Annotated in this window: 52 protein-coding genes and 4 pseudogenes (1 of these 56 running past the window's edge); 33 read left to right on the plus strand and 23 right to left on the minus strand. The window is 61.9% G+C overall.

Annotated elements, in window-relative coordinates:
- A pseudogene (locus tag HJB91_RS18640) lies at nt 1–298 on the minus strand (universal stress protein); the annotation flags it as partial.
- A 186-nt stretch (nt 299–484) separates the two neighbouring features.
- Between HJB91_RS18640 and HJB91_RS18645 the strand changes: the two are divergent.
- On the plus strand, nt 485–784 hold the full coding sequence (locus HJB91_RS18645; RefSeq protein ID WP_210633409.1) for a hypothetical protein: 300 nt from the start codon (nt 485–487) through the stop codon (nt 782–784).
- Between the two features lie 9 nt (nt 785–793).
- Here the strand turns inward: HJB91_RS18645 and HJB91_RS18650 are convergent, their stop codons facing one another.
- Complete coding sequence (locus HJB91_RS18650; protein ID WP_210633410.1) at nt 794–1,165, minus strand: hypothetical protein; 372 nt, start codon at nt 1,163–1,165, stop codon at nt 794–796.
- A 237-nt stretch (nt 1,166–1,402) separates the two neighbouring features.
- Between HJB91_RS18650 and HJB91_RS18655 the strand changes: the two genes are divergently transcribed.
- The gene (locus HJB91_RS18655) at nt 1,403–2,659 is read left to right on the plus strand and encodes a DUF4010 domain-containing protein (protein WP_221147270.1); all 1,257 of its coding nucleotides are present in this window, start codon (nt 1,403–1,405) and stop codon (nt 2,657–2,659) included.
- 104 nt (nt 2,660–2,763) lie between these two features.
- Here the strand turns inward: HJB91_RS18655 and HJB91_RS18660 are convergent, their stop codons facing one another.
- The 3 genes from HJB91_RS18660 to HJB91_RS18670 all read right to left on the minus strand — a co-directional run bounded on the left by HJB91_RS18660 (nt 2,764) and on the right by HJB91_RS18670 (nt 6,198).
- Nucleotides 2,764–3,024, minus strand: a complete 261-nt coding sequence (locus HJB91_RS18660) for a hypothetical protein (RefSeq protein ID WP_221147269.1) — start codon at nt 3,022–3,024, stop codon at nt 2,764–2,766.
- 142 nt (nt 3,025–3,166) lie between these two features.
- Entirely contained in the window at nt 3,167–3,751 is a 585-nt protein-coding gene (locus HJB91_RS18665) for a cysteine hydrolase family protein (RefSeq protein WP_210633413.1), read from the minus strand.
- Between the two features lie 77 nt (nt 3,752–3,828).
- A complete protein-coding gene (locus HJB91_RS18670; RefSeq protein ID WP_221155690.1) occupies nt 3,829–6,198 on the minus strand; it encodes a bifunctional diguanylate cyclase/phosphodiesterase in 2,370 nt (789 codons plus the stop codon).
- Between the two features lie 118 nt (nt 6,199–6,316).
- Between HJB91_RS18670 and HJB91_RS18675 the strand changes: the two genes are divergently transcribed.
- A complete protein-coding gene (locus HJB91_RS18675) occupies nt 6,317–7,123 on the plus strand; it encodes a transporter substrate-binding domain-containing protein (protein WP_210633415.1) in 807 nt (268 codons plus the stop codon).
- A gap of 101 nt (nt 7,124–7,224) precedes the next feature.
- Here HJB91_RS18675 and fdhA read toward each other — a convergent pair whose 3' ends face one another.
- On the minus strand, nt 7,225–8,415 hold the full coding sequence (gene fdhA / locus HJB91_RS18680) for a formaldehyde dehydrogenase, glutathione-independent (protein WP_020922845.1): 1,191 nt from the start codon (nt 8,413–8,415) through the stop codon (nt 7,225–7,227).
- Between the two features lie 717 nt (nt 8,416–9,132).
- On the opposite strand from fdhA, the gene HJB91_RS18685 reads away from it, so the two are divergent.
- Nucleotides 9,133–9,570 carry a hypothetical protein gene (locus HJB91_RS18685; RefSeq protein WP_210633416.1) on the plus strand — a complete coding sequence of 146 codons (438 nt, stop codon included), beginning with the start codon at nt 9,133–9,135 and terminating at the stop codon, nt 9,568–9,570.
- A gap of 149 nt (nt 9,571–9,719) precedes the next feature.
- Here HJB91_RS18685 and HJB91_RS18690 read toward each other — a convergent pair whose 3' ends face one another.
- A complete protein-coding gene (locus HJB91_RS18690) occupies nt 9,720–10,616 on the minus strand; it encodes a DMT family transporter (RefSeq protein WP_210633417.1) in 897 nt (298 codons plus the stop codon).
- 112 nt (nt 10,617–10,728) lie between these two features.
- Here HJB91_RS18690 and HJB91_RS18695 point away from each other — a divergent pair, with 112 nt between their 5' ends.
- Nucleotides 10,729–11,604 carry a LysR substrate-binding domain-containing protein gene (locus tag HJB91_RS18695; RefSeq protein WP_221147272.1) on the plus strand — a complete coding sequence of 292 codons (876 nt, stop codon included), beginning with the start codon at nt 10,729–10,731 and terminating at the stop codon, nt 11,602–11,604.
- Here HJB91_RS18695 and HJB91_RS18700 read toward each other — a convergent pair.
- On the minus strand, nt 11,579–12,571 hold the full coding sequence (locus HJB91_RS18700; protein ID WP_210633418.1) for a GlxA family transcriptional regulator: 993 nt from the start codon (nt 12,569–12,571) through the stop codon (nt 11,579–11,581). The two genes, HJB91_RS18695 and HJB91_RS18700, sit on opposite strands and share 26 nt — an antisense overlap.
- A gap of 104 nt (nt 12,572–12,675) precedes the next feature.
- On the opposite strand from HJB91_RS18700, the gene HJB91_RS18705 reads away from it, so the two are divergent.
- The 10 genes from HJB91_RS18705 (at nt 12,676) to HJB91_RS18750 (ending at nt 26,375) form a co-directional block, all read left to right on the plus strand.
- Nucleotides 12,676–13,578, plus strand: a complete 903-nt coding sequence (locus tag HJB91_RS18705; RefSeq protein ID WP_221155691.1) for a 3-keto-5-aminohexanoate cleavage protein — start codon at nt 12,676–12,678, stop codon at nt 13,576–13,578.
- A gap of 7 nt (nt 13,579–13,585) precedes the next feature.
- Complete coding sequence (locus HJB91_RS18710) at nt 13,586–15,076, plus strand: carnitine 3-dehydrogenase (RefSeq protein ID WP_210633420.1); 1,491 nt, start codon at nt 13,586–13,588, stop codon at nt 15,074–15,076.
- A gap of 10 nt (nt 15,077–15,086) precedes the next feature.
- Entirely contained in the window at nt 15,087–16,247 is a 1,161-nt protein-coding gene (locus HJB91_RS18715; RefSeq protein ID WP_210633421.1) for an acyl-CoA dehydrogenase family protein, read from the plus strand.
- 4 nt (nt 16,248–16,251) lie between these two features.
- Nucleotides 16,252–18,306 carry an acetate--CoA ligase family protein gene (locus HJB91_RS18720; RefSeq protein WP_221155692.1) on the plus strand — a complete coding sequence of 685 codons (2,055 nt, stop codon included), beginning with the start codon at nt 16,252–16,254 and terminating at the stop codon, nt 18,304–18,306.
- Between the two features lie 6 nt (nt 18,307–18,312).
- Nucleotides 18,313–19,095: a carnitinyl-CoA dehydratase gene (locus HJB91_RS18725; RefSeq protein ID WP_221155693.1), complete on the plus strand. Its 783-nt coding sequence runs from the start codon at nt 18,313–18,315 to the stop codon at nt 19,093–19,095.
- A 116-nt stretch (nt 19,096–19,211) separates the two neighbouring features.
- The gene (locus tag HJB91_RS18730) at nt 19,212–20,801 is read left to right on the plus strand and encodes an ABC transporter substrate-binding protein (protein ID WP_221155694.1); all 1,590 of its coding nucleotides are present in this window, start codon (nt 19,212–19,214) and stop codon (nt 20,799–20,801) included.
- A 94-nt stretch (nt 20,802–20,895) separates the two neighbouring features.
- Nucleotides 20,896–21,903 (plus strand): ABC transporter permease, encoded by a 1,008-nt coding sequence (locus HJB91_RS18735; RefSeq protein ID WP_221155695.1) that lies wholly within the window; start codon nt 20,896–20,898, stop codon nt 21,901–21,903.
- Nucleotides 21,900–22,727: an ABC transporter permease gene (locus tag HJB91_RS18740; RefSeq protein ID WP_210633426.1), complete on the plus strand. Its 828-nt coding sequence runs from the start codon at nt 21,900–21,902 to the stop codon at nt 22,725–22,727. Before HJB91_RS18735 ends, HJB91_RS18740 begins: the two co-directional genes overlap by 4 nt.
- Nucleotides 22,720–24,351, plus strand: a complete 1,632-nt coding sequence (locus tag HJB91_RS18745) for an ABC transporter ATP-binding protein (RefSeq protein ID WP_210633427.1) — start codon at nt 22,720–22,722, stop codon at nt 24,349–24,351. Before HJB91_RS18740 ends, HJB91_RS18745 begins: the two co-directional genes overlap by 8 nt.
- 20 nt (nt 24,352–24,371) lie before the next feature.
- A complete protein-coding gene (locus HJB91_RS18750; protein ID WP_221155696.1) occupies nt 24,372–26,375 on the plus strand; it encodes a CocE/NonD family hydrolase in 2,004 nt (667 codons plus the stop codon).
- A 274-nt stretch (nt 26,376–26,649) separates the two neighbouring features.
- Here HJB91_RS18750 and HJB91_RS18755 read toward each other — a convergent pair whose 3' ends face one another.
- The gene (locus HJB91_RS18755; RefSeq protein ID WP_210633429.1) at nt 26,650–27,561 is read right to left on the minus strand and encodes an alpha/beta hydrolase; all 912 of its coding nucleotides are present in this window, start codon (nt 27,559–27,561) and stop codon (nt 26,650–26,652) included.
- 261 nt (nt 27,562–27,822) lie between these two features.
- On the opposite strand from HJB91_RS18755, the gene HJB91_RS18760 reads away from it, so the two are divergent.
- Nucleotides 27,823–28,347, plus strand: a complete 525-nt coding sequence (locus HJB91_RS18760) for an RNA polymerase sigma factor (protein WP_210633430.1) — start codon at nt 27,823–27,825, stop codon at nt 28,345–28,347.
- Nucleotides 28,344–30,479: a VWA domain-containing protein gene (locus tag HJB91_RS18765; protein ID WP_221155697.1), complete on the plus strand. Its 2,136-nt coding sequence runs from the start codon at nt 28,344–28,346 to the stop codon at nt 30,477–30,479. The genes HJB91_RS18760 and HJB91_RS18765 overlap by 4 nt, the downstream gene beginning before the upstream one ends.
- 57 nt (nt 30,480–30,536) lie before the next feature.
- Here the strand turns inward: HJB91_RS18765 and HJB91_RS18770 are convergent, their stop codons facing one another.
- Nucleotides 30,537–31,463: an SMP-30/gluconolactonase/LRE family protein gene (locus HJB91_RS18770; protein WP_221155698.1), complete on the minus strand. Its 927-nt coding sequence runs from the start codon at nt 31,461–31,463 to the stop codon at nt 30,537–30,539.
- Nucleotides 31,464–31,642: 179 nt separating this feature from the next.
- Between HJB91_RS18770 and HJB91_RS18775 the strand changes: the two genes are divergently transcribed.
- Complete coding sequence (locus tag HJB91_RS18775; protein WP_210633433.1) at nt 31,643–32,713, plus strand: LacI family DNA-binding transcriptional regulator; 1,071 nt, start codon at nt 31,643–31,645, stop codon at nt 32,711–32,713.
- 12 nt (nt 32,714–32,725) lie between these two features.
- Here HJB91_RS18775 and HJB91_RS18780 read toward each other — a convergent pair whose 3' ends face one another.
- Nucleotides 32,726–33,757, minus strand: a complete 1,032-nt coding sequence (locus HJB91_RS18780; RefSeq protein ID WP_221147262.1) for an L-idonate 5-dehydrogenase — start codon at nt 33,755–33,757, stop codon at nt 32,726–32,728.
- A gap of 10 nt (nt 33,758–33,767) precedes the next feature.
- Nucleotides 33,768–34,709 carry a 2-hydroxyacid dehydrogenase gene (locus tag HJB91_RS18785; RefSeq protein WP_221155699.1) on the minus strand — a complete coding sequence of 314 codons (942 nt, stop codon included), beginning with the start codon at nt 34,707–34,709 and terminating at the stop codon, nt 33,768–33,770.
- Between the two features lie 135 nt (nt 34,710–34,844).
- Between HJB91_RS18785 and HJB91_RS18790 the strand changes: the two genes are divergently transcribed.
- The 7 genes from HJB91_RS18790 (at nt 34,845) to HJB91_RS18820 (ending at nt 41,299) form a co-directional block, all read left to right on the plus strand.
- The gene (locus HJB91_RS18790) at nt 34,845–35,609 is read left to right on the plus strand and encodes an SDR family oxidoreductase (RefSeq protein WP_210633436.1); all 765 of its coding nucleotides are present in this window, start codon (nt 34,845–34,847) and stop codon (nt 35,607–35,609) included.
- Nucleotides 35,610–35,622: 13 nt separating this feature from the next.
- Nucleotides 35,623–36,180, plus strand: coding sequence for a gluconokinase (locus tag HJB91_RS18795; protein ID WP_210633437.1), 558 nt, complete (start codon nt 35,623–35,625; stop codon nt 36,178–36,180).
- A complete protein-coding gene (locus tag HJB91_RS18800; RefSeq protein ID WP_210633438.1) occupies nt 36,170–37,063 on the plus strand; it encodes an NAD(P)-dependent oxidoreductase in 894 nt (297 codons plus the stop codon). The genes HJB91_RS18795 and HJB91_RS18800 overlap by 11 nt, the downstream gene beginning before the upstream one ends.
- Nucleotides 37,064–37,167: 104 nt before the next feature.
- A complete protein-coding gene (locus tag HJB91_RS18805) occupies nt 37,168–38,664 on the plus strand; it encodes a sugar ABC transporter ATP-binding protein (RefSeq protein WP_210633439.1) in 1,497 nt (498 codons plus the stop codon).
- Between the two features lie 18 nt (nt 38,665–38,682).
- Entirely contained in the window at nt 38,683–39,723 is a 1,041-nt protein-coding gene (locus HJB91_RS18810; RefSeq protein ID WP_210633440.1) for an ABC transporter permease, read from the plus strand.
- 50 nt (nt 39,724–39,773) lie between these two features.
- The gene (locus HJB91_RS18815; protein WP_221155700.1) at nt 39,774–40,871 is read left to right on the plus strand and encodes a substrate-binding domain-containing protein; all 1,098 of its coding nucleotides are present in this window, start codon (nt 39,774–39,776) and stop codon (nt 40,869–40,871) included.
- 89 nt (nt 40,872–40,960) lie between these two features.
- Complete coding sequence (locus tag HJB91_RS18820; RefSeq protein WP_210633442.1) at nt 40,961–41,299, plus strand: hypothetical protein; 339 nt, start codon at nt 40,961–40,963, stop codon at nt 41,297–41,299.
- A 186-nt stretch (nt 41,300–41,485) separates the two neighbouring features.
- On the opposite strand, the gene mctP is transcribed toward HJB91_RS18820, so the two are convergent.
- The 6 genes from mctP to HJB91_RS18845 all read right to left on the minus strand — a co-directional run bounded on the left by mctP (nt 41,486) and on the right by HJB91_RS18845 (nt 45,992).
- A complete protein-coding gene (gene mctP, locus HJB91_RS18825) occupies nt 41,486–42,961 on the minus strand; it encodes a monocarboxylate uptake permease MctP (protein WP_210633443.1) in 1,476 nt (491 codons plus the stop codon).
- The gene (locus HJB91_RS18830) at nt 42,951–43,148 is read right to left on the minus strand and encodes a DUF3311 domain-containing protein (RefSeq protein WP_007539443.1); all 198 of its coding nucleotides are present in this window, start codon (nt 43,146–43,148) and stop codon (nt 42,951–42,953) included. Before HJB91_RS18830 ends, mctP begins: the two co-directional genes overlap by 11 nt.
- A 12-nt stretch (nt 43,149–43,160) precedes the next feature.
- Nucleotides 43,161–43,292, minus strand: coding sequence for a hypothetical protein (locus HJB91_RS30835; protein ID WP_259668926.1), 132 nt, complete (start codon nt 43,290–43,292; stop codon nt 43,161–43,163).
- 101 nt (nt 43,293–43,393) lie between these two features.
- Complete coding sequence (locus HJB91_RS18835) at nt 43,394–44,065, minus strand: response regulator transcription factor (RefSeq protein ID WP_210633444.1); 672 nt, start codon at nt 44,063–44,065, stop codon at nt 43,394–43,396.
- A complete protein-coding gene (locus HJB91_RS18840; protein WP_210633445.1) occupies nt 44,062–45,447 on the minus strand; it encodes a cache domain-containing protein in 1,386 nt (461 codons plus the stop codon). The genes HJB91_RS18835 and HJB91_RS18840 overlap by 4 nt, the downstream gene beginning before the upstream one ends.
- 80 nt (nt 45,448–45,527) lie before the next feature.
- Entirely contained in the window at nt 45,528–45,992 is a 465-nt protein-coding gene (locus HJB91_RS18845; protein WP_064807195.1) for an Lrp/AsnC family transcriptional regulator, read from the minus strand.
- A 162-nt stretch (nt 45,993–46,154) separates the two neighbouring features.
- On the opposite strand from HJB91_RS18845, the gene HJB91_RS18850 reads away from it, so the two are divergent.
- From HJB91_RS18850 to HJB91_RS18875, 8 genes and pseudogenes are all read left to right on the plus strand, one after another.
- Nucleotides 46,155–46,934: an ABC transporter ATP-binding protein gene (locus HJB91_RS18850; RefSeq protein WP_210633446.1), complete on the plus strand. Its 780-nt coding sequence runs from the start codon at nt 46,155–46,157 to the stop codon at nt 46,932–46,934.
- A gap of 47 nt (nt 46,935–46,981) precedes the next feature.
- Nucleotides 46,982–47,755 (plus strand): transporter substrate-binding domain-containing protein, encoded by a 774-nt coding sequence (locus HJB91_RS18855; RefSeq protein WP_221155701.1) that lies wholly within the window; start codon nt 46,982–46,984, stop codon nt 47,753–47,755.
- 12 nt (nt 47,756–47,767) lie between these two features.
- Nucleotides 47,768–48,493, plus strand: coding sequence for an ABC transporter permease (locus HJB91_RS18860; protein ID WP_210633448.1), 726 nt, complete (start codon nt 47,768–47,770; stop codon nt 48,491–48,493).
- A gap of 12 nt (nt 48,494–48,505) precedes the next feature.
- Entirely contained in the window at nt 48,506–49,195 is a 690-nt protein-coding gene (locus HJB91_RS18865) for an ABC transporter permease (RefSeq protein WP_221147258.1), read from the plus strand.
- Between the two features lie 73 nt (nt 49,196–49,268).
- Nucleotides 49,269–50,177: a homocysteine S-methyltransferase family protein gene (locus HJB91_RS18870; RefSeq protein ID WP_221155702.1), complete on the plus strand. Its 909-nt coding sequence runs from the start codon at nt 49,269–49,271 to the stop codon at nt 50,175–50,177.
- 147 nt (nt 50,178–50,324) lie between these two features.
- Nucleotides 50,325–50,504, plus strand: a pseudogene (locus HJB91_RS30840) (VapC toxin family PIN domain ribonuclease); the annotation flags it as partial.
- A gap of 11 nt (nt 50,505–50,515) precedes the next feature.
- Nucleotides 50,516–50,617, plus strand: a pseudogene (locus HJB91_RS30845) (succinoglycan biosynthesis protein exoi); the annotation flags it as partial.
- A 146-nt stretch (nt 50,618–50,763) separates the two neighbouring features.
- Nucleotides 50,764–51,076: pseudogene (locus tag HJB91_RS18875) on the plus strand (succinoglycan biosynthesis protein exoi).
- A 510-nt stretch (nt 51,077–51,586) separates the two neighbouring features.
- On the opposite strand, the gene HJB91_RS18880 reads toward HJB91_RS18875, so the two are convergent.
- The 5 genes from HJB91_RS18880 to HJB91_RS18900 form a co-directional block, all read right to left on the minus strand.
- Nucleotides 51,587–52,357, minus strand: a complete 771-nt coding sequence (locus HJB91_RS18880) for an ABC transporter ATP-binding protein (RefSeq protein ID WP_210633452.1) — start codon at nt 52,355–52,357, stop codon at nt 51,587–51,589.
- A gap of 9 nt (nt 52,358–52,366) precedes the next feature.
- Nucleotides 52,367–53,350 carry an ABC transporter substrate-binding protein gene (locus tag HJB91_RS18885; protein ID WP_221155703.1) on the minus strand — a complete coding sequence of 328 codons (984 nt, stop codon included), beginning with the start codon at nt 53,348–53,350 and terminating at the stop codon, nt 52,367–52,369.
- A gap of 39 nt (nt 53,351–53,389) precedes the next feature.
- Nucleotides 53,390–54,241, minus strand: a complete 852-nt coding sequence (locus HJB91_RS18890) for an ABC transporter permease (protein ID WP_210633454.1) — start codon at nt 54,239–54,241, stop codon at nt 53,390–53,392.
- A 10-nt stretch (nt 54,242–54,251) separates the two neighbouring features.
- A complete protein-coding gene (locus HJB91_RS18895) occupies nt 54,252–55,604 on the minus strand; it encodes an LLM class flavin-dependent oxidoreductase (RefSeq protein WP_221123326.1) in 1,353 nt (450 codons plus the stop codon).
- A 326-nt stretch (nt 55,605–55,930) separates the two neighbouring features.
- A protein-coding gene (locus HJB91_RS18900) for an IclR family transcriptional regulator (protein WP_221123325.1) crosses the window boundary here: on the minus strand, nt 55,931–56,213 show its 3' portion. 503 nt of this gene lie beyond the right edge of the window; 283 of the gene's 786 nt are visible here — the last part of the coding sequence; the start codon falls outside the window, past its right edge — the gene reads right to left on this strand; it ends in the stop codon at nt 55,931–55,933.

Raw genomic sequence — 56,213 nt, forward strand, 5'->3', positions numbered from 1 at the left:
CTTCGTCGGCCCATGCGAATTCCGTGTAGACGTCCTGGACTTCGTAGGAGATCTCGCTTCGGTCGAGAATATCCTTGATCTCCGCAGCCTTGTCGGAGAGCGCGTCGATCTCGCGCTGGCGTTCCTCAAGCCAGACAGAAGAGATGGTGTTATAATTACCGATCGTTGGTGCAGTTCCCAAGGAGATCACCAGCGCATTCAAATGCGCGCCATGGGCGCTGCAGAAGTCGATTGCGGTTTTGAGATCTTCCTCGAACTGATGAACGCTGAGGATGCTGAGTACCGTCCTGATGGTCATGTCGATATACCTCTCTGGTTGGATAGGAAAAGGATAGTCACCATCGCCCCGGGTTCCTTGACCTTCGTCAAAGCGATATCGATTTCCGCCCTGTAGGCTGCTTCTCGATTGACAGGCGTGGCCGTGGACGTCCCGATCGCGGAATTCGGAGAGGTGCAGGGCCTGTCATCGGTTAGGAGGCCGTAAATGCTGTCGACGGAACGAGACTTCAAACGGGGCGGCGAGCGGTTGCCCATTCCTTCACAAGGTGAAGTCGAAGGCAAGCTTCTCATGTTCGAAGCGATTGCCGTCACCTGTTTGCAGGAGCTTGTCGCCAAAACGGAATCGCGCCTGGTCCCGAGGCTTCGCCGGAGACTTATCCGTAATCTGAAGGAGCGGTGCGCCCCATTGAAGCTTTGCGCGGATGACGAAAAGGCAGCAGAGGAGTTCGCGCTCCAACTGTTGAACGCAGCCCTGGAAAAAGCAGAAGACGAGATAGCGGGCTGAGCGGACGCCTCAAGCGCAGGTTCGAGCGCCCAAGTCCTTGACCGTCTCATCCGCCAGTTTGCGCACGACCTTTGCGGAGACCACCCCCATTTTCGAGGAGATCCCGGCCAGTCGCGCGGTCTCTCGAGGCGCCTCGGCCAAGGCATTCTGTGCAAAGTCGGCCACGACCTCGAACGTATCGTTCAGTTCGGCACTTTCGGCGAGGTCGTCCAGGAAGGTCTCGTAAAGTTGAAGCCGACGCCGGAATGAAGTCAGTAGTTCGATCTGACAACGCAGCATCATCCGCGACGCCTCGATGTTCAGTCTGTAGGCGGCGAGGAAAAGATTTCTAGCAGAAGCAGGCAGCGCCTGCTCCGGTATCAAAAGCGCGTTATCGACCATGGCGGAATCCTCTCGTCTCGTTCAAGATTATCGTCGCGGCGAAAGATCTCGTTGATCTACATCAAGCGGACTCTGCTCACTGCAACGGCACAATCAGATGGGGTGATTGAGCAATCGCAATGACCGGGCCGCATGGGTGTGGATGGCTTCCAGGAACAGGGAGAGGGAAATGCATGCTCATGGCATATCGGGCAGAAGATCTCCGGGAGGCGGCGCCGACAAAAACTGGACCTTCGGATGATGACTTCATTGGTGACGGCTGATGCATTCCAGCGCCTCAGTCTTGCACTTGCGATCGGCATACTCGTCGGCATCGAACGTGGATGGCAAGAACGCGAGGCCCCGCCGGGCAAGAGAGTGGCGGGTATCCGGACCTATGGCCTCTCGAGTTTCCTCGGCGGCTTTTGCGGCTTCCTGCAACCTATTGCGGGGCCGATCCTGCCGACGGCCATCTTCGTATTCTTTTGCATCACGATCCTTGTCTTCAGCCGCATGCAGGCGCTGCGGGAGGGTGACTACAGCGCAACCGGCGCCATTGCCGCGATCACGGTGTTCGCGCTCGGTTTCGGAGCCGTCGTTGCAGATATGACGACGATCGCGGCGAGCGCGGTCGCAATGACGGCACTTCTGGCGGCGCGGGAGCCACTGCACGGATTTCTGCGGAAATTGACCTGGCTCGAGTTGAGAGCCGCCCTGATCTTGTTGACGATGACCGTCGTCATTCTTCCAATTCTTCCCAATGAGGCGGTCGATCCCTGGCAAATGATCAACCCCTTCGAGCTGTGGATGCTGACCATATTCGTGGGGGCGGTTTCATTTGTGGGCTATGTCATGATCCGGCTCACCGACGCCAGAGCCGGACTGCTCCTGACGGGCGCCTGTGGGGGTATCGTTTCCTCGACGGCCTTGACCCTTTCCTTTGCCCGACAGTCCAAGCAGATTCCCGCGCTCTCGCCGCTGCTTTCAGCCGGAGCGATGATGGCGGGGGCGGTATCCCTGAGCCGGGTGCTTTTGATTTGCGGTGTCATCGCACCGGCGGTGATGGCGGAGCTTGCGGCATTGCTCGGCCCGGGTGCGGCGGCGCTTGCCATCGGCGGTGGCTTGGCCGGCTTGTCGCCGCGCGCCGGTGACAGTCCCGACTTTTCACCTAAAAATCCGCTGGAGGTGAACGTCGTCCTGCGCTTTGCTCTTCTTCTTGCCACCGTCACCATCGTGACGCGGGCGGCTTTGGAATTCTTCGGAACCCAGTCGCTGGGGGTGGTCGCCTTCATCACAGGGCTGGGCGATCTCGATGCGATAACGCTTTCGATCGCGAAGCTCCCGAACCTGCCGGCGGATGCGGCTGCACAAGCCATAGCGGTTGCTGCCTTCGCCAATCTTCTTGCGAAAACAGCGCTTGCAGCAAGCGCGGGAAGCCTTGGCTATGCGGTTCGGCTCGCCATGGTGAGCGGTATCGCGGTGCTCGCCGGTGCCGCCGGCTCGTTCCTGACGTAGGCGGATGATCTCGCCGTTGGCGATGATGCTTGGCGTTCGATCGCGTTGGATCTGACGCGCCGCTTCCTATGCGAGCCTCACCACGTCAGGGAGGCGAGCGGCACTCATGCGACAAGGTCGGCTGCATGAATTCTGATGCGCCCATCGCGCTCGAAATCGCCGCGATCGAATTTCGCGCAGGCAATCCGGCTGAAAAGGCCGATGTTTTCCTGAAGCCGGCTTTCGTCGCAACGCGGCGGCTGGGCAACCTCCAGAAGGGCCTCCCTGTCGATAACGACCATCTGGTTCGTGCCGCCCGCATCCATAACCAGCAGGGCTTCCTCGCCGGACGACTTCATCATTCCACTGATCAGCTTCAAAGACATTGCTTATCTCCGGACCGGTTGATCTCGCAAACCTGCCACAACACGCGCTGCCGGGCTCCTCGGACAGGCTGCCCGGAAAACGTATGCCGGCGCGGAAAGACCAGCCTTGATACACATCAATAAAGATCGCGGAAAAGGCTTCTCAGCCAAGGCCGCTCAAGAATTCATCGGTTTCCATGAGCTCCAGCTGCACGGAAAAGCGGTCGTGCAGAAGTTCCAGCGATGCGTCATAGGTGTCGTCGGCGCTGCTGCAGACGGCGTCCTTCAGCATGATGACACGATAGCCGAGATCGATGGCGCCGAGCGTAGCGGCAAGCACGCAGACGTCCGTTTCCCCACCGGTAATCACAAGGGTGTCGACGCGTTCCGATTGCAGGATGTTATGAAGGCGGCCGTCGATCCAGGGGGAATAGGTGCGTTTGTCGAAATATCTTGCCGGCGGAACATGCGAGGCGAGCGAGGAAGCCAGTTCGACGAGGCCACGCGGAAGATGTTCGCCTGTCATCATCCACCATTTCCGGTAATAATCGCGCCATTTTCCCGGCATCGCGTCCGCATGCTGGGGTGGCACGAAACGGGTGAAGATCGTTCGGGCTGGATAGCGGCCGGCGAGTTCCTCGATCTGAGGGGAGATCCGGGCCATCCATGGAACGTGCCATGGCGTGTCTTCGGCAAACATCCGCTGCATGTCGACGCAAAGGTGCCGCCACTCGCCGATCTCGCCCATCGCATCCTCCGTTCGTCTTTGGGCGCGAACCGCTGCCCGGAGCGAAAGTTCCCGACGGCCGGAAGATCAGGAGATGGTCAGGCAATGGCTCCTGGAACGATCGTCCGTAAGGCGGCGCTGCTTCCGGGTTTGCCGAAGCAGTCGAGTTCGCGAAGCGGAACCGGTTTGGAGAAGAAGTAGCCCTGGAGGTCGGTGCAGCCGAGGGCGGCCAGAAAGTCCCTTTGATATTCGGTTTCGACCCCTTCGGCCGTCGTCGAAATGCCGAGGTTGCGGCTGAGCGTGACGATGGCGCCGATGATGGCCGCGCCGTTGGCTTTTGCGCCCAGCTGGGAAACGAAGGAACGATCGATCTTGATGCGGTCTATGTCGAAGCGGACAAGATGGCTGAGGCACGAAAAGCCGGTCCCAAAATCATCCAGCGAAATCTGAACTCCGCGGCCGCGCAGTGATTTCAGGACCGAATAGACATCCGAGCTATCCTCGATCAGCGAGGACTCGGTGAGTTCGAGCTCCAGGCGAGACGGCGGCAAGCCGGTCTCTTCAAGCACGGCGAAGACCTCCTCGGCGAAGTTGGGCCTTCTCAGTTGGGAGGGAGACACATTCACCGCCACAAAGGTGTCTCCAGGCCACTTGCAGGCAGCCCTGCAGGCTTCGCGCAGCACCCAGACACCGAGGGCATCGATGAGGCCCCCTTCCTCGGCCGCAGGGATGAAGCTGGCAGGCGTCAACAGTCCGCGCTGATTATGACGCCAGCGCACGAGAGCCTCCGCGCCAGACGCGGAGTATCCGCCCTCGGCGCGATGCACTGTCTGGTAGTAGACCTCGAGCGACCCGAAGTCCGGTCTGTTGCCGATTGGACCGGGTTGTGGAGCACCAGCCGACAAGGCCGCGCTCTTCGCCAGAACATCCCGCAATTCGTTCTTGAGGACGTCGCGCGCATTCCTGCCGCCGTCCATGGATGGCGAGTAGACGCGCCACTGACCTCTTCCGCCCACCTTAGCCTCATAGAGCGCGACATCGGCATAACGCATGAGATCGTCGGCATTGCGCCCGGCATCCGGCACGACGGTGACGCCGATCGAGCCGCCGACCCGGGCGACCGCTTCGCCCCTCAAAAGCGGGAAGGGTTTGCCGAGTTCGGCAACGATCGCTTCGCAAATGGACGGCAAGAGTTGATCATCTCTGATGTTCCGGAGAAGCAGGGCAAACTCGTCCCCGCCGAGCCGGGCAAGCGTGTCGTCCGGACGAAGCAACGCATGGATCCGCTCCGCAGCCATTCTGATGAGTTCGTCGCCGGCAGCATGCCCGAAGGTGTCGTTCACCGCCTTGAAGCGGTCGAGGTCGAGAAGCGCCACGGCCGACCGCTCGGCAGAATTGCGTGTATCGGCCAGGCACGCCTCGAACCGCATCGCGAACAAGGCGCGGTTGGGAAGGCCGGTCAGCACGTCGTGCAAGGCGAGCTGCCTGGCGTGCAACTCGCTTCTCTTCAATTCGCCGAGACTGCTTCGCAGGCGCACGAGCAGAACCGAAAACAGGACCGCTATCACCAGGGCGGCGATCGAAAGCGCCGGCATCAAGCGGCCGATCACTCTCGAACCAGGAAGATCAGGCCGCCATACGATAAAGCCAATCGGTTCGCCGTTTGCCGTTGCGTCGATCTGGAACGCAACCTCGTTTTCATCCGCGTCGGCCGTTCGCGCGAAGCGCGCGCCGTTGAGGCCTTGCTGCCGGCTCAACTCGTCGAGCGCCGCGCCGTCGAGAAACCGCACGACGATCAGGAATTGCCGCATCGGCTGTGGTTGCCCCTCGGCCGCTTCGTTGACGGCAACGACGCCCACGATCGTCGGCCGGCCTTCGAGCCGCATCAGATTGGCCAGTGCATGGTTCGAGCGGGCGGTGTTGGCCGCTCGACTTTCCAATGATGATGAGGTCCGTTCGCTGGAAGCGGTGCCGTGGTTCGCCGTCAGGCGCGCGTCTTTAAGGAGAGGCAGAAAGAGCGGTCTCATCCAGCGATAGCGCTTTTCGGTTTCGCCGTCGGTCAGCATGATCAGCTGCGCCTTGTCATCGACGACGAAGGCCTGGTCATAGCCGAATGCCGACATCGCAGTGTGGCTGATCGCACTCCCGGCCGCCGCCGTGAGAACGGTATCGAGGCTGGAGGAAACTCCGGCTGCCCGTGAGGCCGGATAAACGCCGGAGAGGTAGCCATTGCCGAACTGGCCGATGACATGCGCGACTTGATCGACCTGTTCCCTGAGGCGCGCATTGACAAGCTGGCGTTGTCGATCAAGGGCTGCCGCATCGCTCTCGGTTCCCGCCCAGAGTGCGGAAAGCACGACCAGTCCGATCGCTCCGAGTCCGCTGACAGCGATCAGGAATAGAATTCTCCCTGAAGCGATCCAGGATTGCTGAAACGAATTGGAGCTGGAAGGGACAACGATGTGCAAGCCTAAACCCCTGAACCCACCACGGGCGCATTCGTGGACGGTAACAAACAAGCGTTCACGTAGAATTAAAGGCTGGGGCGCACTATGGCGGAGACTACGTCACAAGGAGTTTCCGACGATGTTGCGTCTATCCTTTCGGACTATACTGCGCGCAGCGCTCATGGCGGGCGGTTTGGTCGTCCTTCTTGCCGCCACCTCGCCGCTGCAGCTGGCGGCGCAAGATCGTACGCCTCTGAGAGTTGCGGTCGAAGGTGCATTTCCGCCCTTCAATTACCTTGATGCAAATAACCAGCTGCAAGGCTTCGACATCGATATTGCCAATGCCCTTTGCGACGCCGGCAAGTTCGAATGCCGGTTCGTCATCGAAAAATGGGACGACATGATCCCCGATCTCGTCGCCGGCAAATACGACGCGATCATCTCGTCCATGTCGATGAGCCTGGAGCGCCGCCAGAAAGTCGCTTTTACCGAGCAATATTACACCAGCCCGTCGGTGTTCATCGCCCGCAAGGACTCGCCGATCAACGACGTCAGCCCTGCCGCCCTCAGCGGCAAAAGGCTCGGGGTGACATCGTCCACGGCGCAGGAATCCTATGCCAACCACCTCTATCCGGAGTTGAAGAAGACGGTTTTCCGGTCTTCGCCGGAATTATACAAAGGTCTGTCGGACGGGCGCGTCGACATCATCCTTGAGGATAAGCTTGCCATTTATGACTGGATCGCCAACACGAAGGCGGGAACCTGCTGCGAATTCAAGGGACCGGATCTGGTCGACGTCACCTATTTCGGCGAAGGTGCGGGGATCGCCTTGCGCCTGGATGACAAGGAGCGTCTTGCGCGCCTGAACGAGGCCTTGAAGGCCATCAAGGCCGACGGGACCTACGACATGATCAACGCCAAGTATTTCCCGTTCAGCATCCAGTAGTTCTGCCGTAAACCTCTGGCAATCGATCGGTTCAGACCGTTACGGCGCCGCGCCTGCGAAGATAGGCGCGGCGCCGTAAATCTTGTCTTCAGGCCTTGGCGTCAGGCGGCTTTCGCGACCTCTCCATGCGGATCGAGGACATACTTCGTTGCCGCGCCATGGTCGAAACTTTCATATCCAGCGGCGGCATCGTCGAGCGGGATGACCTTGGCGTTGACGATGTCGGCGATCGGCAACCGGTCGTGGAGGATCGCCTGCATGAGCTGGCGATTATATTTGAGCACCGGAGTCTGTCCGGTGTGGAAGGACTGCGCCTTGGCCCAGCCGAGACCGAAGCGAAGCGAGAGATTGCCGTGCTTGGCGGCATTGTCGACGGCGCCCGGATCCTCGGTGACGTAGAGGCCGGGGATGCCGATCGAGCCTGCGGCGCGGGTGATCTCCATCATCTGGTTGAGCACGATCGCCGGCTGTTCCCCGCCGGAATGGCCACGTGCCTCGAAGCCGACCGCGTCGATCGCGCTGTCAACCTCGTTGCTGCCGACGACCTCGGCAATCATGTCGCCGAGACGATCGCTCTTGGAAAGATCGATGGGTTCGAAACCAACCTTCGCGGCATGCGCCAGGCGATCCTTGTTGAAATCGCCGATCATGACGACGGCGGCACCGAGGATGCGAGCCGAAGCCGCAGCCGCTAACCCGACAGGACCGGCACCGGCGACATAGACGGTCGAGCCGACGCCGACGCCCGCGCGCACTGCGCCATGAAAGCCGGTGGGCAGAATGTCGGAAAGCATGGTGAGATCGCGGATCTTTGCCATCGCCTTGTCGCGATCTGGAATTTTCAGCAGGTTGAAATCGGCATAGGGAATGGTGACGTAGCGGGCCTGTCCGCCGATCCAGCCCCCCATGTCGACATAACCGTAAGCGCCGCCGGCGCGCGCCGGGTTCACCGTCAGGCAGACGCCGGTATCCTGGGATTTGCAGCAGCGGCAACGGCCGCAGGCGACGTTGAAGGGCACCGAAACGATATCGCCGATTTCGAGCATCTCGACGTCAACGCCTTTCTCGATGATTTCGCCGGTGATTTCATGGCCGAGGATCAGGCCCGGCATTGCCGTCGTGCGGCCGCGGACCATGTGCTGATCGGAGCCGCAGATATTGGTGGAGATAACCTTCAGGATCACGCCGTGCTCGATGCGGCGGCCATCGGGCGCTTCCAGCTTCGGATCGTCGATATCGCGGACTTCGACCTTTCCCGGCCGGAGATAGACGACGCCTCTATTCTTGCTCATGGATTCCTCCCATGTGTTGAATGCCTCGAACTGCAACCAATGCAGTCGACGACAACTATTCCTCCGGCCTGCCTCCTCTGCAGTCCGGTATTCAGATCGCCGCATCGGGCGATATTTCGAATTTCGCAGATAGGCGGGGACAGGCGGGATCGAGGAGAGAGTGAGCACGATAGGTCTGGCCTGTCGTTCCGATCGTCATATCCCGCCGCAATCCAGAGATCTGCTGCGCAAAGAGCTGGTTCGGGCTCCAGAACCTCCTTTCGATCCGTCTCGATCTGCGGATGTCAATCCAGCGACCGCTTTCAGGACTTCAGTTCTACCACCGCTACGGGGCAGCGCGCCGGCGGCTGGCCAGCCTCGCATGTTCATGTCGCCAGCTTAAGAGGCAGCGCCGTGAACATGACCAGAAAACCATGCCTGATCGAAAACGGCGCCCAAAAAAACGACATGAGTGACACTCAAGGCGACAGTCCGCCAAGTCGCAACGGCTTCCAGCGGAAACGATAGATTGACCTCGCGAATACGGCAGTTTTCCGGATCGCTCCGGATGATAGGATCGCAACCGTCGGGCTTCCCCTGCTAAACTCGTGGCACCTGTAATCACATCTTTTGGCCCGCGGCAGATGTCGTTTTCAATCGTGATTGGACTTCGGCTGTGACCTGAGCGAGGCTGTTTTTGGGAGCGGACCATCTATTTTTCCGGGATAGGAGGCCGAAATGGAACAGCATGCACTCGAGCAGTTGAAAACGATCGCGAAGGTCAGCACGACCTATAATCGCCTTGAAATGACGAGGCGCGAACGGCTTGAACGGTGGGCCGACAGTCTGGAACGCAGCCCCAGGCCGTTTCTCAAGACGCTTCACGAAACCGAGTATCAGCCGATTGCAGATCGGCTTGCGTTGCGGGATGACGACACTCCGATCTCTGTTGCGTTCGCTGATCCCATTCTGCGGGCGGCAGGAATGGAGAATGACAGCTATGGAGAAGCCAGGCGGTTCTTCGAACTCAGCGATGAGCAATTGCACGACCTGGTCTGCTTTTGTCATTTCGGGGAACGCGTCAGCGCTGCAACACTAGCTCGCCGCGTACGAAAGATGGCGGCTCACAAACCAGGCGGGTTTTTCGCTCAGCTTCGTGCGTTCTTTGGTAATTGAGGCCAAGGCCACCTGGAGCTGCAAAGGGCTAGCCGTGCCGCCGGGTGGAACGGCCGCCACGGCAATCGCTTGGTCGCTCATCGGCGCATGAGCGAACACTGCCTAACCCGTCGCGTCAGTGGACTGGAGGATAGGCGGCAGCTAGCCGCCTACGGCCGGCGGTCCCGGTTGAAGTCGACCGCCGTGTGCCAGAACACGGCGCCGATGATGATTGCGCCACCGAAATAGGTGGCGATCGGCGGCTGCTCGGAAAACAACAGCCATACCCAGAAGGGCGTCAGCACGATTTCCATCGTGCCGATCAGCGCCGCCTCCGCCGGCGGCATCCGCTTTGCCCCGGCAAGGAAGAGCACCAGTGCCAGCGAGAAGTTGGTCGCGCCGAAGGCGGCAAGGACGATCCAGTTGTGCAGATCGAGCGAGCCGACCGAGCCGAAGGGCGCGAAGATGACGAGAGTGAGGAAAGCGCTGACGACGGTTGGCGGCAGGCTCGGCACATCGGGGCTGATGCGCGGAATGATGATGACGAGCGCGAAGGAGGCCGTCATGCCGAGCGCCAGCAGGTCCCCCCAGCCCGTGCCGCCGCCGATCGACGAAGCGACGATGATGCCGACGCCGAAGAGGGAAACGGCGCCGGCAATCATCGTCCGCCTGGCCACTCTCTCCTTGAGGATGAGCCAGCCGAACAGCGCCGCGATGAAGGGCGTCGTCGCATAGATCATCGTCACATTGGCGACGGTGGTCATGTAAAGCGCCCCGATGAAGCATCCCTGACTGAAGGTCTGGCATGCGATCATTGCAAGTCCCGACGGATGGAAGACAGAGCGCCATTGCCGCCGCGAGATGCCCCCTTCGAGGAAAAGGCAGGGGATCAGCAGGAACAGGCCTCCGAACAACGACCGCCAGGCGATCGCCGTCCACACGTCGGTGGTCAGGAGCCGCGAGTAAACACCGCTCGCGCTCCAGGCAAGGGTCGCGGCAATGATGAGAAGCACACCCTTCTCGTGCTCGCTGCCTGCGAGGTCTCTGGCCGGATTTTCAATGGTCACGCGGATGGTCTCAATGAAGGAAGTCGAACGGCGCCCATTTCTGCGCCAGCAATTGACATTAGACAAACGAATAGTAGTGATGGCTATCATCGAGTTTTTCTATGGCTTGCCAATGCACGAGGCTATCGAAAGCGACCTTCTCAGAACCTTTTTGGTCGTGGCCGAGACGTCGAACTTCTCCGCGGCCGCGCAGCGAATCGGGCGCACGCAATCGGCCGTCAGCACCCAGATCAAGAGGCTCGAGGCGGCGATCGGCGAGCCCCTCTTCGAGCGCGGCGCCCGCGGCGTGCAACTCACGCGCCCGGGTATACAGCTCGTGCCCTATGCCCGCAGGGTCATCGATCTGCTGAACGAGGCCGCCGCGACGATCCGCAGCAAGCCGCTGGACGGGCCAGTGCGCATCGGAATTCCCGAGGAATACAGCCAGACGGTTCTGCCCGCGGCGCTTGCGGCTTTCGCTGTGCGTCACCCGGCCGTCGAGGTCACTGTCTCCTGTGATTATACGTCGCGCAACCTTGCCGCTCTGGAGCGGGACGAACTCGATCTGGCCGTCGTTTTCGACTGGAGCGACCAGACGAAAGGTGAGGTCATCTGCATCGATCCCACAGTCTGGGTCACCTCGATGGTCCACCGGCTGCACGATCTCGACCCCCTCCCCATTGCGACCTATCGCAACTCCACCTGGTCACGTGATTTTGCGCTCCGGTCGCTGGAGCAGATCGGCCGCAACTACCGCATCGCTTTCATCGCCGATACGGGATCGGGACTGAAGAATGCGCTGACCGCGGGCCTTGCCGTGACAACACTTTCCCGCAGCAGCATCCCGCCCGGCTGCCGGGAGCTGACCGCCGAAGATGGTTTCCCGCCAGTTGATTCCTCAAAGGTCGTGCTCCGCCGCAGCACCTACCGTTCCACCGAAGCCATCCGCGAGCTCGCCGAGATGATCCGGGACGCGTTCCAGCCTACGTCGCCGCTGCCGATGGCGTGATGCGGCGGCGCAGGCGGCGCCGGGTCTCGGACGGGCTTTCGGAGAAACTCGCCCGGTAGCTTCTGGCAAAGGCCGAGGCCGAATTGAAGCCGGTTGCCGCCGCGATGTCGGCGAAGGAGGCAGTCGTCTCGATCACCTTGCGGCGCGCCGCGTTCAGGCGCAGCGCGAGATAATGCACATGCGGCGGCACGCCGATGCTCTGCTGGAAGAGATCCTGCAGATGCCGGGCGCTGATGCCCACCCTTCGGGCGATCCGCGCCAGGATCAGAGGCTGCTCGATATGTTCTTCCATAAGCCGCACCGCCTGCGCCACGCGGGGATCGTGCATGCGCAATCCTGGCGAGGCGGCGGAAAGCGGCTCTTCGGCATGAAAGGAGGGCTGCTCGTAGCGGAACAGCCGGCTGACTTCGAGCGCCAGCGAATAACCTTGGCGCTGCCGGATGATCTCCAGCATCAGGTCGACGGTCGGAAGCGAGCCTGATGTCGTCAGCCGCTTGCCGTCGATGACGAAACGATCCTTGACGGCCCGCACCTCCGGATAGGCGAGCGCAAAATCCTCGTAATCCTCCCAATGGACGGTCGCCGGCAATCCGTCGAGCAGGCTTGCTTCGGCCAGCAGCCATGTGCCGGATTCGATGCCGGCGATGACCGTGCGGTGGCGGGCGGCCTGCGAGAGCTGCATCTTCAGCGCCGGCGTTGCGCTTTGGTGCCAGTTGTAACTGGCCAGCACGAAAAGCGGCGTCTCCTCGCTCGTTGCCCTGAAGGTGCCTTGGGCCGGAATGGCGATATGGCTGGTGGTCGGGACCGGCGCCCCGTCCGGCGTCAGCAGCCGCCAGCGATAGAGTTCGCTGCCGGAGATGCGATTGGCGCCGCGCAGCGGCTCGATGACCGACGCGATCAGGATCAGGTTGGTATCCGGCAGGACGAGAAGGTCGATATCGAGCCGTTCCGTTGATCGCTGCAGCAAGGCCACCTCCATGAGTTCTGATAATGTATCAAGATCTTCTGAAAGTGCAAAGCATCCTCCTCGATGCTGTCGCGTAATGGAGACAAGACTGGGAGAACAAAAACATGCCTCTAGCGATGAACCGCGATGTCTTCGTCACCTGCGCCGTCACCGGTGCCGGCGATACGATTTCCAGATCCAGCCACGTTCCCATCACTCCCAAGCAGATCGCGGATTCCGCGATCGACGCCGCCAAGGCTGGGGCGGCCGTTGTTCACTGCCATGTCCGCGATCCGGAAACGGGGGCGGCCAGCCGCCGCAACGATCTCTACAAAGAGGTCACCGACCGCATCCGTTCGGCCGATGTCGACGTCGTCCTCAATCTCACTGCCGGCATGGGCGGGGACCTGATCTTCGGCGATGTCGAAAGCCCCCTTCCCCTCAATGCGAGGGGTACTGACATGGCGGGCGCCAGCGAGCGCGTCAGCCATGTCGCCGAGTGCCTGCCGGAGATCTGCACGCTCGACTGCGGCACGATGAACTTCAACCTCGGCGACTATGTCATGACCAACACGCCGACCATGCTGCGGGCGATGGCAAGCAAGATGACGGCTCTTGGCGTGCGGCCCGAAATCGAAGCCTTCGACACCGGCCACCTCTGGTTCGCCAAGCAGCTCGCCGAGGAGGGGCTGATCGAAGACCCGGTGCTGATCCAGCTCTGCATGGGCATTCCATGGGGCGCGCCTGACGATCTCAACACCTTCATGGCGATGGCCAATAATGTGCCCGAAAGCTGGACCTTCTCGGCCTTTTCGATCGGCCGCAACGCCATGGCCTATCCGGCTGCGGCGGTTCTTGCCGGCGGCAATGTGCGTGTTGGCCTGGAGGACAATCTCTTCATCGGCAAGGGCCAGCTCGCCACCAATGCGCAGCTCGTCGAAAAGGCGGTGCAGGTGGTGGAAGGCATGGGCGCGCGGATCATCGGTCCGGAAGATGTCCGCAAGAAGCTGAAATTGACGAAACGCTGAGGATATCATGACCAAGATCAGCAAGGCGGCCTGTATCGGCGGCGGCGTCATCGGCGGCGGATGGATTGCCCGTTTCCTGCTCGCCGGCATCGACGTCGATGTGTTCGATCCGCACCCGGAGGCGGGCCGCGTCGTCGGCGAAGTGATTGCCAACGCCGAAAAGGCCTATGCCATGCTGACCGGCGCGCCGCTGCCGCCGCGCGGCAGGCTGACCTTTTGCGGGACGCTCGAGGAAGCCGTTGCCGATGCCGACTGGATTCAGGAAAGCGTGCCGGAAAGGCTCGACCTCAAACGCGGCGTGTTGACGCAAATCGACGCCGCGGCGCGTCCCGACGCATTGATCGGCTCTTCTACCTCTGGACTGTTGCCGACCGATCTGCAGCGCGACATGAAACATCCCGAACGTCTCTTCGTCGCCCATCCCTACAACCCGGTCTATCTGTTGCCGCTCGTCGAAATCGTCGGCGGCGAGAAGACTTCCGGGGCGACCATCCAGGCGGCGATGGACAGACTGCCGCCGATCGGCATGAAGGGCGTCCACATCGCCAAGGAGATCGAGGCCTTTGTCGGCGACCGGCTGCTGGAAGCTCTCTGGCGCGAGGCCTTGTGGCTCATCCATGACGATATCTGCACCGTCGAGACGCTCGACGACGTTATCCGCTATTCCTTCGGCCTGCGTTGGGCGCAGATGGGCCTGTTCCAGACTTACCGCATCGCCGGCGGCGAGGCCGGCATGCGGCATTTCCTGGCGCAGTTCGGCCCTTGCCTTGCCTGGCCCTGGACCAAGCTCACCGATGTCGTCGATCTCGACGATGCGCTGATCGAAAAGATCGGCCGGCAATCCGACGAGCAGGCCGCCGGCCTTTCGATTCGCGAGCTCGAACGCATCCGCGACGAAAACCTCGTCGGCATCCTCCAGGCTCTCAAGGGGGGCCACGGCGGCCGGGGATGGGGCGCCGGCAAGCTGCTGAAGGATTTCGAGCAGTCGCTCTGGGCGCGGGGCGGCAGCGCGGCCGCGTCCTTCGATCCTTCGAAGCCGCTGCGGCTTGTCGAAACGAAGGTAAGCCCTGCCTGGGTCGACTATAACGGCCACATGACCGAGCACCGCTATCTGCAGGTTTTCGGTGACACCTCGGACGCCCTGTTGCGTCTCGTCGGCGTCGACCTTGGCTATGTCGAGGCAGGCCACAGCTACTATACGGTGGAAAGCCATATCCGCCATCTCGGCGAGGCAAAACTCGGGCAGGCGATCCATTCGACCTGCCAGGTGCTGGCCGCCGATGACAAGCGGCTGCATGTCTTCCACACTCTCTACGACACGGCGTCGGGCGAGGCTCTCGCGACCGCCGAGCACATGCTGCTGCATGTCGACAGCAAGGCAGGCAGGGCCGTGCCGGCGCCGGCCGCTGTGCTCGACAAGATCAAGGCGATCGCCGCGGCACATTCGGAATTGACGCTGCCCGAAGGCGCCGGTCGTCACGTCGGCCAGAGGCGATAGGAGGAGCGGCATGGATTTCGGTCTCAGCGAAGAACAGGAAATGATCGCCGACACGGTTCGCGCCTTTGTCGAAACCGAAATCTACCCGCATGAAAACGAGGTGGAGCGCAGCGGCATCGTCCCGCCGGAACTCGGGCGCGAGATCCAGCGCAAATGCATCGAACTCGGCTTCTACGCCTGCAATTTCCCCGAAGAGGTCGGTGGCGCCGGCCTCGATCACGTCACCTTCACGCTGGTCGAGCGGGAGCTCGGGCGTGGCTCCCTCGGGCTGACGGTTTTCTTCGGCCGACCGTCCGGCATCCTGATGGCCTGCGAGGGCGAACAGCGCGAGCGTTACCTGCTGCCGGCGGTGCGCGGCGAGAAGATCGATGCGCTTGCCATCACCGAGCCGGATGCCGGTTCCGACATGCGCGGCATGAAATGCGCCGCCCGCCGCGATGGCGGCGATTTCGTATTGAACGGCACGAAGCATTTCATCTCGCATGCCGACGTCGCCGATTTCGTCATCGTCTTTGCCGCGACCGGCGAGGAGGAAACGCCGAAAGGCATCAAGAAGAAGATCACCGCCTTTCTGGTGGATCGCGGTACGCCGGGCTTTCAAATCCTCAAAGGCTACGATTCCGTTTCGCATCGCGGCTATCACAACTCGACGCTCAGCTTCGAAGATTGCCGCATTCCTGAAGCCCAGGTGCTGGGCGAGGTGCATCGCGGCTTCGATATCGCCAATCAGTGGCTTTACGGCACCCGGCTGACGGTCGCCGCCACCTGCGTCGGTCGGGCGCGCCGCGTCTTCGAAATGGCCTTGCCCTATGCCGCCGAGCGCAAGCAGTTCGGCAAGCCGATCGGCGCCAATCAGGGCGTGTCGTTCAAGCTTGCCGATATGATCACCGAGATCGACGCGGCCGACTGGCTGACGCTTGCGGCCGCCTGGCGGCTCGACGCCGGCCTTGCCGCCGACCGGCAGATCGCTTCGGCCAAGCTCTATGCCTCCGAAATGCTTGCCCACGTGACGGATGAGGCGATCCAGATCTATGGCGGCATGGGCCTGATGGACGACCTGCCGCTTGCCCGTTTCTGGCGCGACGCACGCGTCGAGCGCATCTGGGACGGCACCTCCGAGATCCAGCGGCACATCATCAGCCGCGACCTGCTCCGGCCTTTGGGAGCATGAGCCGATGACATCTCGCCCGCTTGACCGCCTGCTCAGACCGCAAACGATCGCCGTCTTCGGCGGCCGCGAGGCGCGCAGGGTGATCGAGCAATGCGACCGCATGGGCTTTTCAGGCGCGATCTGGCCCGTCCATCCCAAACTCGACGAGGTGCTTGGACGGCGGTGTTACCGCTCCGTATCCGATCTGCCTTCTGCCCCGGACGCCACTTTCGTCGGCGTCAACAGGACGCTCACCGTCGAGATCGTGCGCAGCCTTTCGCGGGCGGGCGCCGGTGGAGCGGTCTGTTATGCATCGGGCTTCAGCGAGGCGACGGCGGAACTTGCCGACGGCGCCGAACTGCAGCAAGCCCTTTTGGAGGCGGCGGGCGACATGCCGATTCTCGGGCCGAACTGCTACGGGCTGATCAACAGTCTCGACGGCGCCCTGTTATGGCCCGACCAGCACGGCATGAAGCGCATCGAATGCGGCGTCGCGATCCTCACACAGTCATCCAATATCGCCCTCAACCTCACCATGCAGGCCCGCGGCCTGCCGATCGCCTATATGGTGACGGCAGGCAACCAGGCGCAGACATCGCTTGCCGATATCGCCTGCGCACTGATGGAGGATCGGCGCGTCACGGCGGTCGGCCTTCATGTGGAAGGTTTCGGCGACCTCTCGGCCCTCGAGCGCCTTGCCGCCATCGCCCGCCGGTCGAAGAAGCCGGTCGTCTTGCTGAAGGTGGGCAGGTCCGAGCAGGCTAAAAAGGCGGCCGTGTCGCACACCGCCTCGCTTGCCGGCAGCGATGGCGTGGCGGATGCCGTGCTCGCCCGCCTCGGCATCGGCCGTGTCCAGAGCCTGCCGGCGCTCATCGAAACCCTGAAGCTGCTGCATGTCGCAGGCCCTCTGCCAAGCCATTCGATCTCATCCATGAGCTGCTCCGGTGGCGAGGCTTCGCTGATGGCGGATGCCGCCGTCGGCCGCAGGATAGAATTCCCACCCCTGCAGCCGCAGCAATTGCCGCGTCTGCGACAGGTTCTCGGCGAGATGGTGGCGCTTTCCAATCCGCTCGACTACCATACCTTCGTCTGGGGCGATTTCGAACGCCAGACCGAAGCCTTCAGCGCCATGTTCGACGGCGGCTATGCCCTCAATCTCGTCGTCCTTGATTTTCCGCGCGGGGACCGCTGCGATGCGGCCGAATGGGCGACGACGGCGGACGCGGTTATCGCCGCGGCCTCTGCCACCGGTGCGCTGGCCGGCCTTCTGGCGACCCTTCCCGAGAACATGCCCGAGTCGATCGCCGATCGGCTGATGGCGAATGGTATCGTCGCCTTCTCCGGCATCGACGAAGCTATCATAGCAGCGGAAGTCGCCGCCGGTATTGGCAAGGTCTGGGATCGCCCGCCTCCCCTGCCGCTGCTCGACGTGCCGCCCATGGACGGCGAAATCGAGACGCTGACGGAAGCCGATGCGAAGACGGAACTTGCTGCCTGCGGCCTTCCTGTTCCCCGGGGGCTGCAGGCTTTTTCTCCCCGTGAAGCCGCCGAGCAGGCCGAGCGGCTCGGTTTTCCCGTCGTGCTGAAGGGTCTCGGCATTGCGCACAAGACCGAGGCCGGCGCCGTCGTACTCAACCTCAAAGATTCAGAGGCGGTGTCGAATGCGGCGGCGGCGATGCCGCCGAATGGCGGTTATCTCGTCGAGAAGATGATTGATCCGCCGGTCGCCGAGCTCATTGTCGGCGCCAGCCGCGACCCGGTCTTCGGATTGTCGCTGACATTGGGAGCGGGCGGAATCTTCGTCGAACTGCTCGAAGATTCCGTCATCCTGCCGCTTCCGGCGACGAAAGCCGATATTTGTGCGGCGATTTCATGCCTTAAAATCGCAAAGTTGATCCATGGCTATCGCGGACGCCGGCGCGGCGATATTGAAGCCACTATAGACGCCGTCGCAGCTACGGCAGAATATGTCGTAAAGAATGCGGTGCGCCTGGAGGAACTGGACCTTAATCCCCTGATGGTTCTTCCCGAGGGGCGCGGTGTTGTTGCAGTCGATGCTCTCATACGGCGAAGGAGGTAGCATAGTTTGAGCGACCACATTCGTACACGACGTGACGGCGCAGTACTGGAAGTCGTCATCGACCGGCCGAAGGCGAACGCCATCGACCTGGCGACCAGCCGCGTCATGGGATTGATTTTCCGGGATTTTCGCGACGACCCTGAATTGCGCGTCGCCATCGTCACGGGTGCGGGCGAGAAATTTTTCTGCGCCGGATGGGATTTGAGGGCCGCCGCCGCTGGTGACGCGGTCGACGGTGACTATGGGGTGGGCGGTTTCGGCGGGCTGCAGGAGCTGCGTGACCTCAACAAGCCTGTCATTTGTGCAGTCAACGGCATCTGTTGCGGCGGCGGGCTGGAGATCGCGCTTTCGACCGATCTGATCATCGCCGCCGAGCATGCGACCTTCGCCCTGCCGGAAATCCGTTCGGGCACGGTCGCCGATGCCGCTTCGATCAAACTGCCGAAGCGCATCCCCTATCACATCGCCATGGACATGCTTTTGACGGGACGCTGGCTCGATGTTCACGAGGCGCATCGCTGGGGTTTCGTCAACGAGGTTCTACCGGCCGACCGGCTGATGGAAAGAGCCTGGGAGCTTGCCCGGTTGCTCGAAAGCGGGCCGCCGCTCGTCTATGCGGCGATCAAGGAAATCGTGCGCGAAGCGGAAGGTTCGACGTTCCAGACTGCCATGAACAAAATCACCAAGCGGCAGTTTGCGACAGTCGACCGGCTCTATTCGAGCGAAGACCAATTGGAAGGCGTGCGGGCGTTCGCCGAGAAGCGAAGCCCCATTTGGAAAGGACGATAAGAAGGCGGCAACAACCGCAATGTTTTCCCGCATGATGCGGGCACCGGAGGTGGAGAGGAAACCGCCTGCGATCCTGCCCGGAAGTTCTGTCAACGCACCAAAGAAGGAACTGGGGAATGAACGACTATACGAAATATCTCGCAAGCCGCGTCACCGCAGGCGGGCTCAGCCGCCGCGAATTCATCGGACGCGCCATGGCGGCCGGCATCACACTTGCCGTCGCCGACAAGCTCTTCACCGAAAGCGCCGAAGCCGCCGAACCGAAGCGCGGCGGCCACCTGAAGCTCGGCCTCGAAGGCGGTGCCGCCACCGATTCCAAGGACCCGGCGAAATTCCTGTCGCAGTTCATGTTCTGCGTCGGCCGCTGCTGGGGCGACATGCTGGTCGAATCCGACCCGCTGACGGGTGCCGCCGTGCCGGCGCTCGCCGAATCCTGGGAGCCCTCGAAGGACGCGGTGACCTGGACCTTCAAGATCCGCAAGGGCGTCAAGTTCCATAATGGCAAGGAACTGACGATCGACGACGTCGTCGCGACGCTGAATCGCCACACCGACAAAAAGTCGGAGTCCGGCGCGCTCGGCGTCCTCGGCTCGATCAAAGAGATCAAGGCGGACGGCGGCAATCTCGTGCTGACGCTCAGCGAAGGCAATGCCGACATGCCGCTGCTGCTGTCGGACTACCATCTGGTCATTCAGCCGAACGGCGGCGTCGACGATCCGCTTGCCTCGATCGGCACCGGCCCATACAAGCTGACGAGCTTCGAGCCCGGTGTGCGCGCCACCTTCGAAAAGAACAAGGACGACTGGCGCTCCGACCGGGGTTACGTCGATTCCATCGAAATCATCGGCATGAACGACGCCACCGCCCGTATCGCCGCGCTCTCGTCCGGACAGGTGCACTACATCAACCGTGTCGACCCGAAGACAGTCAACCTGTTGAAGCGCGCACCCAACGTCGAGATTCTCTCGACCGCCGGCCGCGGCCATTACGTCTTTATCATGCATTGCGACAAGGCGCCGTTCGACAATAACGACCTGCGCCTGGCGCTCAAATATGCCATGGACCGCGAAACCATGGTGCAGAAGATCCTCGGCGGTTACGGCAAGGTGGGCAACGATTTCCCGATCAACAGCACCTATGCGCTCTTCCCCGAGGGCATCGAGCAGCGCACCTACGATCCCGACAAGGCTGCCTTCCACTACAAGAAGTCAGGCCATAGCGGCTCGGTTCTCCTGCGCACCTCCGAAGTTGCCTTCCCGGGCGCCGTCGATGCGGCTGTCCTTTACCAGGAAAGCTGCAAGAAGGCCGGCATCGACATCGAGGTGAAGCGCGAACCGGGTGACGGCTACTGGACCAACGTCTGGAACGTCCAGCCTTTCTCGACCTCCTATTGGGGCGGGCGGCCGACACAGGATCAGATGTATTCCACCGCCTATCTCTCGACGGCGGACTGGAACGACACCAAGTTCAAGCGCCCCGACTTCGACAAGCTGCTGCTGCAGGCGCGCGCCGAGCTTGATGAAGCCAAGCGCAAGGACATGTATCGCACCATGGCAATGATGGTGCGCGACGAAGGCGGCGTGATCCTGCCGATGTTCAACGACTTCGTGAACGCCTCCACCAAGCAGGTGAAGGGTTATGTCCACGACATCGGCAACGACATGTCGAACGGCTACGTCGCAACGCGCGTCTGGCTGGACGCCTAGCGGCAAAGGCACACGCCCTCTCGATCTTCAACGAAGCCGGGACCGTGGGAAAAAACCCGCGGTCCTCCCGACGTTTCAGCGCTAGGTCTTCACCATGACCAATCCTGCCCAAAGCAATATCCTGCCCGGCCTCCGGTTCCGGCAGCGTTTTCCGCTGCTGGCCCTCATCCTCGAGCGCTTCGTGCTCAGCATCGTCCTGCTTTTTGCCGTCTCCATCCTGATTTTCGGCGGTTTGGAGGCTCTGCCCGGCGATTTTGCCACCACCTATCTCGGTCAGTCGGCGACGCCGCAGGCCGTCGCCAATATCCGTCAGGATCTCGGCCTCGATCGCCCGGTGACGACGCGCTACGTCGAATGGCTCGGCAGTGCCGTTCAGGGCGACTTCGGCACCTCCTGGGCCAGCAAGAACTCGGTGAGCGAGCAGATCGGCAAGCGCTTGGGAAATTCGCTCTTCCTGGCGGGTTTCGCGGCGGTCATATCGGTGCCGCTTGCCGTCGGCCTCGGCATGGTGTCGGTGCATTTCCGCAACCGGATGCCCGACAAGATCATCAACGTCATCTCGCTGGCGGCGATTTCGCTGCCGGAATTCTTCATCGGCTACCTGCTGATCCTCTTCTTCGCGGTGAAGTTCGGCATGGCGACCTTTCCGGCGACGGTCTATGACAGCATGGCTTTTTCTGAGCGATTGAAGGCGATCGCGCTTCCAACGGCGACCCTGGTGCTCGTCGTGCTGGCTCACATGATGCGCATGACGCGGGCGGCGATCCTCTCGGTCATGTCGTCGGCCTATATGGAGACCGCCGAACTGAAGGGCCTCAGCGCCTTCCGCTCGATCGTTAAGCATGCCGCTCCCAATGCGCTGGCGCCGATCATCAATGTCGTCGCGTTGAACCTCGCCTATCTCGTAGTCGGCGTCGTCGTCGTCGAGGTCGTCTTCGTCTATCCCGGCATGGGGCAATACATGGTCGATGCGGTGACGGTGCGCGATATGCCCGTCGTGCAGGCCTGCGGCCTGATCTTCGCCGCGGTTTACATCTTTCTCAACATGACGGCCGATATCCTCGCGATCATCGCCAATCCCCGGCTGAGGCATCCACGATGAGATTGAGAGACATCCCCATCACCGCCTGGATCGGCATGATCGGCATCGCCATCGCCTTCATTTTCGCCCTCTTCGCACCCTGGATCGCACCCTATGGCGAGACCCAGGTCGTCGGCGACGTCTGGGCGCCTGCCGACGCGAATTACGTCTTCGGCCTCGACAATCTCGGCCGCGACATCCTCTCGCGCCTAATCTTCGGCGCGCGCACGACACTGCTGGTCGCGTCCGCCGCCACCATCATCTCCTTCTCGCTCGGCATCATCCTCAGCTTCACCGCCGCCGTTTCGCGTGGCCTCATCGACACCGTCCTCTCACGATTCAATGATCTGATGATGTCGATCCCGACGCTGATCTTCGCGCTCGTGGTGCTTGCGGTGCTGCCGCAGAATATGATCGTGCTGATCCTGGTCATGGCGGTCCTCGATTCCACCCGCGTCTATCGTCTCGGCCGCGCCGTGGCGCTCGATGTCGCGGTGATGGAATTCGTCGAGGCCGCCAAGCTGCGCGGCGAAGGCAAGCTCTGGATCATCTTCCGCGAGATCTTGCCGAATACGCTGTCGCCGCTTCTCGCCGAGTTCGGCCTGCGCTTCGCCTTCTCCATCCTGTTTCTTTCGACCCTGTCCTTCCTCGGCCTCGGCATTCAGCCGCCGGCGGCCGATTGGGGCGGCATGGTCAAGGACAACAAGGACGGTATCATCTTCGGCATATCGGCCGCGCTGGTGCCGGGTTCGGCGATCGCCGCCCTTGCCGTCTGCGTCAACCTTGTCGTCGACTGGCTCCTGAAACGCACATCCAGCCTCAAGGGAGGGCGCGGCGATGCCTGAGCTTCTTTCCGTCCGCAATCTGAAGATCGAAGCGACCAGCTATCCGCCCGGCGAACCGCCGAAGCGGGTGACGATCGTCGACGGCGTTTCCTTCGATCTCCAGAAGGGCAAGGTCCTCGGCCTGATCGGGGAATCGGGTGCCGGCAAATCGACGATCGGCCTCTCGGCGCTGGCCTACGGCCGCGGCGGCGCCGAAATCACCGGCGGCGAGGTGCGGCTCGTCGGCACCGACATTCTGGCGCTCGGCAAGAACGGCATCCGAAAAATTCGCGGCGCAAGGGTCTGCTACGTCGCGCAATCGGCCGCAGCCGCCTTCAATCCGGCGCACAGGCTCGGCGATCAGGTGATCGAGGCGTCGGTCAAACATGGGTTGATGAGCAAGGACGAGGCGCGCAAACGTGCGCTTTACCTGTTTCGTGTCCTCGGCCTGCCCAATCCGGAAAACTTCGGTGAACGTTTTCCCCATCAGGTCTCCGGCGGCCAGTTGCAGCGCGCGATGACGGCGATGGCGCTCTGCTCGAACCCCGAATTGATCGTATTCGACGAGCCGACGACGGCGCTGGACGTCACCACGCAGATCGACGTGCTGGCGGCGATCAAACATGCGATCGAGGAAACGCACACTGCCGCCCTCTACATCACCCACGATTTGGCCGTCGTCGCTCAGATCTCCGACGACATCATGGTGCTGCGTCATGGGAAACAGGTGGAATATGGCAGCGTCAAGCAGATCATCGAGGCGCCGCGGGAAGACTATACGCGTGCCCTCGTCAATGTCAGGCAGGCCTACCGCGACGAAGCCGCCGATCAGTCGTCAGCCCTTCTCAGGATAGAGAAGGTCAGCGCCGAATATTCCAACGGCTTCAAGGTGCTGCACGACATCTCGCTGCACGTGCCGAAGGGACAGACGCTTGCGGTCGTCGGCGAATCCGGCTCGGGCAAATCGTCCCTGGCGCGCGCCATTACCGGCCTTCTGCCGCCGAAGAGCGGGCGCATCCTCTTTGACGGCAAGCCGCTGATGCCCGATCTCAAGAGCCGGCCGAACGACGACCTCAGGCGCGTCCAGCTGATCTACCAGATGGCCGATACGGCGATGAACCCGCGCCAGACGGTGCGCGACATCATCGGCCGGCCTCTGACCTTCTATTATGGCCTGAGAGGCGCTGAGAAGACCGCCCGGGTGAAGGAATTGCTCGACCAGATCGAAATGGGCAACGGCTTCATCGATCGTTATCCGGCGGAGCTGTCCGGCGGCCAGAAGCAGCGCGTGGCGATCGCCAGAGCCCTAGCCGCCAAGCCCGAACTCATCCTCTGCGACGAGCCGACCTCGGCGCTCGATCCGCTGGTGGCCGAGGGTATCCTCAAGCTGCTGCTGCGCCTGCAGGAGGAAGAGCAGCTCTCTTATGTCTTCATCACCCACGATATCGCGATCGTCCGGGCGATCGCCGACAGCGTGGCGGTGATGCATCGTGGTAAGCTGGTACGGTTCGGCCCGAAATCTCAAGCGCTGTCGCCGCCTTTCGACGATTACACCGACCTGCTGTTGAAGTCGGTGCCGGAAATGGAAATCGGCTGGCTGGAACGAGTGCTTGCCACACGGCGCATGGAAAGCGCCGGCCACTGAATGTTAATGAAGGAGTGAGCATGGCCTCGCGCGGCTTCACCACCATCGAGAATGAGTGGATTGCCCTCAAGGATGGAACGCGGCTCGCCGCGCGCATCTGGATGCCAGACGGCGCGGCAGACGATCCCGTTCCCGCCGTCTTCGAATTCCTGCCCTATCGCAAGCGGGACGGAACCAGCCCCCGCGACGAGTCGACCTATCCGGTCTTCGCAGCCGCAGGCATTGCCGGCGTACGCGTCGACATCCGCGGATCGGGGGAATCGGATGGTGTCATAGATGGCGAATATACCGAGCGCGAGCTTGCCGATGCCTGCGAGCTGATCGCCTGGATTGCCGGGCAGCCTTGGTCGAACGGCGCGGTCGGGATGATGGGTATTTCATGGGGCGGCTTCAACAGCCTGCAGGTCGCGGCACTGCGTCCGCCGGCGCTCAAAGCCGTCATCTCGATCGCCTCGACCGTCGACCGCTACAATGACGACATTCACTACAAGAACGGTTGCCATCTCTCCGCCCAGCTTTCCTGGGCGGCGACCATGCTCGGCTATCAGTCGCGCCCGCCGGATCCTGCCCTTGTCGGCGAGCGGTGGAAGGAGATGTGGCTGGAACGCCTGGCCGGCGAGCCCTTCTTCATGGAGGAATGGCTAAGCCATCAACGGCGCGACGGTTTCTGGCGTCACGGCTCGATCTCGGAGGATTTTTCGAAGGTGGAGGTCCCGGCGCTGGTGATTGCCGGCTGGGCGGACGGTTACCGCAATACGCCTCTGATGGCGGTCGAAGGCCTCGGTGAAAAAGCAAAGGCACTGATCGGTCCCTGGGTCCACAAATATCCGCATTTCGCCTGGCCGAAGCCGCGCGTCGATTTTCATGGCGAAGCGATCGCCTGGTGGAACAAATGGTTGCGCGGCGAGGACAATGGCATCGACGGGCTGGCGCAGACCCGCGCCTATATTCTCGATGCGATCCGTCCTGCCGCACGCCGCGACAGCGATCCCGGGTTCTGGATCGCAAGGGATGTCTGGTCGCCACCGCACATGCAGTGTTTCTATGTCGAGCAATTCGGCCGGCTGACGGAGGGCATGCCGATCCCGCATGCGCCCGCGCATCCCGTCCATCTCCATTCTCCGCTCGACACCGGCACGGCATCAGGGGAATATTTCACGCTGAAGCCAGACGCCGAACTGGCGATCGATCAGCGCTCGGACGATGCCGGTTCGCTGGTCTTCGATACGATGCCGCTTGCCAACGATTGCGACTATCTCGGCCGGCCCGTGCTGACGCTTGCGCTGCGCGCTCATGCAAGGGGCGGCAATCTCTGCGCCCGCCTGATCGACGTCCATCCCGACGGCACGGCGACGCGTGTCGCCTTCGGCGTTCTCAATCTCACCCATCGCGACGGCAATGCGGATCCGAAACCGCTGGTGCCGGGCGAGACGGCGTCGATCCGGCTGGTGCTCGATGCCTGCGGTTACCGCTTCCGCAAGGGCCATCGCATCCGCCTTTCACTCTCCACCGCTTATTGGCCGATGATCCTGCCGCCGCCTGAAGACGAAGGGGTCGAGATCGATATCGCCTCGCTCGGCCTGGGTTTGCCGGTGATCGGCGACCATCGCCGGATCGACATCGAGGAACCGGCCAATCCCGATCCCTTGCCGAAATATATCGAGCACGCGGCCGCGGCGACGAAGCGGCAGGTCGTTCGCGACCTCTCGGCCAACCGGACGCAGTATCATATCCACGAGGATACCGGGCTCACCGAACATCCTGAGACCGGCCTGTCGACCCGGCAATTGCGGGAGGAGGTCTGGTCGATTGCACCGGATGATCCGCTGTCGATGACCGGCATGTCCACCTGGACCTGCGACATGCGCCGGCCTGGCTGGTTTGCCCGCACGGTCGCGACGGCGCGAATTGCCTGCACCGGGACCGAGTGGATCATCAGCGCCGTCGTCACGGCTTTTGAAGATGACGTGCAGATCTTCGAGAAGGTCTTTGCGGAGAAGCGGATCGCGCGCGACCTGATGTGATCGTTAGAGGCTTTCCGGGTTAGATTGCAGCATTCTGTTGGCTCAAACGGAGTCGGATGGTCGACCGGCCGGCGCGTGTCGTAGCCCGGCTCTACGGCCAAGCCGGCCGGTCGATCAGCCGGCCCGTTTCAGCCAACCCGAAGGGCCGGGCATCTTTCCGCCAGGATCAAAGGCGATCGGCTCGGACGTACCAAGGGGTATGCCCGTCGCCAATCGCCTTTGCCCTGACGAAAACCTGCTCCGGCAGAATGCTGCAATCTAACCCGGAAAGGCTCTAAGCCGTTGCAAAATGTCTGACGGCCTCGCAAACGGCGCGGAAGCCTTCTTGCGCACCATCGCTGATGTGGCGGGCGCGCAGCCATGCATGCACCATCTGCGGCTCCTCCCGGAACCAGACTTCGACGCCTTCGGCGGTGAGCCGGGCGGCATATTGCCGTCCGTCGTCCCGCAGCGGATCGAAATGGGCGACCGTGATGAAGGCTGGCGGCAGTCCGGCAACCGAGGATGCCTTTAACGGCTCGGCGATCTCGTTTCCATCAGGCGCCTGCAGGATATCGCGGTAATAGGCGACATCGGCCGTCGTCAGGCCGGGCGCCGCAGCCATTTCAACATAGGAACCGGCATCGAGGTCGCCGCCGAGCGCGGGGTAGATGAGGACTTGGCCGACAATTCCGGTTAGTTCTTCATCGCGCGCCCGCAAGGCAAGGCCGGCTGCAAGGTTGCCGCCGGCGCTGTCGCCGATCAGCACGACCTTGTTGCTGGCGGCAAGCAGATGTTTGAGCACCGCGAAACCGTCATCCGTCTGTGCCGGCCAGCGATATTCTGGGGCCAGCCGGTAATCGACGGAAACCAGTTCCGCGCCGGCAAAATCGGCGATCTCGGCGCAGATGGCGTGATGGCTTTCCAGCGAACCGACGACGAAGCCGCCGCCGTGAAGATAGAGCAGGATGGTGCGCGTGCTGATTTTCCGTGGCCGATAACGCCGGATCGGGATACGCTGGAGCATGCCGTCCGCAAAGATCATATCCGGGGGAGCCGAGCGGTCGAAGCGGGCGCAAAGAGCGTCGTACCAATGCCGCTGCTGCTCGACCGATGCCTGGACGGCATCCGGCGGATAGAAACTATCGCAAATCTCGAGAAACTGCAGAATGCCCTTTTCTGTGGGGGCAGGCGATGGAGCGGACATGCAGGGTCCTTTCGATTTGGGACATACAGATCATGTCCCTGGCCGACTCTGACCCCATCATGCGCCTTTGCCTCGAGGGTAATCTGTCTGACCGCGACCCAAGGATGTCGCGATGCTTGCTTATTTCGCCTTGGTTTCCAGGCTTTGCCGCTTTTCCTAAAAATCCGATAATTTTTTTATGGTCCACCCAAGGAAAGCCATTGGAGAAACGTCTCAATCCCGAAATAGCATCTTGGCTGATATCTTGGGGGTAGGTGCGCATTGGATGCGGAGCTCATAGAACGAGCGCAGGCGGGCGACCGGGAGGCCTTCGGGCAACTGGTCTCGCGCCATTATGATTTCGTCCACGCGACGGCGTGGCGATGGTCGGGCAGTGCCACCGACGCCGACGATATTGCACAGGAGGTCTGCGTCAAGCTCGGTGCGGCCATCCGCGGCTTTCGCGGCGCCAGCCGCTTCAGGACATGGCTCTATACGCTGACGCTCAATGCCGCCCGCGACCATAGGCGAAAGCTTGCGCGAGAAGAGTTGACATTCCGCGCTTATGCCGCCGAACCGCAACCGGCCGCGCCGGGCAGACATGATGACGAGCTGTCGAGCGAATTATGGACGGCCGTGCGTGCTTTGCCGGAACGGCAATGCGACGCCGTGCTGCTCGTCTATGGCGAAGGCCTCAGCCATTCGGCTGCCGCCGATGTTATGGGCTGCTCGGAGGCGACCGTGTCCTGGCAGGTGCACGAGGCGCGCAAGAGACTGAAGGCCATGCTCGGCAAGGAAGAGGTATGATGGACAAGGAACTCGAAAAGCTCTCCCGTCTCACAGCCCCGGCAGCCGATGCGGAAGCGCGCGCGCGCGCGCTTGCCGCGGCAATGCAGGCCTTCGACAGCGCGGAAAATAATGCGGCGGCAGCCCAAGGAAATGCGAAAGGCTGGCGTCCAAGCTCCATCATCAACTGGATATGGAGCCCTGCCATGAACAAGAAATTCCTCGCCGGTTCAGCTCTCGCGACGCTGCTCGTCATTCCCGCTGCCGGTTACCTCACGATCGAGCTGACCCGCAACGGATCGCCGATCGTCGACCAGACCGAGATCGCCAGCCACCTCGTGCAAAACAACATGCCGAAACCGGCCGAACCCGTCACGGCCGCGCCTCAGCTTTCCGAAGCCCCGACCGAAGAAAGCCGGCCGGCTCAACCGTCTGCCGTCAGCGGCGCCCAAGCCTTGCAGGACAAGGAGCTACAGACTGCAAAACCCGCGGCGGAGCGGCCCTCTGAATTCGATGCCGGCGAAATTGTGGCTCTCAAGAACAAGTCGGAGGATTCCGCCGCGGCACTCGAGATGGCCAAACGTGTTGCACCGGCCGCTCCTGGCATGGCCGCTCAGGGACAGTTGTTGGTCGAGCCGATGGGCGCCGTTGCCCCCTCGCCTGTTCCGCCAGCAGATGGGCGTGTGCAGATCCAGCTCGACCCCAGCCGCGAACGGTTTGCCAATGCCGCGGCAAATCCGATTAAGAGCGTGGCGACCGATCCGGTCTCGACCTTCTCCGCCGATGTCGACAGCGCCTCTTATTCCTTCGTCCGCCGGTCGTTGACGGGCGGGGCGATGCCCGATCCGCAATCGGTTCGCGTCGAGGAAATGATCAATTATTTCCCCTATGACTGGCCGCTTCCCAACAATGCCGATCAGCCTTTCAAGGCGACCGTGACGGTGATGCCGACGCCGTGGAATCACGACACGCAACTGATGCATGTGGCGATCAAGGGGTATGACATCGCGCCGGCGACCGCGCCGCATGCCAATCTGGTTTTCCTGATCGATGTCTCAGGCTCGATGGATGAACCGGACAAGCTGCCGCTCCTCAAGAGCGCTTTCCGGCTGCTGGTCAACAGGCTGAAGGCCGACGACACCGTCTCGATCGTCACCTATGCCGGCAATGCCGGGACGGTGCTGGAACCGACGCGGGTGGCGGAGAAATCGAAGATCCTCTCGGCGATCGACAGGCTGGAGGCTGGAGGCTCGACCGGCGGCGCCGAGGGCATCGAGGCGGCCTACGATCTCGCCAAACAGGCTTTCGTCAAGGACGGCGTCAATCGGGTGATGCTGGCGACGGACGGCGATTTCAATGTCGGCCCGTCGAGCGACGAGGATCTGAAGCACATCATCGAAGAAAAGCGCAAAGACGGCATCTTTCTCACCGTTCTCGGCTTCGGACGCGGTAATCTCAATGATTCCCTGATGCAGACGCTGGCGCAGAACGGCAATGGCAGCGCCGCCTATATCGACACCTTGGCGGAGGCGCAGAAGACGCTGGTCGAGGAAGCCAGGTCGACGCTGTTTCCGATCGCCAAGGATGTCAAGTTCCAGGTGGAGTTCAACCCGGAACGGATCGCCGAATACCGGCTGATCGGCTACGAGACCCGCGCCCTCAACCGCGAGGATTTCAACAATGACCGTGTTGATGCCGGCGATATCGGCTCCGGCCACAGCGTCACGGCGATCTACGAGATTACGCCCAAGGGAAGCCCTGCGGTCATGAATGACGACCTGCGGTATGGCGCAGCCGGTAAGGTGCCGGCCGACAAGGCGCCGGCCGAGGCAGCGGGCAGCGGGCATCAGGGCGAGCTTGCCTTCGTCAAGATGCGCTTCAAGCGGCCCGGCGAGGACAAGAGCGCGCTGATCACCACACCTGTCGGCGCCGGGAACGCGGTCGCCACCATCGACGCCGCGCCGCAGGATGTCCGTTTCTCGGTAGCCGTCGCCGCCTTCGGCCAAAAGCTGAGCCGCATCGCCGCCGTCGATGCCTATTCCTATCAGGCGATTGCCGACCTCGCTGCGGCATCGCGGGGGACGGATCCCTTCGGCTACAGATCGGATTTCCTCGGCCTCGTCAGGCTGGCTGGCAGCCTCAGCCAACGATGAGAGAAAAGCACCGCAAAGTAGAGGCCGCCTTGAAGGGCGGCCTCGCCTGTATGAGAGCTACCCGTGCCTCGACCCGTTGGCAGTGAGATAGACCGCGTAGAGAGAGGTTGTTGCGGTGATGAAGAGGCGGTTCAGTTTCTCGCCGCCGAAGGCGACGTTTGAGACGATCTCGGGAATATGGATCTTGCCGAGCAGGGTGCCATCCGGATCGTAAGCGTGCACGCCATCGGCGGCGCTCGTCCAGATCTTGCCCTTCCGGTCGACGCGAAAGCCGTCGAAAAAGCCTGAAGTGCATTGGGCGAAAATGCCGAGATCGGTCAGCTTTCCATTCTCTGATGCGGCGAGTTTTCGAATGTGACGCGGACCGCCCGCCAAGTGCGTTCCTCCCGTATCGGCGATGTAGAGCACTGTCTCATCCGGGGAGAAGGCCAGCCCGTTCGGCTTGACAAAATCGGACGCCACCCGCTCGGTCGCGCCTGTCGCCGGATCATGCCGGTAGACGTGGCATCCGCCGATTTCCTCTTCGCCGTAGTCACCCTCGTAATCGTGGAGGATGCCGTAGTTCGGGTCGGTGAACCAGACTGTGCCGTCGGATTTAACGGTGACGTCGTTGGGAGAATTGAGCCGGTTGCCGGCAATGCGATCGGCCAGGATGGTAATCCCGCCGTCGAAATCCGTCCGCGTGACCCGGCGCGTCAGATGCTCGCAGGTAACGAGCCGTCCTTGATTGTCGACGGTGTTGCCATTCGAATTGTTGCTGGGCGAGCGGAATACCGAGGTCTGCCCGCTGGTATCGTCGTAGCGCATCATGCGGTTGTTGGGGATATCCGAAAAAACCAGATAACGCCCGGCGGCGAACCAGACCGGTCCCTCCAGCCAGCGGCCGCCCGTCCAAAGCCGCTCGACGCGGACATGGCCGACGAAGCAGTTTTCAAAGCGCGGGTCGAGAACCTCAAAGCCCGTACCCTCGATTTCTCCGAACATGACGCTCCCTCCCAAATTGTTATCGATATCATGCTGCCTTGTTTTGCAGCCTTCGTACAGAGACCCGACGGACTGTGGAACGACTCATTCCTGCAATAATATCGATTGTGCGATGATAACGATAACTTTATCGTGTCCCGAGTTGCCCAACTCGGAAGCTGTTGTGAAAGCGGGACCCAGTGAAAAACGAGGATGAGCCAAAAGACAAGCGTCTCAAAGGAGGAGACGCCCAGAAGCTGACGATGGCTGAGGTCGCCAAATATGTCGGCGTATCGGCCATGACCGTTTCGCGCGCCTTTCGGCAGGATGCGAGTGTTTCCGAAGAGACGCGCAAGCGCATCATGGAAGCCGTCGATGCGCTCGGCTATGTGCTCGACCTTTCGGCCGGCAGTCTTTCCTCGCGGCGCAGCGGCTTCATCGCGGCGCTGGTGCCCTCCATCAACAATTCGAATTTCTCCGACACCGCCCGCGGCATTACCGATGCGCTGGAGAATACCGGTCTTCAGCTTCTTCTCGGCTACACCGACTATTCCGCCGAGAAGGAAGAAAAGCTGATCGAGGCGATGCTGCGCCGGCGCCCCGAAGGCGTCATCCTGACAGGCGGTTCGCACACCGACCGCGCCCGACGCATGCTTGATAAGGCCGGCATTCCGGTGGTGGAAACCTGGGAGCTTCCGGAGAAGCCGATCAACCATGTCGTCGGCTTTTCCAACAGCGAGGCGATGTCGCTGCTGGTGCGGACGCTGGCGAGCCAGGGCTATCGGAGGTTCGGCTATATCGGCGGAACGACGGCGCGCGATACGCGCGGCAGCCAGCGGCGAAGCGGTTTCCTGAAGACCGTCGAAGAACTGGGCCTGGGACCGGGCCGGGCGATTTCCTTCGGCGTGCCGCCGATCACCATGGAACAGGGCGGCCAGGCGATCATGAGCCTGCTGGAGCGCTGGCCGGACACGGAAGTGGTTCTTTGCGTTTCCGACCTTTCGGCCTTCGGCGCGATCATGGAATGCAAGCGCAGGGGAATGAGCGTGCCGGGTGATATCGCCATTGCCGGCTTCGGCGATTATGAGATCTCGTCGATCTGCCATCCCAGCATCACCACCATCAATGTCGACTGTTACGGCATCGGCCGTCAGGCCGCCGCCCGCCTGCTCGATGCCCTGCAGGGCATCGGCGAGGCGACCGGCGACGAGATTACATTGACGGGCTACAGGGTCGTTCTGCGCGAAAGCACTGATCGCAGCGCCTCATAGCTGGCGACAATATCAGAAGGCGATCTGCACCTTCATCGACTTGCTGCGGTCGCTGGCCAGTTCGAAGGCGGCGACAGCCTCTTCGATGGCAAAAACCCCTGTCAGCAGCGGCTTCAGATCGACACGGCGCGCATTGATCAATTCGACGGCGAGCCCGAACTCCTCGTGAAAGCGGAATGTGCCGCGCATCTCGATTTCCTTGGCAACGATCATGTTCTGCGGAATGGAGACATCGCCGCCAAGGCCGAGCTGCACGAGCACGGCACGGGGCTTCAGCACCTCAAGGCCGGCGCGCACGGCCCGCTCATTGCCAGACGCCTCGAACATGACGTCGAAATATCCCTTGTCGGCGCCATAAGCGGCAAGATCGGCGGCATGCGTGGAAACATTGATCGTGCGATCGGCGCCGCTGGTGCGGGCGATGGCCAGAACGCTGTCGGTCACATCGGTCGCGACGATTTCACGGGCGCCGAGAACGCGGGCGGCAACGATCGCCAGCATGCCGATGGGGCCGCAGCCGGTGACCAGCACCCGCTTGCCGAGCAGCGAACCGGCGCGGCTTGCCGCATGCAGCGTCACGGCAAAGGGTTCGGCGAAGGCAGCCTCATGAATGGAAATGCCGTCGGCGACCTTGTGGCATTGCCAGCGCTCCGCCACCAGCCGCTGGCGGAAGCCGCCCTGAATGTGCGGCATGGGCATGGCGCTGCCGTAGAACCGCATGTTCAGGCAGTGGTTCTGCTGTCCCTTCAAGCAATATTGGCAATGGCTGCACGGCCGGCTCGGGGAAACCGCAACGCGGTCTCCAACGGCAAGGTCGGTCACGCGGGCACCCAGCGCCTTGACGGTGCCGGCGATCTCGTGGCCGAGGATCATTGGTTCGCGCAGACGAACGGTGCCGAAGCCGCCATGATTGTAATAATGCAGGTCGGAGCCGCAAATGCCGCCGGCTTCGATTGATATCTCCACCTGCCCAGCTCCGGCAACCTCCGGCTCGCGCTCTTCGACCCTGAGATCCTTGGCGGCGTGAATGACGATGGCTTTCATACCGGGATCCTCATACGACCGGAGTCGGAAGCGCGCGACCGGCAAAATACGCGGCGAGATTGTCTCTGACCAGTTTGCCCATGGCCTTGCGGGTTTCGATGGTGCCGGAGCCGTGGTGGGGTTGCAGCACGACGTTTGGCAGCGTCAGGAAGCGCGCATCGATTTTCGGCTCATTGAGGAAAACGTCAAGGCCGGCGGCCTGGATGGTGCGGTTCTGAAGCGCTGCGATCAGTGCCTCCTCGTCGACGGTCGTCCCGCGCGAAACGTTGATCAGCATGCCTTCCGGGCCGAGCGCTTCCAGCACCTCGGCGTTGATGATCTTCATGGTCGCGGCCCCTCCGGGAACGATGACGATCAGGAAGTCGGCCCAATTGGCAAGCGCGACCAGATTGGCTTCATAACCATAGGCGACATCCTGGTCCCTGTTGCGGGCGAAATAGGAGATGTCGCAGCCGAAAGCGGCAGCCCGCCAGGCGATCGCCTTGCCGATCCGCCCCATGCCAACGATCCCGACCTTCTTGCCCGAAACCCGCGTCACCAGCGGCATGGGTACGTTGCCCCACTGGCCGTTGCGGACGAAAACGTCAGCCTGCGGAATCTGGCGCGCGGTGGAAAGCAGCAGTCCGATGGCGATATCGGCGACGTCTTCGGTCAGCACGTCAGGAGTATTCGTCACGCGAATGCCGTTGGCGCGGGCATAGGACAGGTCAATGGCGTCGGTGCCGACGCCGTAACAGGAGACGATCTCCAGCTTCGGCAGTTGTTTCATCAGATCGGCGGAAGCGCCGAGTTCGCCGCGCGTCGCGATCGCGCGGATATTGCTGCCGACTTTCGAAATCAGTTCCTGCCGATGCGCGGCTTCCCACAGGCGGTGGACGCGGTAGGTCGCCTCCAGATCAACCATGTCCCACTCCGGATAGGCCCCGGCCATCAAGATTTCTACGTCAGGCATTCCGTCTCCATCCCGCATTTTGGCTGTTGATTATGTTATCGATAACATATAATTCGGAAAGGCGATGTCAAGTGAGTTTCACCTCAAGTGGCGGTATAAGCCGTCATTCGCAGCGACACCGGAGGAGTGATTTGCATGAAGAACCTCTTTGATCTGACCGGGCGGCTCGCCCTGATCACCGGCTCGAGCCAGGGGATCGGTTATGCGCTGGCCGAGGGCTTGGCGCAGCATGGCGCCGAGGTCGTCATCAACGGCCGCACGCCCGAAAGCGTCAAACGCGCAGTCGAAAGCCTCAAGGCTCAAGGTCTGTCTGCCCATGCGGCCATCTTCGACGTGACCAGCAAGGACGGCGCCAAACAGGGCATCGATGCGATTGAGGCCGATATCGGTCCGCTCGATATCCTGATCAACAATGCCGGCATGCAGTTCCGCACGCCGCTGGAAGATTTCCCGGCGGACAAATGGGAATTGCTGCTGACCACGAATGTTTCCAGCGTCTTTTACGTCGGCCAGGCGGCCGCCAAGGCGATGATCGCCCGCGGTCAGGGCAAGATCATCAACATCGCCTCGGTTCAGAGCGAACTCGCCCGTCCCGGCATTGCTCCCTACACGGCGACGAAGGGCGCGGTGCGCAATCTGACCCGCGGCATGTGCGCCGACTGGGCCAAGCACGGCCTGCAGATCAACGCGATCGCGCCGGGCTATTTCAAGACGCCCCTCAACCAGGCGCTGGTCGACAATCCCGAATTCTCATCCTGGCTCGAAAAGCGGACGCCGGCCGGACGCTGGGGCAATGTCGAGGAACTGGTGGGTGCTGCCGTCTTCCTGTCGGGCCGCGGTTCGTCCTTCATCAACGGCCATACGCTTTATGTCGACGGCGGCATCACGACCTGCCTCTAAGGGAGGTGAGATGATGAACCTCGAGAAAAAGGCACTGCCCCCGGCCGTTGTCGTCATGGGCGTCAGCGGCTGCGGCAAATCCTCGGTTGGAGAACGCATCGCTGCGCAAAACGGCATGCCGTTCCTGGAAGGCGACCAACTCCATCCGGCTGCCAATGTCGAGAAGATGGCAAAGGGCACCCCGCTCACCGACGATGACCGCCTGCCCTGGCTCGACCGGATCGGCGAGGAAATAACGGCGGCGCAAAAGGCGTCGCAGGGTTTGGTGATTTCCTGTTCGGCGCTGAAGAGAAGCTATCGGGACAGGCTGCGGCAGGCGGCAAATGGGCGTCTTGCCTTCGTTTTCCTGGAGGGATCGCGCGAGCTGCTGTTGTCGCGGATGCAGGCCCGTCAGGGCCATTTCATGCCGGCGTCGCTGCTCGACAGCCAGCTTCAGACGCTGGAGCCGCCGACCGGTGAGCCCGGTGTCGTGACGGTGGCGATCGATATGGCTTTGGATGATATGGTGGCGCTGGCTTGTGAGGGGCTGAGCGGCGTGGCCGTCAAGGGAGGAGATTATCATGCAGGATGACCACAGAGCAGATGTCGCCGTCATCGGCGCGGGTATCATGGGAGCGGCGATCGTCACGCGATTGATCGAAACCGGCCACAAAGTATCGGTTTTCGATCTCGATGCTGAAAAGGTCGCGGCGCTGGAAGCCAAGGGCGCCCACGCGGCCGCTTCGGTGGAGGATGCGGTCTCGCGGTCGGAATTCTGCGTGCTCAGCCTCAATCACGCAAACATCGTCCGCGCCGTCGTCTTCGGCGAGAAGGGTATTGCGGCGGCGGCAAACGCCGGCAAGCTGCTGATCGATATGTCCTCGATCGACCCGGCCGAGACCGCCGACATGGCGAAGCGGCTGCGTGGGGAAACGGGCATGGCATGGGTGGATTGCCCGCTTTCGGGCGGCGTGCCCGGCGCGCTCGGCGGAAAGCTGACGATCATGGCCGGTGGCAGCCCCGAGGATTTCGAGCGGGCGCGGGTGGTGATGCGGCATCTTGCCGCCAATTACACGCTGATGGGCGCCTCCGGCGCCGGGCAGACCACCAAGCTGATCAACCAGCTGTTCTGCGCCGTGCTGTTCCAGGCGGTCGCTGAAGCCGTCAAGCTGGCGGAAGCCGGCGGCGTCGATCCCGCCGCCATTCCGGCCGCCCTTGCCGGCGGCAGGGCGGATAGCCGGATATTGCAGGAATTCATGGCAAAATTCGCTGCCCGGGATTTCTCGCCGACAGGCAGGATCGACAATATGCTGAAGGATCTGGACTCGCTTCAGGCCTTTGCGCTGAAGACGAAAACGCCGCTACCGATGACGGGAGCGGTGGTGGAGATTCACCGTCTGCTTTGCGCTGCCGGTCTTGGGCCGAAGGACTCTGCAGAGATGATGCGTCTGCTCGACGGATTTGCCGCCGACTGACCTCATTTCAGGCATGGGAGATTGTCACTTTCCGCTTGACTATTCGGGAATGTTATCGATAACATCCATCCATAACGACAGCTGCAGCTTTGGGAGGAGCCACAGTGGAAGCCAAGAGACTGCTGGAGTTCCAATCGATCACCAAAAGCTTCGGCGGCACGCAGGCGCTGCGTGACGTCTCGATCGACCTGCGCGAGGGCGAGATCCTCGCGCTGCTCGGCGAAAACGGCGCCGGCAAATCGACGCTGATCAAGACGCTGGCCGGCATCTACAAGCCCGACAACGGTGACATCTTGTTCCGCGGCCAGAGCTACCATCATCGCCCGCCGAAGCCGAACGAGCGGCAACCGGTCGCTTTCATCCATCAGGATCTCGGCTTGATCGAATGGATGACGGTCGGTGAGAATATGGGCCTGTCGCAGGGCTTCTCGATGCGCCGGGGCCTGATCGACTGGAACAGGACGCAGGCGCGCGCCAAAGAGGCCTTAAAGCTGGTCGGCTGCGATTTCGATCCGACGACGCGGGTCTCGGCCCTGTCGCGCACCGAAAAATCGCTCGTCGCCATTGCCCGCGCGCTTGCCGTCGAAGCCGACGTTCTGGTGCTCGACGAACCCACAGCGAGCCTGCCCGCCGACGAAGTCGATCGCCTGTTCAATGCGATCCGGCCGCTGAAGGAGCGCGGCGTCGGCATGATCTACGTCTCCCACAGACTGGACGAGATTTTCCGCATCGCCGATCGCGTCGCCGTGCTGCGCGACGGATGCATGGTCGGACAGAAGCCCGTCAGCGAGACCACGCCCGACGAACTGGTGACGATGATCATCGGCCGCAGCGGCGACAGTCTCTTTTCGAAGACGGAGATCAAGCCCGGCAAGGCGATCGTCAAGGTGCGCGACCTGGTCTGCGCCGGCACGAGCCCGATATCCTTCGATATAAGAGAGGGCGAGTTGCTCGGCCTTGCAGGACTGCGCGGCGCAGGCCAGGAACGCATCGGCCGCGCCTTGTTCGGCTGCGAGCCCTTCGGCGGCACGATCCTGATGCATGACCGGGCCCCGGACCTTTCAAGCCCGCTGAGCGCAATGGCGTCGGGCATCGGATTAATTGCCCGTGACCGCACGGAGGAATCCGTCGCACCATCGCTTTCCATTCGGGAAAACACCTACCTCAATCCCGGCGCTGTCGGGCGCGGGCTGTTGTCCTTCCTGTCACCGCGCGGCGAAGCCGATCTTGCCCATGCGATCGGCCATACCGTCGGCCTCAGGCCGAACGATCCGGATCTGCCTGTCGAGGCCCTGTCGGGCGGCAACCAGCAGAAGGTGGTCGTCGGCCGCTGGCTGGCAACCGGCCGCAAGCTGCTGATCGCGGAAGATCCGACCGCCGGCGTCGACATCGGCGCGCGTGCGGAGATCTACCGTCTGATCACCCAGGCGCTGGAGGCCGGTCTCGCAGTCGTCGTGGTGTCGACGGATTTCGAGGAAATCGCCCATATCTGCCACCGCGCGCTGGTTTTCTCGCGCGGCAAAATCGTCAGCGAACTGACTGGAAGGGCTCTGACGACGGAGGCGGTCATCACGGCCGCATCCGCATCGGAAGCTGCTTGAGCCATCGGGAGAACAGCCATGCAATCCATTGAATCCACGGCGCTGGAGCCGACCAAAAGCGAAATGGCCGGCTTGTCCACAGGACAGAAGATCGGGCGCCTGATCCCCGTCTACGGACTGGTGATCCTGACCGTCGGCCTGATCCTGCTCTTCTCGATCATGCTGCCGGATACGTTTCCGACGGTGTTGAACGTCCGTTCGATCGTCTCCGACAAGGCGATCATTGCGCTGCTGTCGCTCGCCGCGATGATCCCGATGGCGTCGGGCCGCATCGACCTGACGGTTGGCTACGGCATCGTGCTCTGGCACATTCTTGCCATCAGCCTGCAGACGGTCTACGGCCTGCCCTGGCCGGTCGCCGTCCTCATCGTTCTTGCGCTCGGCATCCTCACCGGCTTCATCAACGGTCTGCTGGTCGAGGTGGCGAAGATCGACAGCTTCATCGCCACGCTCGGCACGGGAACGGTGCTGTACGCGCTTGCACTTTGGCACACCGGCGGCCGGCAGGTGGTCGGCGTCCTGCCGGAAGGGTTCTACGCGCTGAACGGCACCATGCTGTTCGGCCTCCCGATCACCGGCTTCTACGTGCTGCTGATCGCGATCTGCATGTGGATCGTTCTCGAATACCTGCCGATCGGCCGTTATCTCTACGCCATCGGCGCCAACCCCAAGGCCGCCGCACTCAACGGCATTCCCGTCCGCAAGTTCGTGATGGGCGCATTCGTCACCTCGGGCCTGCTGGCGGCTCTGACGGGGGTTCTCCTCGCCTCGAAGCTGCGCATCGGTCAGGCGAGCGTCGGCCTCGAATATCTCCTCCCGGCACTTGTCGGCGCATTTCTCGGATCGACGACGATCAAGCCGGGACGGGTCAACGTCTGGGGCACCCTGATCGGCGTCATCATCCTGGCGGTCGGTATATCGGGAATTCAGCAATTCGGCGGGTCGTTCTTCGTCGAACCGCTGTTCAACGGCGTAACCCTGCTGATTGCCATCGGCATTGCAGGTTACGCCCAGCGCAAGCGCGGAGCTGTGAGGAGGATCACACCCGCATCCAAATGAGGATGTCGGCCAAGCCGGCATTTCATAACAAACAAAATGGAGGAGTGAACATGAAGCGCAGGACTTTATTGCAGGCAACGGTTGCAACCGTCGCCTTTATGCTCAGCGTGCCGGCACTGGCCGATTCCATGGCGGATGCCAAAGCGGTGGTCGAAAAGTATGCGTCCAAGGTGAGCGCATGGGATGGCCCGACGAGCGGCCCCAAGGGGGCTGCGGGCAAGAACATCGTCGTCCTTGCCGGCGACATGAAGAACGGCGGCATCCTCGGCGTGGCCAACGGCGTGCAGGAAGCGGCCGGCGCGCTCGGCTGGACGGTGAAGGTACTCGACGGCGCCGGCTCGATCGGTGGGCGCACCGCGGCTTTCGGCCAGGCCATGGCGCTGAAGCCGGATGGCATCATCATCAATGGCTTTGACGCGGTCGAGCAGAAGCCGGCGATGGAAGCGGCCAAGGCTGCCGGCATCCCGATGGTGTCCTGGCACGCCGCCTCGGCCGTCGGTCCGGTTGCCGACGTCGGCGTCTTCGCCAACGTCACCACCGATGCGATGGAAGTATCGAAGTCCGCGGCAGACTGGGCCTTCGCCGATGCCGGCGGCAAGCCGGGTGTCATCATCTTCACCGACTCCACCTATGCGATCGCGATCGCCAAGGCCGACCGCATGAAAAAGGAGATCGAGGATCTCGGCGGCACGGTGCTCGAATACGTCGATACCCCGATTGCCGAAACCTCGCAGCGCATGCCGCAGCTCACCACGTCGCTCCTGCAGAAGTACGGTGCGAAATGGACGCATTCGCTGGCGATCAACGACCTCTATTACGACTTCATGGGCCCCTCGCTCGCCTCGGCCGGTATCGCCGGCGACGGAAAGCCGGTCAACGTCGCTGCCGGCGACGGTTCGGAGAGCGCCTATCAGCGCATCCGCGCCAAGCAGTTCCAGGCCGTCACGGTCGCCGAGCCGCTCAACCTCCAGGGTTGGCAACTCGTCGATGAACTGAACCGCGCCTTCGCGGGCGTCCCGTGGTCGGGCTATGTGTCGCCGCTCCACGTGGTGACCAGCGCGAATGTCGAATTCGACGGAGGGCCGAAGAACAGCTTCGATCCCGATAACGGCTATCGCGATCAATACAAGAAAATCTGGGGCAAATAAGCCTTCCCACGGGCGTATCGGAGGATACGCCCTCCCCGCCTCCGCACCACCATCAATCCAGCTCCGGCGAGTTTTGGAAAAGAGAACCCATGATTATTCGTTATGCTTTGTTTGAAGGCGAAATCCATCCCGGCAGAGAAGAGGAATTCCGCGATTTTGTCAGGCAGCGGCTCGTTCCTCTATGGACGAAATTTCCCGGAGCCGAGGAAGTCCGGGTGTTGGATGGAATGGAGCGTGACGAGGGCGCTCCGGTCTATGCCATGGCGCTTGCCATTCGTTATCCCGATATGGATGCGGTGAATGCAGCACTTCTTTCCGATGTGCGGTTCCAGAGCCGCGAGGTGACGGGTGAGCTTCTGAAGCTCTTCACCGGGAAGGTGCATCACCACGTCTTCTCTGCCAGCGAATACCCGCCGCGCGCTGCCTGACACCATGGCGAGCAGCCGTGTCTCGCCCGCGCCAGATGATTGCAAAGGTAGCAAGTCGTTCCAGGCAAATGGCAACGCGGCATTGGTCAGCGATTGGGAAGAGTTCTGATCGCCTGATCTTTCATCAGCTTCTGCCCGAAGCATAAAGCGACGAAGGGCAGCATTTGCTGCCCTTCGCGTTTTCAGCTATGCGCGGGCCGTCGCCCTGGCCGGAAGCAAGGCGTTGACCATGATTGCAACCGCGATGTTTGCCGCAAGCGCCAGCAGCCCGGTATAGACGGTGAAGGGTTCGCCGCCGAGGCTGATCAGATGCAGAGGCTTCCAGCCGGCATCCCAGACCAGGAAGGTGCCGCCGCAGAAGCCGACGAACCAGCCGGCAAGCAGGCCGGGTGCGCGGAACCAGTTGGTATAGAGGCCGAAGACGAGCGCCGGGAGCGTCTGCAGGATCCAGATGCCGCCGAGCAGCTGCAGGTCGAGTGCGAATTGCGTCGGCAGGAAGATGATGACGAGAAGCGCGCCGACCTTGACGACGAGCGACGTCACCTTCGCCACCTTGGCCTCGCCCGCATCGCTGACTTTGGGATCGACATAGGCTTTCCAGAAATTGCGGGTGAAGAGGTTGGCTGCGCCAATGCTCATCACCGCCGCCGGCACCAGTGCGCCGATGGCGATCGCCGCAAAGGCGAAGCCGGAGAACCAGCCCGAAAACAGCGTCTTGAACAGCGTGGGAACGACGTCGTTCGCACTGTCGAGCTTCAGGTTGGCAGCGTGCCCCATATAGCCGAGCAGCGCCAGCAGGCCGAGCAGCAGCGTATAGGCGGGCAGCATGATCGCGTTCTTGCGGATCGTCTTGCCGCTGTTGGAGGCGAAGATGCCGGTCAGCGTATGCGGATACATGAAGGCTGCGAGCGCCGAACCGAGAGCGAGTGTGGCATAGGCGACATATTGGTTGCCACCGAGCAGCAGATTACCGGAGCCCTTGGCCTGGAAAGCCGCATCGGCTGAGGCGAAGACATTCGCATAACCGCCGAGCTTTGATGGGATCAGCGCGACCGCTGCGATCACCACGATATAGATCATGATGTCCTTGACGAAAGCGATCAGCGCCGGTGCGCGCAGGCCCGCCGAATAGGTGTAGAGCGCCAGCACGATGAAGGCGATTGCCAGCGGCAGTTCGCCATGCAGCCCGAGCCCCTTCAGGACCGCCGTCATGCCGACGAGCTGCAGGGCGATGTAGGGCATGGTGGCGATGACGCCCGTGGCCGCGACGGCGAGTTCGAGACCGCGCGATCCGTATTGGCCATGGACGACGTCGGCCGCCGTGACATAGCCGAAATCCTTGGCGCGTTTCCACAGGACCGGCATGACCATGAAGACGAAGGGATAGACGACGATCGTATAGGGTAGCGCGAAGAAGCCGTAGGCGCCGACCGTGTAGACCAGCGCCGGCACGGCGATCACGGTATAGGCTGTATAGAAATCGCCGCCGACGAGGAACCAGGTGATCCAGGTGCCGAAGTTGCGGCCGCCGAGGCCCCATTCATCGATATGGGCGAGGGTCTCGGGCTTGCGCCAGCGGCTGGCGACGAAGCCCATGACGGTGACAAGGGCAAAGAAGAAGATGAAGACGGCAAGCGCCGTGCCGTCGATGTCAGTCGTCATGGCGAACGCTCCGATAGGCGATCCAGGTCAGCGTCGCGGTGATCGGCACCCAGAGAAGCTGATACCAGTAGAAGAAGGGAAAGCCGAAAAGCGACGGCTCACGGAGATTGTAGAATGGCGGCCAGAGCAGCCCTATGTACGGAATGATCAGCAGCCAGAGCGCTGCCTTGCTACGTGGTTTTTCCATGTCGGATACCTTTCAGGCGACGCGGGCGGCGATCGCCATGTTCCAGTTGTCGGCGTGGAAGGCGGGTCTGTCAGCCGGCGGCCGCGGCGAGCCCGGTTCGGATCGCTCGACCTTCCCGGCCGATCGAAGGCTGATGTAACGCATATGAATTCCTCCCAACGACTGACACTTGGCCAGCCGCGGATGGAGTCCTATGGCGTCGGTTTTGTCCTCACAAGATGGGCGCGGGGCCGAAATGCCGGGGCCTACCCAGAAGTGGGTAGGCGCGGATTTCCGCTGATTTTCGAGACGATACCGTGATCGAGCGCATAGCGGATGAGGCCGGCCGTGGTGGCGATGCCGAGCTTCTTCTTGAGGTTCTTGCGGTGCGTTTCCGCCGTCGCGGCGGTTATTCCGAGCGCTTCGGCGATCTCCCTGTTGCTGCTGCCGGCAACGATCAGCCCGAGAATGTCGCGCTCGCGAGGCGTCAGGGGATCACTGCCCTCTTCCGCGCGTTCGCCCATCAGCGCGTCGAAGACACCCGAGGAGAAATAGGTGCCCCCCGCAGCCACGGTGTCGATAGCCGAGACAATCTCGTCAGTCGAAACATCTTTGAGCACGTAACCGGCAGCGCCATGCATGACCGAGGAGGAGATATATTCGCGGCTGTCATGCATGGAGAGCATGACAACACGGGCCTGGGGAAGCTCGCTCCTGAACAGTTCGATCGCATCGATACCGCTGAGTTTCGGCATGTTGATGTCCATCAGCACCACCTGCGGCTGGACCTGCCGGGCGATGTCGAGACCCGTTTGGGCAAGCCCTGCGGTGCCGGCGACTTCGATATGATCGAAGGTTTCGAGCACGGCTTTCAGCCCGTCCAGCACCAGCGGATGGTTGTCGATCAGGAGCACCTTGATTTTCGGGCGTTCGGTCATGCGGCTTCCGCCTGCTTGCCGACGGGCAGATTGGCCGATCTCGGCATCATCGCCGTCAGCGTCGTGCCGGACTCGCTGCTGTTGATAAGCAGCAGGCCGCGGAAGTGGGCCATCCGCTCCTGCATGTTGCGCAGCCCGAGCCCTGATTCGCCGTCTGCGCCGTCCTTGCTGCCGTCGAAGCCGGTGCCGTTGTCTGAAATCGTCATGCGGGCGCGGCCGCCGTCGCTCCAGAGCTTCACCGAAAGCTTCGAGGCGCCCGAGTGCCGCTCGACATTGTTGAAGGCTTCCTGTGCGACGCGATAGAGGGCAGTGTTGGCCTCGGCTTTCAGCGTGCCGGTAAAGCCTGAAGCGTCGATATCAGTCTCGATCCCCGTGCGCTCGGCGAAATGATGACAGAGCGCCTCCAGCGCGGCTGTCAGGCCGAGATCGTCGAGCACGCGGGGGCGCAGATCGTGCGACAGCCGCCGGATTTCCTTGATGGCGCCGTTTAGCGCCTCGACACCACGGTCGATGGTCAGCGCTGCATCGTCGACGTTGGTCCTGACCTTGCGGCCGGCGAGATCCATCGCATAGCGCACCCCGAGAAGATTCTGGGAAATGCCGTCGTGCAGCTCGCGGGCGAGCCGCGCGCGTTCTTCCTCCTGGGTATCGATGACCCGCTGCGTCAGCTCCTTGAGTCGGCCGTCGGCCATACGGCGCTCATGGAAGGTCAGCAGCATGCAGGTCGTGAAGACGACGAGCACCGAAGGTACGGCAATCAGCGCGACGATGACGAAGGTTCGTCTGATGTTGGCGCGCATCACGGCGTTGGCGGCCGCACTCTGGGCAAAGACGTCGTCGAGATAGACGCCGGTTCCCACCACCCAGCGCCATTTGTCGAGGCTGACGACGAAGGAGAGCTTGTCGGCAACCTGCCCGGTCGAGGGTTTCTGCCATTTATATTGATGCAGGCCGCCGCCGGCCTTTGCCGTGGCGATCAGCTCGGCAATGACCTTGTCGCCGTCAGGATCGGTAAGATCCAGCCAATTCTGCCCATGCCGGAAGCTCTGGCGCGGATGAACGATATTGTTGCCGTCATAGTCATAGACGAAGAAATAGCCATCCCTGCCGTAATCGAGCGAAGTCAGAATTTCAGCCACCTGCTGCTTGGCGGCTTCGTCGTCGGGACCGGCCTTATCATAGATCGCTTGGATGGCGGACAAGGCAAGATTGGTCAGGTTGAGGATTTCGGTTTCCTTTGTCTTCAGCATGTTCTGCTCGAACGTGTCGATGCTGTTCTTTGCGAGATTTGCCGATTGCCAGGTGATGAAGGTGGTGATCGCGAGGATCGAGATGACGAGCGGAACGATCGCCAATGCGATGATCTGGTGTCGTAGCGTCAACGGTCATTCCTCCCAAGGATCTGCGCCCGGAATTATGCCCTTTGCCCGATCTGAGTCCAGTCGCTTGCCCGGGCGCGATCCTATTCCAGCGGCACGAACAGGCCGAGCTTGACGTCGCGCAGCACGACATTGGTGTGCATGCGGCGGATCTGCGGATTGTCAGCCATGATGAGGGCGGCGATATCGTCATAATGCTCGACGTCGCGGGCGGTGACGATCGCGATCAGATCGACCGCGCCGGTGACGTAATAGACCTGCTGGATATGATCCTGTTTTTCCGCCCAGACGCGGAACTTCGCCAAGGCGTCGTAATTGTCCCGCTCGATCTCCATCCCGACGATGAACACCATCGATGTTCCCGTCGCCTTCCGGTCGAGGACGGCGACCTCCGCTTTGATGATCCCTTCCTCGCGCAGGCGCTTCAACCGCCGCTGCACGGCCGAGACCGACAACCCCACCCGTTCGGCGATCGTTTCGGCCTTCAGCTGGCAGTCGCGCTGAACGATATCGAGAATGTCACGATCAAAACGATCCAGCTGTTCCATTGTCCAGTCCATTTCGGCGTTTCGCGGCTCATGCGTTCTGCCCGATTTGCCGCATGAGAAAGATTATTTTGCACATTAAATGCAGAAGAGGCAGAAATTGCGCGAAAAAACCGCGCAACTTTATCATTATCCTTCGCAAACTCATTTCAGCCGGACCCATGCATGTCGGATCAGTCCATTCCTGCTCTTCGCGTCGAAGATCTTCATAAAAGCTTCGGCTCGCAACAGGTTCTCAAGGGTATTTCGGCTGAGGCCCATAAGTCTGACGTCATCTCCATTATCGGCTCGTCCGGTTCTGGCAAGAGCACCTTCCTCAGATGCATCAATTTTCTGGAAACGCCGGATCGCGGCCGCATCGCCGTGAACGGCGAGGCGGTCGCTCTGAAGACCGGTCGCGGCGGACGGCTGCAGCCGCAGAGCTGGCGGCAGATCGAGCGGCTGCGAACCGGGCTCGGCATGGTCTTTCAGAGCTTCAATCTCTGGGCCCATCGGACCGTGCTGGAAAACGTCATCGAGGCGCCGGTGCATGTCATGGGCGTTTCCAGGCGCGAGGCGATCGAAAAGGCGGAAGCCCTGCTGCACAAGGTCGGGCTCTTCGACAAGCGTGATGCCTATCCCGCCTTTCTCTCCGGCGGCCAGCAGCAGCGCGCGGCGATCGCAAGAGCGCTCTGCGTCGATCCCGCCGTCATGCTGTTCGATGAGCCGACATCGGCGCTCGATCCCGAACTGGTTGGCGAGGTGCTGAAAGTCATCCGCGATCTGGCGGAAGAGGGCCGGACCATGCTGATCGTCACGCATGAAATGCGCTTCGCCCGCGACGTCTCGAGTCGCGTCCTCTTCCTGCACCAGGGTCGGATCGAGGAGGAAGGCACGCCGGAGCAAGTCTTCGGGGCACCTGTCAGCGCCCGCTGCCGGGAATTCACTCGTCTCAGCGCCCACTGAACCGCCATCGAGCCATCACCACAACACGAACCAGGAGAATCCTGCGAATGAAACTGCTCCCCACGCTTTTCGCCGGCGTCGCATTTGCGCTTTCCGCCGTCGCGGCACAGGCCGACGTCCGCTTCGGCGTCATGAACGAATCTTATCCGCCCTTCTTCGCCAAGGACGCTTCGGGCCAGTGGCAGGGATGGGAAATCGATCTGATGAATGCCGTCTGCGAAGAGATGAAGGAGAGGTGCTCGATCGTCGAGATCTCTTGGGATGGCCTCATTCCGGCTCTTGAGAGCAAGAAGTTCGACGTGATCTGGTCGTCGATGTCGAACACCGCGGAACGCTCGAAGGTGATCGACTTCACCGATAAATACTACAACACGCCGAGCACGCTGATCGGCCCCAAGGATCAGAAGCCGGGCGCCACGGCAGAGGACGTGAAGGGCAAGACCATCGGTATCCAAGTGTCGACGATCCAGTCGGAATATTACAAGAAGCATTTTGCCGACGTCGCCGAGGAAAAGACCTACCAGACGCTCGACGAGGCTTTCCAGGATCTCGCCTCCGGCCGCATCGATTACGTCTTCGGCGATTCGCTGGCGCTTGACGCCTTCCTGAAAAGCGATGCCGGCAAGGATTGCTGCGCCAACATGGGCGATGTCGCCGACGACAAGGAGATCCTTGGGGCTGGCGTTTCCGGCGGCCTGCGCAAGGAAGATACGGAGCTGAAAGCCAAGCTGAACAAGGCGATATCAGCGGTTCGCGCCAACGGTCAGTACGACGCGATCACCAAGAAGTACTTCGACTTCGATATCTACGGCGCGAAGTAAGCACTTCTAGAGATGGCGACCGCGCAACAAGGCATTCTGGACCTGCTGTCCCCCTATCCTCCGGGATGGGGCGGCGTTCTCTTGGCAGGTGCAGTCTCCACGGTCGCCATCTCGGCCTGCGCCTTTGCCGTCGGTCTGCTGCTCGGCACGGGCGGCGCGCTGGGAAAGCTTTCGGGCAATCCAGTGCTCCGCCTGCTGCTTGATTTCTATACCACCGTCATTCGCGCTGTTCCCGAGCTGATCCTGATCGTCGGGCTCTATTATGCCGGCACCGACGGCCTCAACCGGCTGCTGGCGGCTTTCAATCTGCCGCCGCTCGAGGTGAACGGTTTCGTCGCCGCCGTCGCCGTGCTCGGCTTCGTGCAGGGCGCCTATATGACCGAGGTGCTGCGCGGCGCGATCCTCGCCATTCCCGTCGGCCAGATTGAAGCCGCCAAGGCTTTCGGCATGGGACCGGTGCTGCGGTTCCGCCGCATCCTGCTGCCGGCGCTGTTGCCGAACGCGCTGCCGGGGCTTGCTAATTTGTGGATGTCGGTGACCAAGGATAGCGCGCTGGTCGCCGTCGTCGGCTATCAGGAACTGGCGCTCGCCACCCGTCTCGCCGGGGCAAGCACCAAACATTACTTCGTGTTTTTCCTCGCCTCGGCTCTTCTCTATCTCGCCATCACACTCGCTTCCAACGTCGTCTTCAAACTGATCGAAGGGCGGGTGCGGCGGGGACAGCCGCGTCTGGCCTGAAGAAAGCGCGCCATGAGTTTCACCTGGATCTCCTCCTATTGGCCGCTGCTTCTGACGGGCGCCTGGCAGACCGTAGCGCTGCTGGTCATATCAGTGGTGCTCGGTTTCGTGATCGCCATCGGTCTCGCTTTCGCGCAGGTCAGCGGCGGCAGGCTGACGCGGCTTGCCGCCCGCGGCTACTGCACCTTCTTCCGCGGCACGCCACTGCTGATCCAGCTTTGGCTCCTCTATTACGGGGTCGGCTCGCTGCTGCCGATGATCCCTGGCATCCGCCAGAGCCTGTTTTGGCCGATCCTGCGCGAGGGGTTTTTCTTCGCTTCCGTCAGCTTCACGCTGAATTATGCGGCCTATGAGGCCGAGGTGCTGCGCGGTGCGCTGCTTGCCGTTCCCAAGGGCGAGCTTGAAGCCGGTCGGGCCTTCGGCCTGTCGCCCTGGAAGCTAACCCGCCGTATCTGGTTGCCGCGCGCCATTCGCATCGCCCTGCCGACCATTGCCGGAGAGATCGTCATGCAGCTCAAGGCGACGCCGCTCGCCTTCACCGTGACGGTGATGGATCTCTACGCCGTCGCCAACAAGGTTCGCCAGGACACGTTGCTCGTCTACGAACCGCTCATCGTCGTCACCCTCTTTTATCTCGCCCTGACCGCCGTTATCGCCCGCGTCTTTCGAGGTCTCGAAGCGCAGGTGCCGGTTCGCCGCTAGGCGGAAGCTCGCCACTTTATTTTGAAAAGCCCGCCGCCGATGACGGCGCGACAGCCTGGATGGAGACTACCTCATGAGCACAACGCGAATTCTCGATGGCGGCATGAGCCGCGAGCTTCTGCGGCTGGGCGCCGAACTGAAGCAGCCGGAATGGTCGGCGCTGGCGCTGATGAATTCGCCCGACATCGTGCGGGAGGTACACAGGGAATTCATCGCCGCCGGCTCTGAGATCATCACGACGAACAGCTATGCGCTCGTGCCCTTCCATATCGGTGAAGACCGATTTCAGCAGGAGGGGCCTGCTCTGATTCGCCTTGCCGGGCGCCTGGCGCGCGAGGCTGCCGATGCCGTGACCGGCCGGAGAGTGCTGGTCGCCGGCTCGCTGCCACCGATCTTCGGCTCCTACGAGCCTGAGAATTTCCAGCCTTCCCGGGTGCAGGACTATCTCAAGGTGCTGGTCGAAAACCTCGCTCCCTTCGTCGACCTGTGGCTCGGCGAGACTTTGAGCCTGATTGCCGAGGGCGAGGCCGTCCGCGAGGCAGTGGCGGCATCGGGCAAGCCGTTCTGGATTTCGTTCACACTGGCGGATGACGAGGCGGCGACCAGGGGCGGCGTGCCTAAACTCCGCTCCGGCGAAAGCGTCGAGGAGGCGGCTTCCTGGGCGGTGTCGTCGGGTGCTGAGGCTTTCCTGTTCAATTGCAGCAAGCCGGAGGTCATGCAGCGCGCGGTCGAGACGGCGGCACGGGTGTTCCGGGAGAGGAATGCGCAGATCGAAATCGGCGTCTATGCCAATGCCTTCGAAGGAGAAACGGGCGAGGCAGCCGCCAATGAAGGCCTGCACGATACCCGTAATGACCTGAACGACGACGCCTATTCGCGCTTTGCCTGTTCCTGGACCGAAGCGGGTGCCACGATCATCGGCGGCTGCTGCGGCATCGGCGCTGCCCATATTCATCGCCTCAGAAGGACGCTTTCGCGCTGAGGCGATATCTTGGCCGCGGGTGACGGTCGCCGTGCCGCCGCTCAGCCCTTGATTGTTTCGAGCATATTCATGTGATGATGGCGCAGGTCGCCCATTCCGCCTCGGCGACGGGCGTCTGTCACTTCTTTCGCGAAGCTTGCCGTTCACCCATTCGCGGTGGCTTGGGGAGATCTGATGGGTCACGCAAAGCGGAGCGGCCGTGGCTTATCGTCGATGGATGGGTTGATCGCTGCGACCGCGGTTGCTCACGATCTTGCCCTAGCGACGCGCAACACCAGGGGCTTCGAAGGTTTTGGAATCGAGCTCGTGGATCCATGGGTCGGGTGAAACGCTGTTAGGGCAACATCTCCATCGAGACGGGCGAGCGCATCTTCCATGTGCCGGTGCAGCGATATTACGAGCAGACGAAGATCAGCCCAAAGTTGGGCCGCCGTCGCTGAGATTGTTTTCCGCGTCGACCAATGCCGCCTCTGCGGTCGTCAGCCGCGAGCCCTCCTACGGCGCCGTGTCAGATAAGCTCTTTTGGATAGATATTCGCCGTGCCCTAGGGGGTTACAGTCTCCGCCCGAAATGACGGAGATGGGGCATGCGTCACAATAATCGCAATCCGCAGAGATCAGTGCTGTTCGAGGCGCCGGGGTTGCTCATCGGCGCTCTCGCATTTGGCGCCGCCGGCGGCTGACTGTCAGCGACTTGCTCGCCTTATGGAGCACTTCAGGCCGCTCCGGACAGTCGTTCAGGATCAAGGGCAACATCCCATCGAGACGAGCGAGCGCATCTTTCATGTGCCGGTGCAGCGATACTACGAGCAGACTAAGATCAACCCCAAGTACGGAGAACGGCGGTTCTGCTCGGAATTCGGAGCTTGGGCCGCTGACTGGCGGAAATCGAAATCGTAGTGAGCGGAGAGGACAACACGCCATCGCACACGCCGCTCGTCAACACCAGTAACGACTGGTGCGAATAAATCCTCAATAAGAGATCGATGCACGGAACCTTACCGATCCTATCTTATTGTATTAGCAGGAAAGCACGGGTGTTCCTCCTGTGCGATCCGTGTTGCAAGACTTGCCCCGTTTCGGCGGGGCTTTTTTGTCCGGCATCGTACCGGAACTGCATTGGGACAACGAAGTTGACTCACCGGATCGCGGGCGAGAGGTAGTAACTTCGGATCGCACATGCCTTTCACCTAGCGATCCACCCCATCCAAGAGTTGGGTCGTGCGGAGGCAATTTTCCCGTCCGCTCCCAAGCGACGCTCCGGACGGCCCGACACTTTCGACGATCTCACCTCATTTCACGAAGCCATCGGCAAACGAATCATAAGAACTGCCCCGGCTGTGCGGCCGGAGCTGTCTTCATTCCTCTATCCCATTTGCGAGTTGCTAACGGCTGCCCGCAAAGCATCCGTCAATGCAATCCAAATAGGTTCAGCAGTTGCTCGCGGTGGCGGACGAATTCCGTCGCGCTGCGGTCGCGGGGTCGGGGCAGATCGATGTCGATCAGGCGCGGCTCGGCTCCTTTTTCCCGTGGCAGGATCAGGATCCGGTCGGCGAGATAAATCGCCTCCTCGAGATCGTGCGTGACGAGAATGGTCGTCACATCCTCATCGCGCCAGATCCGGGCGAGCTCCTGTTGCATGCCGATCTTGGTCATCGCGTCGAGCGCACCAAGCGGTTCGTCGAGCAGCAGGATTTCGGGCTGGACGACAAGTGCGCGGGCGATGCCGACGCGCTGCGCCATGCCTCCCGAGAGCTGCCGGGGGTAGGCGGCTTCGAATTGCTGCAGGCCGACGAGCTTGACGTAGCGGCGCGCCCTCTCCCTCGCCTGTTGACGCGTCAGACCTCTCGTTTCCAGGCCGAATGCCACGTTGTCGAGTACATCAAGCCAGGGAAGAAGGCGCGGCTCCTGGAAGATGACGGCGCGTTCGGCGCCGACTCCTCGTATTGCCTTGCCGTCGACCAGCACCTCTCCGGTATCGGAATCCTCAAGTCCGGCCAGAACCCTGAGCAGGGTCGTCTTGCCCGAACCGCTGGCGCCGACGATGGCGAGGCTTTCGCCGGAGCGGATATGGAGATTGATATCCTTCAGAACCTGCAGCGATTTGCCGTTCAGCTTGTAGGATTTGGAGAGGCGACGGATCGTCACCTCCCCGCGGCGAATGTTCTCAGCGACGCTCATCACGCCTCCTCAATTGCTCGCCGGTTTGGCGTCGGCCGTATAGAGGATGTCCTTGGCCGCCAGTTGGCCCTGCTTCAGTTTGCCTTCGCGAACCAGCACGTCGATCCAGAACTGGATGTCGCGCTCGACCGGGAGACCGCCGGCGCGCACGCCGTAGCCGCGGAAATACTGTGCGATATCAGCGTTCTCGCCGCGTTCGGCTAACGCCTTGGCCAGGATCTTCTTGGTTTCCTCGGGATGCTCGCGGGCATAGTCGAGGGCGCGGGCCGACTGTTCGACGAAGATTTTCGAGGCTTCCGGATGTTGCTTGATGAAATCGCTGCGCAGGACGACGAAGCCGCCGGCGATGTCGCCAAGTACGTCGGTATCGTCGAAAACCGGGCGCAGGCCGCCGTTCTTCAGCGCTGCACCCTCGAAGGTTGTCTGCCAATAACCGAAGGCGGCGATATCGACCTGCTTGGAGCGCAGTACCTGTTCGAGCTGCGGCCCGGGAACGACGACCTGGTTGGCGGAGTCGCTCGGCAGACCGACCGAATGCAATGCCTCGCGGATCGTGTAGTCAAGATGCGCGCCGAGCGTGTTGACCGCGATGCTCTTGCCGACGATGTCCTTGATCGTTTTGATCGGGCTGTCTTCCAGCACGTAGAAGGTCGACTGCACCTCGTCATTGATGCCGTTCGACGGATAGGCGGCGACGAAGTCGTTGCCGCCGATAATCGAATTGAGGACGGCGGAGGTGGCGGCGCTGCCGATCTCGACATCGCCGGACGCCAGGGCGATGAGAGAGGCCGGTCCGCCCTGGGCATAGCCGACATTCTCCAGTGTGATGCCCGTGCCGTCGAAATAGCCGAGTTCGGCGGCAAGTTCATGGGCGGCAAGACCGCCCTGGCTAGCGAGGTAGCGCAGCTTGACCGTGTCGGTGGCTGCGGCCGGCGTGGCAAGACCGAGAGCGATCACAGCCGGCAGAAGAAGATTGCGGGGGTGGAATGTCATGGAATATCCTTTCGGAAGAGGAGATTTGCGGGAAGCGGGTTACGTGCTCGGCTGAGACCAGCGGCAGAGACGGCGCTGCAGGAGAACGAGCAGGGCATTCGCGGCAAGCCCGAGGAAGGCGAGCAGCAGGATCGCCGCAAACATCAGCGGGATCTGGAAATTGTACTGGGCGTTCATCACCTGAAAGCCGATGCCCTTGTTGGCGCCGATCATCTCGGCAGCGATCAGCAGCAGAAGCGCCGTCGTCGCCGAAAGTCGCAAGCCGACGAAAATCGCCGGGACGGAGGCCGGCAGAATGACGCGGCGAAAGACGGTCAGCGGTCCGGCGCCATAGGTGCGAGCCATTTCGATGAGCTTCTTGTCCACTTCCTTGACGCCGCCGATCGTCGAGAGCAGCACGGGAAACAGTGTCGCCCAGAAGATCACGAATATCTTGGAGGTTTCACCGAGCCCGAGCAGCAGGATGAAGACCGGATAGAGAGCCAGCGCCGAGGTCTGCCGGAAGAGCTGCAGGATCGGGTCGAGCGCCTGTTCAACCAGGCGGAATTGGCCCATGAACAGGCCGAGCGGAATACCGACAACGACCGCGAAGGCGAAAGCGGTTCCGGAGCGCTGCAGGCTGATGGCGATGTCATCGAGCAAGGCGCCATTGGCAAGATTGGTCCACAGCGCCGACAGGATCACGTTCAAGGGCGGGAAGACGGCGGGATTGATCCAGCCCCTGGTGCTCGACACCTGCCAGAGCACGAGGAAGCTGATGAGCAGACCGTAGCGCGGCAGAAATGCCGCGAGCACTCCGCGCACATGGGAAACCAGAGGAGAACTACTGCCTTTGCTGCTTTTCAGACGGTCGAAGCTTCTCGGAAGAGCCTGGTTGATTTCGTAGGCCATGGATTTCTCCTCACTCCGCTGCCTCAAGGACGGCGCGTCCGGCAGTCCAGCGGTTTGTCGGGAAAGGCAGGCCGAGGTTTTCCCGGAGCGTCTTGCCCTCGTAGGCCGTGCGGAACAGGCCGCGGCGTTGGAGTTCCGGAATAACCAGATCGACAAAGTCCTCGAGCGCCGTTGGCAGCCAGGGTGGCAAAATGTTGAAGCCGTCGGCCGCTTCGTTCTCGAACCATGTCTGCAGCGTATCGGCGATCTGCTCTGCCGTGCCGACGATGGTGTAGTGCCCTCGGGCCGAGGCGATCCACTGGTAGAGCTGGCGGATGGTGAAGTTGTTTTCGTCTGCGATCTGACGGATGAGTGCCTGGCGGCTTTTCATGCCTTCCGTCGGCGGTGCGGGCGGAAGAGGCCCGTCGAGATCGTAGCCGTGCAGGTCGAGCGTGCCGCCGGTGAGGCCGTTGAGCAGGCCGATCCCGTCTTCTTCGAGGATGAGCGAGGTCAGGCGATCATACTTCTCGCGTGCCTCCGCCTCGGTCCTGCCGACGAAGGCGGATACGCCGGGCATGACGAGGATATGATCGGGATTGCGGCCGAGGCTGCGGGCGCGTGCCTTGATATCGCGGTAGAACTCCTGGGCGGTTTCGATATGCTGGTGGGCGGTGAAGATGACTTCGGCGGTTGCTGCGGCAAGTCCGCGGCCGTCTTCCGACTGTCCGGCCTGCACGATAACGGGATGCCCCTGTGGCGAGCGCGAGACGTTGAGTGGGCCGCGCACGCTGAAATGTTCGCCGCGGTGGTCGGTGTCGTGCAGCTTCGCCGGATCGAAGAAGACGCCGGTCTCCTTGTCGCGGATGAACGCGTCGTCCTCGAAGCTCTCCCAGAGTTTGCGGACGACATCGACATGCTCGGCGGCGCGGCGATATCGTTCGGCATGCGGCAGCTGCGTTTCACGGTTGAAGTTTTGCGCGGTGAGATCGCCCGTCGTGGTGACCACGTTCCAGCCGGCACGGCCATCCGAGATCAGATCCAGCGAGGCGAACTTGCGGGCTGTCGTATAGGGCTCCTCGTAGGTGGTCGAGGAGGTCGCGATAAAGCCGAGGTGAGTGGTGAGCGGCGCAAGAGCGGAGAACAAGGTGACGGGCTCGAAGCCGGCCACGCGGGCGTTGCCGCCTTCACGCGCTCCGCCGAAACCGACCGCCAATCCATCGGCCAGGAAGTAAGCATCGAAGAGGCCGCGTTCGGCCGTGAGTGCCAGCTGCTTGTGAAACTCGAAACTGGTCGCACCGTCGACCGGCTGGTCGGGATGCCGCCACGATGCAACATGCTGTCCACCGCCAGGAAGAAATGCCCCAAGCCTGATTTTGCGCGTCATTTGCGTCCTCTCCGTTCACCGGCGACAGCCTGTCTTGCCAAGCAGCAAGGCAGAAATACCTGTCGCTGAGAACATCAGAATACGTACTCTATAAATTTAATAGAGAAACTTCATTCCGTAGTTTCGGTAGAAGGGTGAATAGATTTGCGGGATTGGACTGAATCCCGAAATCAACATCGAAGCGCAGAACAACACATGGCCTGTCCTGCGGCGGCTCTTCGACATGCAACTGTGATTTAAGGAAGCACACAGCGCGTTAAGGGAAGCACGCTGAGCGGTGCGGCTTCCTTCAGCAAGTCACGCCGGCGGTGTTCGTGTCCGGGGTGTCAGCCCCGTTTCGGCCTGGCCGGGGCATGCTCCAGGCCGGCGGCGGCCTTTTTCAGGCAGTCGAGGTAGCGGTCGCGGTTGGCGATGCCGTCATCGCGCGGCGTGACCAGGCAGAGCGTTGCGGCCGCATGACCCTCCTCGCCCCGCACCGGCACGGCGAAACAATGGGTAAAGCTGTCGACGATGCTGTTGAAGGTGAAGAGACCTTCTCGCTCGGCCTGGCGGACCTCGACGATGAAGCTTTGCGGATCGAGCCAATCGCCGTTCGGCAGACGAAAATCC

It is taken from the genome of Rhizobium sp. NLR10b (genome assembly GCF_019685435.1).
GTDB lineage: Bacteria > Pseudomonadota > Alphaproteobacteria > Rhizobiales > Rhizobiaceae > Rhizobium.

What these genes read in the sequence shown, in the direction of transcription:
- HJB91_RS18645 (WP_210633409.1), top strand. Translation starts at nt 485, where the DNA reads ATGCTGTCGACGGAACGAGACTTCAAACGGGGCGGCGAGCGGTTGCCC.
- HJB91_RS18650 (WP_210633410.1), bottom strand. Translation starts at nt 1,165, where the DNA reads ATGGTCGATAACGCGCTTTTGATACCGGAGCAGGCGCTGCCTGCTTCT.
- HJB91_RS18655 (WP_221147270.1), top strand. Translation starts at nt 1,403, where the DNA reads ATGATGACTTCATTGGTGACGGCTGATGCATTCCAGCGCCTCAGTCTT.
- HJB91_RS18660 (WP_221147269.1), bottom strand. Translation starts at nt 3,024, where the DNA reads ATGTCTTTGAAGCTGATCAGTGGAATGATGAAGTCGTCCGGCGAGGAA.
- HJB91_RS18665 (WP_210633413.1), bottom strand. Translation starts at nt 3,751, where the DNA reads ATGGGCGAGATCGGCGAGTGGCGGCACCTTTGCGTCGACATGCAGCGG.
- HJB91_RS18675 (WP_210633415.1), top strand. Translation starts at nt 6,317, where the DNA reads ATGTTGCGTCTATCCTTTCGGACTATACTGCGCGCAGCGCTCATGGCG.
- fdhA (WP_020922845.1), bottom strand. Translation starts at nt 8,415, where the DNA reads ATGAGCAAGAATAGAGGCGTCGTCTATCTCCGGCCGGGAAAGGTCGAA.
- HJB91_RS18685 (WP_210633416.1), top strand. Translation starts at nt 9,133, where the DNA reads ATGGAACAGCATGCACTCGAGCAGTTGAAAACGATCGCGAAGGTCAGC.
- HJB91_RS18695 (WP_221147272.1), top strand. Translation starts at nt 10,729, where the DNA reads ATGCACGAGGCTATCGAAAGCGACCTTCTCAGAACCTTTTTGGTCGTG.
- HJB91_RS18705 (WP_221155691.1), top strand. Translation starts at nt 12,676, where the DNA reads ATGCCTCTAGCGATGAACCGCGATGTCTTCGTCACCTGCGCCGTCACC.
- HJB91_RS18710 (WP_210633420.1), top strand. Translation starts at nt 13,586, where the DNA reads ATGACCAAGATCAGCAAGGCGGCCTGTATCGGCGGCGGCGTCATCGGC.
- HJB91_RS18715 (WP_210633421.1), top strand. Translation starts at nt 15,087, where the DNA reads ATGGATTTCGGTCTCAGCGAAGAACAGGAAATGATCGCCGACACGGTT.
- HJB91_RS18720 (WP_221155692.1), top strand. Translation starts at nt 16,252, where the DNA reads ATGACATCTCGCCCGCTTGACCGCCTGCTCAGACCGCAAACGATCGCC.
- HJB91_RS18730 (WP_221155694.1), top strand. Translation starts at nt 19,212, where the DNA reads ATGAACGACTATACGAAATATCTCGCAAGCCGCGTCACCGCAGGCGGG.
- HJB91_RS18735 (WP_221155695.1), top strand. Translation starts at nt 20,896, where the DNA reads ATGACCAATCCTGCCCAAAGCAATATCCTGCCCGGCCTCCGGTTCCGG.
- HJB91_RS18740 (WP_210633426.1), top strand. Translation starts at nt 21,900, where the DNA reads ATGAGATTGAGAGACATCCCCATCACCGCCTGGATCGGCATGATCGGC.
- HJB91_RS18745 (WP_210633427.1), top strand. Translation starts at nt 22,720, where the DNA reads ATGCCTGAGCTTCTTTCCGTCCGCAATCTGAAGATCGAAGCGACCAGC.
- HJB91_RS18750 (WP_221155696.1), top strand. Translation starts at nt 24,372, where the DNA reads ATGGCCTCGCGCGGCTTCACCACCATCGAGAATGAGTGGATTGCCCTC.
- HJB91_RS18755 (WP_210633429.1), bottom strand. Translation starts at nt 27,561, where the DNA reads ATGTCCGCTCCATCGCCTGCCCCCACAGAAAAGGGCATTCTGCAGTTT.
- HJB91_RS18765 (WP_221155697.1), top strand. Translation starts at nt 28,344, where the DNA reads ATGATGGACAAGGAACTCGAAAAGCTCTCCCGTCTCACAGCCCCGGCA.
- HJB91_RS18770 (WP_221155698.1), bottom strand. Translation starts at nt 31,463, where the DNA reads ATGTTCGGAGAAATCGAGGGTACGGGCTTTGAGGTTCTCGACCCGCGC.
- HJB91_RS18780 (WP_221147262.1), bottom strand. Translation starts at nt 33,757, where the DNA reads ATGAAAGCCATCGTCATTCACGCCGCCAAGGATCTCAGGGTCGAAGAG.
- HJB91_RS18785 (WP_221155699.1), bottom strand. Translation starts at nt 34,709, where the DNA reads ATGCCTGACGTAGAAATCTTGATGGCCGGGGCCTATCCGGAGTGGGAC.
- HJB91_RS18790 (WP_210633436.1), top strand. Translation starts at nt 34,845, where the DNA reads ATGAAGAACCTCTTTGATCTGACCGGGCGGCTCGCCCTGATCACCGGC.
- HJB91_RS18795 (WP_210633437.1), top strand. Translation starts at nt 35,623, where the DNA reads ATGAACCTCGAGAAAAAGGCACTGCCCCCGGCCGTTGTCGTCATGGGC.
- HJB91_RS18800 (WP_210633438.1), top strand. Translation starts at nt 36,170, where the DNA reads ATGCAGGATGACCACAGAGCAGATGTCGCCGTCATCGGCGCGGGTATC.
- HJB91_RS18810 (WP_210633440.1), top strand. Translation starts at nt 38,683, where the DNA reads ATGCAATCCATTGAATCCACGGCGCTGGAGCCGACCAAAAGCGAAATG.
- HJB91_RS18815 (WP_221155700.1), top strand. Translation starts at nt 39,774, where the DNA reads ATGAAGCGCAGGACTTTATTGCAGGCAACGGTTGCAACCGTCGCCTTT.
- HJB91_RS18820 (WP_210633442.1), top strand. Translation starts at nt 40,961, where the DNA reads ATGATTATTCGTTATGCTTTGTTTGAAGGCGAAATCCATCCCGGCAGA.
- mctP (WP_210633443.1), bottom strand. Translation starts at nt 42,961, where the DNA reads ATGACGACTGACATCGACGGCACGGCGCTTGCCGTCTTCATCTTCTTC.
- HJB91_RS18830 (WP_007539443.1), bottom strand. Translation starts at nt 43,148, where the DNA reads ATGGAAAAACCACGTAGCAAGGCAGCGCTCTGGCTGCTGATCATTCCG.
- HJB91_RS30835 (WP_259668926.1), bottom strand. Translation starts at nt 43,292, where the DNA reads ATGCGTTACATCAGCCTTCGATCGGCCGGGAAGGTCGAGCGATCCGAA.
- HJB91_RS18835 (WP_210633444.1), bottom strand. Translation starts at nt 44,065, where the DNA reads ATGACCGAACGCCCGAAAATCAAGGTGCTCCTGATCGACAACCATCCG.
- HJB91_RS18845 (WP_064807195.1), bottom strand. Translation starts at nt 45,992, where the DNA reads ATGGAACAGCTGGATCGTTTTGATCGTGACATTCTCGATATCGTTCAG.
- HJB91_RS18850 (WP_210633446.1), top strand. Translation starts at nt 46,155, where the DNA reads ATGTCGGATCAGTCCATTCCTGCTCTTCGCGTCGAAGATCTTCATAAA.
- HJB91_RS18855 (WP_221155701.1), top strand. Translation starts at nt 46,982, where the DNA reads ATGAAACTGCTCCCCACGCTTTTCGCCGGCGTCGCATTTGCGCTTTCC.
- HJB91_RS18860 (WP_210633448.1), top strand. Translation starts at nt 47,768, where the DNA reads ATGGCGACCGCGCAACAAGGCATTCTGGACCTGCTGTCCCCCTATCCT.
- HJB91_RS18865 (WP_221147258.1), top strand. Translation starts at nt 48,506, where the DNA reads ATGAGTTTCACCTGGATCTCCTCCTATTGGCCGCTGCTTCTGACGGGC.
- HJB91_RS18870 (WP_221155702.1), top strand. Translation starts at nt 49,269, where the DNA reads ATGAGCACAACGCGAATTCTCGATGGCGGCATGAGCCGCGAGCTTCTG.
- HJB91_RS18880 (WP_210633452.1), bottom strand. Translation starts at nt 52,357, where the DNA reads ATGAGCGTCGCTGAGAACATTCGCCGCGGGGAGGTGACGATCCGTCGC.
- HJB91_RS18885 (WP_221155703.1), bottom strand. Translation starts at nt 53,350, where the DNA reads ATGACATTCCACCCCCGCAATCTTCTTCTGCCGGCTGTGATCGCTCTC.
- HJB91_RS18890 (WP_210633454.1), bottom strand. Translation starts at nt 54,241, where the DNA reads ATGGCCTACGAAATCAACCAGGCTCTTCCGAGAAGCTTCGACCGTCTG.
- HJB91_RS18895 (WP_221123326.1), bottom strand. Translation starts at nt 55,604, where the DNA reads ATGACGCGCAAAATCAGGCTTGGGGCATTTCTTCCTGGCGGTGGACAG.